General features: G+C 53.0%; 62 protein-coding genes, 2 tRNA genes, 1 other RNA gene and 2 pseudogenes (2 of these 67 cut by a window edge). 15 read left to right on the top strand and 52 right to left on the bottom strand.

Going from position 1 to position 55216, the window contains the following annotated elements; genetic code table 11:
* The 3 genes in view from BLW97_RS05185 to BLW97_RS05175 are tightly spaced (each overlapping or abutting the next) and all read right to left on the bottom strand, a layout consistent with a single transcriptional unit that may run on beyond the window.
* Window positions 1-314 carry the 5' portion of a restriction endonuclease gene (locus BLW97_RS05185; protein ID WP_077218235.1) on the bottom strand. 178 nt of this gene lie to the left of the window's left edge, so the window shows 314 of its 492 coding nt (coding positions 1-314); its start codon is at window positions 312-314; its stop codon lies beyond the left edge, outside the window.
* Window positions 308-538, bottom strand: coding sequence for a hypothetical protein (locus tag BLW97_RS05180; protein WP_024894735.1), 231 nt, complete (start codon window positions 536-538; stop codon window positions 308-310). The genes BLW97_RS05185 and BLW97_RS05180 overlap by 7 nt, the downstream gene beginning before the upstream one ends.
* Entirely contained in the window at window positions 535-816 is a 282-nt protein-coding gene (locus tag BLW97_RS05175) for a hypothetical protein (RefSeq protein ID WP_024894736.1), read from the bottom strand. The genes BLW97_RS05180 and BLW97_RS05175 overlap by 4 nt, the downstream gene beginning before the upstream one ends.
* 130 nt (window positions 817-946) lie before the next feature.
* Here BLW97_RS05175 and BLW97_RS05170 point away from each other — a divergent pair, with 130 nt between their 5' ends.
* From BLW97_RS05170 to BLW97_RS05130, 8 genes are all read left to right on the top strand, one after another.
* Window positions 947-1234 carry a DNA alkylation repair protein gene (locus BLW97_RS05170; RefSeq protein ID WP_024894737.1) on the top strand — a complete coding sequence of 96 codons (288 nt, stop codon included), beginning with the start codon at window positions 947-949 and terminating at the stop codon, window positions 1232-1234.
* A gap of 112 nt (window positions 1235-1346) precedes the next feature.
* The gene (locus BLW97_RS05165) at window positions 1347-2246 is read left to right on the top strand and encodes a patatin-like phospholipase family protein (RefSeq protein WP_075322542.1); all 900 of its coding nucleotides are present in this window, start codon (window positions 1347-1349) and stop codon (window positions 2244-2246) included.
* Between the two features lie 297 nt (window positions 2247-2543).
* Window positions 2544-3569 carry a zinc-dependent alcohol dehydrogenase family protein gene (locus BLW97_RS05160; protein WP_024894739.1) on the top strand — a complete coding sequence of 342 codons (1026 nt, stop codon included), beginning with the start codon at window positions 2544-2546 and terminating at the stop codon, window positions 3567-3569.
* A 31-nt stretch (window positions 3570-3600) separates the two neighbouring features.
* Window positions 3601-3987 (top strand): helix-turn-helix domain-containing protein, encoded by a 387-nt coding sequence (locus BLW97_RS19755; protein WP_198925995.1) that lies wholly within the window; start codon window positions 3601-3603, stop codon window positions 3985-3987.
* On the top strand, window positions 3984-4409 hold the full coding sequence (locus tag BLW97_RS05150) for a hypothetical protein (RefSeq protein WP_024894741.1): 426 nt from the start codon (window positions 3984-3986) through the stop codon (window positions 4407-4409). The genes BLW97_RS19755 and BLW97_RS05150 overlap by 4 nt, the downstream gene beginning before the upstream one ends.
* A gap of 216 nt (window positions 4410-4625) precedes the next feature.
* On the top strand, window positions 4626-7142 hold the full coding sequence (locus tag BLW97_RS05145) for a UvrD-helicase domain-containing protein (RefSeq protein WP_075322541.1): 2517 nt from the start codon (window positions 4626-4628) through the stop codon (window positions 7140-7142).
* A complete protein-coding gene (locus tag BLW97_RS05140) occupies window positions 7139-9814 on the top strand; it encodes a DEAD/DEAH box helicase (RefSeq protein WP_024894743.1) in 2676 nt (891 codons plus the stop codon). The genes BLW97_RS05145 and BLW97_RS05140 overlap by 4 nt, the downstream gene beginning before the upstream one ends.
* A gap of 683 nt (window positions 9815-10497) precedes the next feature.
* Window positions 10498-10818 carry a hypothetical protein gene (locus BLW97_RS05130; RefSeq protein ID WP_024894745.1) on the top strand — a complete coding sequence of 107 codons (321 nt, stop codon included), beginning with the start codon at window positions 10498-10500 and terminating at the stop codon, window positions 10816-10818.
* A gap of 128 nt (window positions 10819-10946) precedes the next feature.
* Here the strand turns inward: BLW97_RS05130 and BLW97_RS05125 are convergent, their stop codons facing one another.
* Together BLW97_RS05125 and BLW97_RS05120 are read right to left on the bottom strand one after the other, a co-directional pair.
* Window positions 10947-11540, bottom strand: coding sequence for a CBS domain-containing protein (locus BLW97_RS05125; protein ID WP_024894746.1), 594 nt, complete (start codon window positions 11538-11540; stop codon window positions 10947-10949).
* Window positions 11541-11626: 86 nt separating this feature from the next.
* A complete protein-coding gene (locus tag BLW97_RS05120; protein ID WP_024894747.1) occupies window positions 11627-12193 on the bottom strand; it encodes a YbhB/YbcL family Raf kinase inhibitor-like protein in 567 nt (188 codons plus the stop codon).
* A 35-nt stretch (window positions 12194-12228) separates the two neighbouring features.
* On the opposite strand from BLW97_RS05120, the gene BLW97_RS20370 reads away from it, so the two are divergent.
* The 3 genes and pseudogenes from BLW97_RS20370 to BLW97_RS19940 all read left to right on the top strand — a co-directional run bounded on the left by BLW97_RS20370 (window position 12229) and on the right by BLW97_RS19940 (window position 13026).
* The gene (locus BLW97_RS20370; RefSeq protein ID WP_423230360.1) at window positions 12229-12507 is read left to right on the top strand and encodes a hypothetical protein; all 279 of its coding nucleotides are present in this window, start codon (window positions 12229-12231) and stop codon (window positions 12505-12507) included.
* 19 nt (window positions 12508-12526) lie between these two features.
* Window positions 12527-12655 (top strand): annotated as a pseudogene (locus BLW97_RS05110) (Hsp20/alpha crystallin family protein); the annotation flags it as partial.
* 71 nt (window positions 12656-12726) lie between these two features.
* A complete protein-coding gene (locus BLW97_RS19940; RefSeq protein WP_242947704.1) occupies window positions 12727-13026 on the top strand; it encodes a helix-hairpin-helix domain-containing protein in 300 nt (99 codons plus the stop codon).
* A gap of 224 nt (window positions 13027-13250) precedes the next feature.
* On the opposite strand, the gene cls is transcribed toward BLW97_RS19940, so the two are convergent.
* Window positions 13251-14681 carry a cardiolipin synthase gene (gene cls, locus BLW97_RS05100; RefSeq protein ID WP_075322539.1) on the bottom strand — a complete coding sequence of 477 codons (1431 nt, stop codon included), beginning with the start codon at window positions 14679-14681 and terminating at the stop codon, window positions 13251-13253.
* 842 nt (window positions 14682-15523) lie between these two features.
* Between cls and BLW97_RS05090 the strand changes: the two are divergent.
* Window positions 15524-15703: pseudogene (locus BLW97_RS05090) on the top strand (transposase); the annotation flags it as partial.
* 436 nt (window positions 15704-16139) lie between these two features.
* Here the strand turns inward: BLW97_RS05090 and BLW97_RS05085 are convergent.
* The 35 genes from BLW97_RS05085 to rpoE form a co-directional block, all read right to left on the bottom strand.
* Window positions 16140-16230, bottom strand: a tRNA-Ser gene (locus BLW97_RS05085).
* Window positions 16231-16334: 104 nt separating this feature from the next.
* Entirely contained in the window at window positions 16335-16700 is a 366-nt protein-coding gene (locus BLW97_RS05080) for a PilZ domain-containing protein (RefSeq protein WP_075322538.1), read from the bottom strand.
* Window positions 16684-17685 (bottom strand): DNA polymerase III subunit delta', encoded by a 1002-nt coding sequence (locus BLW97_RS05075; protein WP_075322537.1) that lies wholly within the window; start codon window positions 17683-17685, stop codon window positions 16684-16686. The genes BLW97_RS05080 and BLW97_RS05075 overlap by 17 nt, the downstream gene beginning before the upstream one ends.
* Window positions 17682-18347 carry a dTMP kinase gene (tmk, locus tag BLW97_RS05070; RefSeq protein ID WP_207650559.1) on the bottom strand — a complete coding sequence of 222 codons (666 nt, stop codon included), beginning with the start codon at window positions 18345-18347 and terminating at the stop codon, window positions 17682-17684. Before tmk ends, BLW97_RS05075 begins: the two co-directional genes overlap by 4 nt.
* Window positions 18344-19351 (bottom strand): endolytic transglycosylase MltG, encoded by a 1008-nt coding sequence (mltG, locus tag BLW97_RS05065; RefSeq protein WP_075322536.1) that lies wholly within the window; start codon window positions 19349-19351, stop codon window positions 18344-18346. The genes tmk and mltG overlap by 4 nt, the downstream gene beginning before the upstream one ends.
* Entirely contained in the window at window positions 19351-20184 is an 834-nt protein-coding gene (gene pabC / locus BLW97_RS05060) for an aminodeoxychorismate lyase (protein ID WP_242947702.1), read from the bottom strand. The genes mltG and pabC overlap by 1 nt, the downstream gene beginning before the upstream one ends.
* Window positions 20185-20210: 26 nt before the next feature.
* Entirely contained in the window at window positions 20211-21452 is a 1242-nt protein-coding gene (fabF, locus tag BLW97_RS05055; protein WP_075322535.1) for a beta-ketoacyl-ACP synthase II, read from the bottom strand.
* Between the two features lie 38 nt (window positions 21453-21490).
* Window positions 21491-21739, bottom strand: a complete 249-nt coding sequence (acpP, locus tag BLW97_RS05050) for an acyl carrier protein (protein WP_010639790.1) — start codon at window positions 21737-21739, stop codon at window positions 21491-21493.
* 84 nt (window positions 21740-21823) lie between these two features.
* Window positions 21824-22573, bottom strand: coding sequence for a 3-oxoacyl-ACP reductase FabG (gene fabG, locus BLW97_RS05045; protein ID WP_075322534.1), 750 nt, complete (start codon window positions 22571-22573; stop codon window positions 21824-21826).
* Window positions 22573-23508: an ACP S-malonyltransferase gene (gene fabD, locus BLW97_RS05040; RefSeq protein ID WP_075322533.1), complete on the bottom strand. Its 936-nt coding sequence runs from the start codon at window positions 23506-23508 to the stop codon at window positions 22573-22575. Before fabD ends, fabG begins: the two co-directional genes overlap by 1 nt.
* Window positions 23509-23562: 54 nt before the next feature.
* Complete coding sequence (locus BLW97_RS05035; RefSeq protein WP_075322532.1) at window positions 23563-24507, bottom strand: beta-ketoacyl-ACP synthase III; 945 nt, start codon at window positions 24505-24507, stop codon at window positions 23563-23565.
* Entirely contained in the window at window positions 24504-25529 is a 1026-nt protein-coding gene (gene plsX / locus BLW97_RS05030; RefSeq protein ID WP_010639782.1) for a phosphate acyltransferase PlsX, read from the bottom strand. The genes BLW97_RS05035 and plsX overlap by 4 nt, the downstream gene beginning before the upstream one ends.
* 37 nt (window positions 25530-25566) lie before the next feature.
* The gene (gene rpmF, locus BLW97_RS05025; RefSeq protein WP_010639780.1) at window positions 25567-25752 is read right to left on the bottom strand and encodes a 50S ribosomal protein L32; all 186 of its coding nucleotides are present in this window, start codon (window positions 25750-25752) and stop codon (window positions 25567-25569) included.
* Window positions 25753-25766: 14 nt separating this feature from the next.
* Entirely contained in the window at window positions 25767-26228 is a 462-nt protein-coding gene (locus BLW97_RS05020; protein WP_031572318.1) for a YceD family protein, read from the bottom strand.
* Window positions 26229-26312: 84 nt separating this feature from the next.
* Complete coding sequence (locus BLW97_RS19750) at window positions 26313-26549, bottom strand: hypothetical protein (RefSeq protein WP_207650558.1); 237 nt, start codon at window positions 26547-26549, stop codon at window positions 26313-26315.
* 23 nt (window positions 26550-26572) lie between these two features.
* Window positions 26573-26872, bottom strand: a complete 300-nt coding sequence (locus tag BLW97_RS19745; protein WP_207650557.1) for a HipA N-terminal domain-containing protein — start codon at window positions 26870-26872, stop codon at window positions 26573-26575.
* Window positions 26862-27122, bottom strand: a complete 261-nt coding sequence (locus BLW97_RS05010; RefSeq protein ID WP_031572319.1) for a helix-turn-helix transcriptional regulator — start codon at window positions 27120-27122, stop codon at window positions 26862-26864. The genes BLW97_RS19745 and BLW97_RS05010 overlap by 11 nt, the downstream gene beginning before the upstream one ends.
* 228 nt (window positions 27123-27350) lie before the next feature.
* The gene (locus BLW97_RS18850; RefSeq protein WP_084546930.1) at window positions 27351-27572 is read right to left on the bottom strand and encodes a hypothetical protein; all 222 of its coding nucleotides are present in this window, start codon (window positions 27570-27572) and stop codon (window positions 27351-27353) included.
* 183 nt (window positions 27573-27755) lie between these two features.
* Window positions 27756-28904 carry a Fic family protein gene (locus BLW97_RS05005; protein ID WP_075322531.1) on the bottom strand — a complete coding sequence of 383 codons (1149 nt, stop codon included), beginning with the start codon at window positions 28902-28904 and terminating at the stop codon, window positions 27756-27758.
* A gap of 148 nt (window positions 28905-29052) precedes the next feature.
* Window positions 29053-29416: a transfer-messenger RNA gene (gene ssrA, locus BLW97_RS05000) on the bottom strand.
* Between the two features lie 128 nt (window positions 29417-29544).
* A complete protein-coding gene (hslO, locus tag BLW97_RS04995) occupies window positions 29545-30387 on the bottom strand; it encodes an Hsp33 family molecular chaperone HslO (protein WP_075322530.1) in 843 nt (280 codons plus the stop codon).
* Window positions 30380-31165 (bottom strand): PP-loop family protein, encoded by a 786-nt coding sequence (locus tag BLW97_RS04990; protein ID WP_075322529.1) that lies wholly within the window; start codon window positions 31163-31165, stop codon window positions 30380-30382. Before BLW97_RS04990 ends, hslO begins: the two co-directional genes overlap by 8 nt.
* Window positions 31162-32103 (bottom strand): D-glycero-beta-D-manno-heptose-7-phosphate kinase, encoded by a 942-nt coding sequence (rfaE1, locus tag BLW97_RS04985; protein ID WP_075322528.1) that lies wholly within the window; start codon window positions 32101-32103, stop codon window positions 31162-31164. The genes BLW97_RS04990 and rfaE1 overlap by 4 nt, the downstream gene beginning before the upstream one ends.
* A 1-nt stretch (window position 32104) precedes the next feature.
* Window positions 32105-33427: a UDP-glucose dehydrogenase family protein gene (locus BLW97_RS04980; protein ID WP_075322527.1), complete on the bottom strand. Its 1323-nt coding sequence runs from the start codon at window positions 33425-33427 to the stop codon at window positions 32105-32107.
* Between the two features lie 3 nt (window positions 33428-33430).
* Complete coding sequence (gene acpS, locus BLW97_RS04975; RefSeq protein WP_031572324.1) at window positions 33431-33820, bottom strand: holo-ACP synthase; 390 nt, start codon at window positions 33818-33820, stop codon at window positions 33431-33433.
* The gene (pdxJ, locus tag BLW97_RS04970) at window positions 33817-34542 is read right to left on the bottom strand and encodes a pyridoxine 5'-phosphate synthase (RefSeq protein ID WP_075322526.1); all 726 of its coding nucleotides are present in this window, start codon (window positions 34540-34542) and stop codon (window positions 33817-33819) included. Before pdxJ ends, acpS begins: the two co-directional genes overlap by 4 nt.
* Before the next feature lie 19 nt (window positions 34543-34561).
* Entirely contained in the window at window positions 34562-35302 is a 741-nt protein-coding gene (gene recO, locus BLW97_RS04965; RefSeq protein ID WP_075322525.1) for a DNA repair protein RecO, read from the bottom strand.
* Window positions 35292-36206 (bottom strand): GTPase Era, encoded by a 915-nt coding sequence (era, locus tag BLW97_RS04960; RefSeq protein WP_075322524.1) that lies wholly within the window; start codon window positions 36204-36206, stop codon window positions 35292-35294. Before era ends, recO begins: the two co-directional genes overlap by 11 nt.
* Entirely contained in the window at window positions 36199-36879 is a 681-nt protein-coding gene (gene rnc, locus BLW97_RS04955) for a ribonuclease III (protein WP_075322523.1), read from the bottom strand. The genes era and rnc overlap by 8 nt, the downstream gene beginning before the upstream one ends.
* Window positions 36880-37206: 327 nt before the next feature.
* Window positions 37207-37623 carry a DUF4845 domain-containing protein gene (locus tag BLW97_RS04950; protein WP_031572325.1) on the bottom strand — a complete coding sequence of 139 codons (417 nt, stop codon included), beginning with the start codon at window positions 37621-37623 and terminating at the stop codon, window positions 37207-37209.
* Window positions 37624-37708: 85 nt separating this feature from the next.
* Window positions 37709-38500 (bottom strand): signal peptidase I, encoded by a 792-nt coding sequence (lepB, locus tag BLW97_RS04945; protein ID WP_024893897.1) that lies wholly within the window; start codon window positions 38498-38500, stop codon window positions 37709-37711.
* 19 nt (window positions 38501-38519) lie between these two features.
* Window positions 38520-40322 (bottom strand): translation elongation factor 4, encoded by a 1803-nt coding sequence (lepA, locus tag BLW97_RS04940; protein ID WP_031572326.1) that lies wholly within the window; start codon window positions 40320-40322, stop codon window positions 38520-38522.
* A gap of 103 nt (window positions 40323-40425) precedes the next feature.
* Window positions 40426-41880 (bottom strand): DegQ family serine endoprotease, encoded by a 1455-nt coding sequence (locus tag BLW97_RS04935; protein WP_050815996.1) that lies wholly within the window; start codon window positions 41878-41880, stop codon window positions 40426-40428.
* Between the two features lie 130 nt (window positions 41881-42010).
* Window positions 42011-42673, bottom strand: coding sequence for a sigma-E factor negative regulatory protein (locus tag BLW97_RS04930; RefSeq protein ID WP_031572328.1), 663 nt, complete (start codon window positions 42671-42673; stop codon window positions 42011-42013).
* Entirely contained in the window at window positions 42670-43296 is a 627-nt protein-coding gene (gene rpoE / locus BLW97_RS04925) for an RNA polymerase sigma factor RpoE (protein WP_010636733.1), read from the bottom strand. Before rpoE ends, BLW97_RS04930 begins: the two co-directional genes overlap by 4 nt.
* Window positions 43297-43409: 113 nt before the next feature.
* Here rpoE and nadB point away from each other — a divergent pair, with 113 nt between their 5' ends.
* Window positions 43410-45035 carry an L-aspartate oxidase gene (nadB, locus tag BLW97_RS04920; RefSeq protein WP_075322522.1) on the top strand — a complete coding sequence of 542 codons (1626 nt, stop codon included), beginning with the start codon at window positions 43410-43412 and terminating at the stop codon, window positions 45033-45035.
* On the opposite strand, the gene BLW97_RS04915 is transcribed toward nadB, so the two are convergent.
* Complete coding sequence (locus BLW97_RS04915; RefSeq protein ID WP_077218232.1) at window positions 44950-45465, bottom strand: hypothetical protein; 516 nt, start codon at window positions 45463-45465, stop codon at window positions 44950-44952. The two genes, nadB and BLW97_RS04915, sit on opposite strands and share 86 nt — an antisense overlap.
* Between BLW97_RS04915 and ygfZ the strand changes: the two genes are divergently transcribed.
* Window positions 45464-46432, top strand: coding sequence for a CAF17-like 4Fe-4S cluster assembly/insertion protein YgfZ (ygfZ, locus tag BLW97_RS04910; RefSeq protein ID WP_075322521.1), 969 nt, complete (start codon window positions 45464-45466; stop codon window positions 46430-46432). The two genes, BLW97_RS04915 and ygfZ, sit on opposite strands and share 2 nt — an antisense overlap.
* A gap of 2 nt (window positions 46433-46434) precedes the next feature.
* Entirely contained in the window at window positions 46435-46782 is a 348-nt protein-coding gene (locus BLW97_RS04905; protein ID WP_010636741.1) for a hypothetical protein, read from the top strand.
* Window positions 46783-46803: 21 nt separating this feature from the next.
* Here BLW97_RS04905 and cydC read toward each other — a convergent pair whose 3' ends face one another.
* The 10 genes from cydC to BLW97_RS04855 all read right to left on the bottom strand — a co-directional run.
* On the bottom strand, window positions 46804-48555 hold the full coding sequence (cydC, locus tag BLW97_RS04900; RefSeq protein ID WP_075323570.1) for a thiol reductant ABC exporter subunit CydC: 1752 nt from the start codon (window positions 48553-48555) through the stop codon (window positions 46804-46806).
* The gene (gene cydD, locus BLW97_RS04895; RefSeq protein WP_242947701.1) at window positions 48548-50305 is read right to left on the bottom strand and encodes a thiol reductant ABC exporter subunit CydD; all 1758 of its coding nucleotides are present in this window, start codon (window positions 50303-50305) and stop codon (window positions 48548-48550) included. Before cydD ends, cydC begins: the two co-directional genes overlap by 8 nt.
* Window positions 50306-50378: 73 nt before the next feature.
* Window positions 50379-51506: an FIST signal transduction protein gene (locus BLW97_RS04890; RefSeq protein WP_075322519.1), complete on the bottom strand. Its 1128-nt coding sequence runs from the start codon at window positions 51504-51506 to the stop codon at window positions 50379-50381.
* Window positions 51507-51580: 74 nt separating this feature from the next.
* A tRNA-Ala gene (locus BLW97_RS04885) sits at window positions 51581-51656 on the bottom strand.
* Between the two features lie 46 nt (window positions 51657-51702).
* Window positions 51703-52473, bottom strand: a complete 771-nt coding sequence (locus BLW97_RS04880; protein WP_075322518.1) for an MBL fold metallo-hydrolase — start codon at window positions 52471-52473, stop codon at window positions 51703-51705.
* Window positions 52470-53243 carry a TatD family hydrolase gene (locus BLW97_RS04875; RefSeq protein WP_075322517.1) on the bottom strand — a complete coding sequence of 258 codons (774 nt, stop codon included), beginning with the start codon at window positions 53241-53243 and terminating at the stop codon, window positions 52470-52472. Before BLW97_RS04875 ends, BLW97_RS04880 begins: the two co-directional genes overlap by 4 nt.
* Before the next feature lie 140 nt (window positions 53244-53383).
* Window positions 53384-54133 carry a 23S rRNA (guanosine(2251)-2'-O)-methyltransferase RlmB gene (gene rlmB / locus BLW97_RS04870; protein ID WP_075322516.1) on the bottom strand — a complete coding sequence of 250 codons (750 nt, stop codon included), beginning with the start codon at window positions 54131-54133 and terminating at the stop codon, window positions 53384-53386.
* 3 nt (window positions 54134-54136) lie between these two features.
* Window positions 54137-54598, bottom strand: a complete 462-nt coding sequence (locus BLW97_RS04865) for a hypothetical protein (RefSeq protein WP_237747449.1) — start codon at window positions 54596-54598, stop codon at window positions 54137-54139.
* A gap of 7 nt (window positions 54599-54605) precedes the next feature.
* Entirely contained in the window at window positions 54606-55025 is a 420-nt protein-coding gene (locus BLW97_RS04860) for a hypothetical protein (protein ID WP_010640203.1), read from the bottom strand.
* A 92-nt stretch (window positions 55026-55117) separates the two neighbouring features.
* A protein-coding gene (locus tag BLW97_RS04855; protein ID WP_010640204.1) for an AI-2E family transporter crosses the window boundary here: on the bottom strand, window positions 55118-55216 show its 3' end. The gene runs 939 nt beyond the window's last position; only the last 99 of its 1038 coding nucleotides appear in the window; the start codon falls outside the window, past its right edge; its stop codon occupies window positions 55118-55120.

The following is a 55216-nucleotide window of genomic DNA, read 5'->3' as shown; positions in this document are numbered from 1 at the left end:
TTGCACTGAATCCCGATCCAGTGATTGTCCCGAAAGACCTTGCCATCCAGTCCACCATCGCCGGAATAGCGGGTGCCGCGTTCTACAAGGCATCCTTTTCTTTTGAATCCGTCGAGGACCAGTTCCTCAAAAACGAGGGGGTCCAGCTTGCGCAGATAGCCAATGCGTCGGGCAAAAGCATCCTTGCCCTGAATCTCGGCCAGGGTGTCATAGCGATGGACGGCGGCTTTCTGGCGATGACGGTGACTGGCTTTGCGCCTGGATTGCCATTGAGCTATCCAGGCTTTTCCATGGGCCATCATCCTGTTTAACATGCTGTCCCGCCAAGCGGTTTTCCGTCATAACCTTTATAATGTGGTTGCTCCCTGCTAGAGATATGCTCCCTGCAAGGGATTTCCGGGATTTCCTGCAAGGCATCCCGCAAAGCGGCGCGAAGCTCTTCCACGATGTGCGGATACAGGCGGAGATAGGGAATAACGTCCTGGCGGGTCAGCGAGCGCCAATACTGTTTGCGAACGGACAAGGGCAATGCGCTCATGACGTGCCCCGCTTTTTGGGCTGGTATTGCTGCAATACCTGATAAGCCGCTTCCCGGTGGGCAATGGCCTGATCGGGTACGCGGCCCTGGCAGATCAGTACCAGACTGAGCAGGTCCAGCCAGGTAAACCCGTAGCCGTCCCGGGCATCCATGGCTTTCATGAACGCCTTGCGATCTTCGGCGGTTCCCATCGGATCACCCTGCAATAACCACTGTTTCTTGCGTTCCAGTTCGGCCTGCTTTTCGGAAAGCTGACGAACGCGACTTTCTGTATCCAAGGCTAATCTCCTCTGCTTCTGACAGGGTGATGCCGTTTTTGAAAGCCGGTTTTGAATTTACGGGTTCTTGCTGATGACGAAAGCCATTTGTGCTATGATTGCAAAGAGGAAAGTAAGAGGGGAAAACGCCATGAAGACAGACATTCATCTGATGGCAAAAAACATTTTCCATCATGTAGAGATGCACTTTCTCAGTCCGGCTTATGCGATTGGCATGAGCACCATCGTCAGGTTTTATGGGAAAAATACCCAGTTTCGTCGATGGGTCAAAAATGTGCCCCCGAGCCGGATACAAAAGATGCTGGCCGTCATGGTCCGGGAATGCGCCTGGCGGAATGAGGCATGGTTGGCGGAATACATAAAGAACCGTTCTATCCAGGGGTCAGTGTTTACTCAGGATAAAAGACAGACCAGTTAGGGGCGATCAAAATAAATGCGGCTACATCCGCGCCCTATTGAGCTCTTCGTGGCCGCGATATATGGCAAACCAGACGTGGTGGCGTCAAAAACGCGTGGGGGTGGAGATCACCATGACTATTGGCTTGGCTCTTGGCAGTGGTGCGGCCCGTGGGTGGGCACACATAGGAGTAATAAACGCGCTAAATGATCAAGGAATCGTACCGGATATTGTTTGTGGCACATCCATAGGCGCGTTGGTTGGTGCATCCTATGTTTCTAACAACCTTGGGAAGCTGGAAAAATGGGTTTGTTCATTAACAAAGCTTGAAACAGCCAAATTTTTTTCCATCAAATGGTCTCTGAATGGTTTTGTCAATAAAGAGCGGTTACATTATTTCCTCAACAAATATGTGGCAGATGATGACTCAAAAATAGAAGCGTTAGTCAACAAAACATATGCCTCAGTGGCAACAGACCTGCAAACCGGTAGCGAGATTTGGCTGACGAACGGCTCTATTTTGGATGCCGTCATCTCGTCCATATCTATGCCCGGCCTCTTTCCCGCAGTCAAAAACAACGGCCGGTGGCTCATAGATGGCGGATTGGTGAACCCAGTCCCCGTTTCGGTCTGTCGAGCGCTGGGCGCCGATACTATTATTGCCGTAACTTTGAACGATACTCTTGTTCGAGAGCACCATCAAAATAACAACGTCATAAAAACACAGGACACCGGAATTACCGGAAAAATATCGGATCTGCTCACTACCTATACAGCTTCAATATTTCCGACGATAGGTGACGAGGATCGACCCCCCAGTCTCTTTGATACCATCTCTGCCTCGGTGAATATCATGCAGGACAGGATCATCAAAAGCCGTATAGTTGATGATCCTCCGGATATACTCCTTTCTCCAAGGCTATCCCACATTAGTCTGCTGGAGTTTTATCGTGCTGATGAAGCCATCGCGGAGGGGAAAAAATACGTGCAAAGCATATTACCGGAAATACAGCGCGTGTTGGGGATATTCTGATGCAGGTGCGCCTGCAGATTAAGGGCTCCGTCAAATAGATTCGGTAAATCGAACGCTCAGCCATTGCATTTTGAGTGTTGAAGATATCTTCGATCTCCAGGATCAGACGCATATTGACCAATGGGGACGGGATCAGATTCCAGACAATCGGCCAGAGTCTATCCCAGACCAGGCGGATAGCGGCGACGCAATCATTGCGGGATGGTCTACAATTGCCGAATCAGGCTTGTTACTTTCCGTAACTCCGTGATGGTGCATCGTCATGGAAGTTCTATGGCAACTACAAGGAGGTGGTTTATGCATGCCATGGTCCTGGAAAAGGTGGGTAACCCTTTGGTGTCCACTGAATTGCCGCGACCACAGCCCGAGCCGGGCCAGGTCCTGGTTAAAATACTGGCATGCGGAGTGTGCCGTACCGATCTGCATGTCGTGGACGGTGAATTGCCCAACCCCAAACTACCACTCGTTCCCGGTCATGAAGTAATCGGCCAGATAGAATCGGTGGGAAGCCCTGATATTTCCTTAAAGACCGGTCAGATGGTGGGAATTCCCTGGCTCGCATGGACTTGCGGAGCCTGCGAATATTGTCGGTCAGGACGGGAAAATCTTTGTGATCAGGCACTTTTCCATGGTTACACCGTGGATGGTGGTTACGCGGAGTATATGGTCGCTGATGCGCGTTACTGCTTTCTCCTTCCAGATATTTACGCTAATCCGGAAGGTGCCCCGCTATTGTGTGCGGGGCTCATCGGCTTTCGGGCCTTACGTTTTGCAGAGGGGAGCCGGCGCCTCGGTCTTTATGGATTCGGTGCCGCCGGGCATTTGCTGATTCAGATGGCACGTTATCAAGGTATGGAGGTCTATGCATTTACCTGCCCGGGCGATAGCGAGGCACAGGATCTGGCGATCAAATTGGGGGCTGCGTGGGTTGGCGGATCGGATGTCCTGCCGCCACAACCGCTGGATGCGGCAATTTTGTTTGCACCGATTGGAGCCCTCATACCTGTTGCTCTTCAGGCGGTCAGGAAAGGGGGTGTTGTGATCAGTGCAGGAATTCACATGTCGGATATCCCCACTTTCTCCTATTCCTTTCTCTGGGAGGAGCGACAGGTGCGATCTGTCGCCAACCTGACGCGCAAAGATGCCGAAGACTATTTCCCATTGGCACGATGTGCCTCGGTACAAAGCCACATCACAACGTATCCTTTGAGCATGGCGAATGTGGCATTGGCAGATTTGAAACGTGGCGCGGTTCATGGTGCAGCGGTGTTGGTTATGGGGGCATGGCAGGAAAGAGAGACGTTAAAAGGAAATGGATTCTGACCTGTCTCATAGGCCAAATCATACTAGACCCATGCAACGACTCCAAGCCTACAAGTTTGAGCTACGACCGACTGGGGAACAGCAGCGCCAGATGCGCCGCTTTTCCGGATTGTGCCGCTTCGTGTTCAATAAGGCATTGGCGTTGCATAAGGAACGCTACGAGCAGGGAGAAAAGAAAGTGGGTTATGTGCGCTTTCCAAGTACGCGCATGACCGGCTGTTTCCCCCATGGTGAGTGTTATAACGATCCAGATGTGCGCTTCGTGAATTATTTCTGGGATGGTCGGGCAGTACACTGTTTCCCCCGTCTGGCGTATGGATTTCGGCAAATCAATGGTTGTGTGGAGTTGCCATTAAAAGCAGCACAACGGGCCTATGGGTTGATACATATCGGTACGCCGGTGACGGTGATGCCATGATCCGTTGGATGCGACTCAGCCGATTTGTACTGTGGTGTTTGTTGGCTATGGTGGTGCTTGTTGTCCCATTAGCGTCCAGCGCGACCACTACCAGCGTGAATGCGCCTATTGTACTGAAGATACTGACCCCGCGTGCGGGAGAGGTGATCCATAATAATCAGGACAAGGTCGCTGTGGGTCTTTTGGTCTTGCCGGAGTCCGTGTTTCAGGAATGCTTGCGAATCAGAATGCGACTGGATGGAAAATTCCAGCAGCGGCTTTGGAATCGGCCCTTCTTCACGTTGGATCAGGTATACCGTGGAAAACACACTTTGCAGGCCGCTCTTGTCACGCAAAACGGTCATATTGTGGCCCTGTCTCCCGTGGTGGTGTTTTATCTCTGGCAGGCTTCCCGTCTCTTTCATATGCCTTCTATTCATTAGGAATGTTGTGGCGGAAGCCTGTTTGTTGCGGTAAAAAGACAATCAGTGATAGCCACTAATGCTGCCTAGGGCGAGAACCATCAGATCCATATGCTTTGGAGCTAATAATATAGAATCGGCATGATGCTATTACTCATGATGTGAATTAGTTGGCACGTGAAATTTCGGCATCACCCCAGTATTAGTCAGATCATTCTGGGGAACAGGAGGAAAACGATGACCAATTTTCGATTCAATGAGGAACAGACGGCGATTCTGGATCACCTGCATTACAGGGATTCCCAAATTCTGGCGGTGAATGCCCTGGCGGGTACGGGCAAGACGACCACCCTCAAGGGCGCCGCCGAGTATCCACTGAACGCAGAACGGTTACGCTATTTCGTTTTCAATAAACGCAATGCCGATGAAGCGTCCGCTGAGTTTCCCCGGAATACGACCGTGAGTACCGCGCACAGTTTTGCTTATCGCTCTCCACACCCGGACGGCGGCGGCACCATGAGTGAGGTATACGGCGGATCACAACCCCGTTTGTTCAGTGGCAGCCTGTACGGACCCTTGCGCGACCAGTTGCGGCAAAGCACGGATTTTGCGGATCGTGTCCGGCAGATTCGTCAGGAACTGCGTTGTTCCGAAGGCCGGGCGATCATGGCCGTGCAATCCGTGTTACGGCAGTTTAGTCAGTCCGCCGATGCGCAGATTGGCCCGCAGCACATCGCGCCGGACCTGGCGGAATACATTCATCGTGCAGGATTACAGGGAAATCCCAAAGCCTTGTTGGGCACATCCGCCTGGGCCTGGGACCGGATGCGTGATCCCTTTTCTCAATTTCCCATCGACCACAGTGCTTATCTGAAACTGTGTTCCTTGTCTCCGCCCCGGATTCCCGCAGACACCATTCTTTTTGATGAAGCGCAGGATGCTTCACCACCCATGCTGGAAATTCTCAAGGCGCAGCTACAGTATGGCACCCGGCTGGTATTGGTGGGCGACACTTATCAGCACATCTATGATTTTACGGGTGCCGTGGACGCCATGCGGATCATGCAACAGGATCATCCCGATCTGACCCAGACTTTGCCACTGGCCACCAGCTATCGCTTTGGACAGGAGATTGCCGACGCGGGCAATCATTTTTTAAGACTGATGGGTTCGCCTTATCTGCTGACCGGGAAAGGTCCCGATGGCCAGGTGCTGGATGATTCCGTGAATAATGTCCATGCGGTCCTGTTTCGCGGCAATGCCGGATTGCTCCAGGCCGCTGTTCAAGCGGTTTTGGCCGGGCAACGGATTCATGTGGTTGGCGGTACGGGCGAGATTGTGAATCTCGTGGAAGCTATGGGACGCCTCTATAAAGGTGAATTTGCCAAACATCCTGAACTGAGTTTTTTCGATGACTGGCATCATCTCTCCGAATATGCGCAAACCCCTCTGGGACAAGGTTTCTCTCCTCTGGTCAGAATCGTGGAACAGAAGCAGGGGCGCGTTGAAGCGATTGCCAAGGCATTGCGTCACACCGAAACGGACCCCAAACAGGCGCAATATGTCCTGTCCACCGGCCATAAATCCAAAGGCGGGCAATGGGATAATGTCCTGCTCATGGATGATTTCCAGCGCAGTTGGCTGAATACCGAACCCGAAGCAGAGCGGCAGTATCAGGTGCCCGACCATGACACACTCTGTTTGCCGTATGTAGCCTGTACCCGCGCCCAGAAAACCCTCCTTACGAACGGCTTACTGGACACCATGGAACGGGCTTTGCGGGAAGAAAAGGATTATGGATACCCCGATGTCCGCAAGGACACCGCACAACATATTCCAGAAGTTCTGGACGGATTGAAAGCGGCCAGGAATCCTGAACCGGTCAATCCAATCATTATCGGTTTGTCCGGCGCACCGGGCGCAGGTAAAGATACAGTCGCCGATATGCTGGACATGAAAAAACTGTCCTTTAGTGACCGCATCTATCAGGAAGTCGCCCAGGCTTACGGCCTTTCTTCCGTGGATTACTTGAAGGATCGCAGTAATAAAGACAATCCCATAGCGTTAAATGGCATGGCCGTCATTCCTGAAATGGCCGATGCCCTGACAGCCGCCCATTTTACGTCGCCCGTAACACCGCGTATGGCTTTGCAGGCATGGGGTGATTATCGCCGCAGCCAAGACCCTGATTACTTCATTCGGAGCATACGGGAACAGGCACATGGTAAATCCGTGGTTATTTCTGATGTGCGCACTCCGGCCGAGGTGGACCTAATTGAAGAATTGGGCGGGATAATGGTTCGGATACGCCATGACGAGGCTGAAAAAGTATTCCATAACCATCCCCTTGAAACCGCACTCTCTGGTTATCAAATGCACTACGAAATTCAGAACAACGGCACACTGGACGATCTTCGTGAGAAAGTGGCCTTGTTCAAAAAAGAAATCAATGGTTCCGCACCAGAAGTTCGACCCCTGTATGCCCTGTCTCCTTCTCTGGATGACGTGAAAGCCGGGCGTTTTGTGGGCGGGCCGACAACGGATTTGCAGGAATTGCTGGCTTTCGGACAGGGAGACACCTTTCTTGTCGGATTGCACAAAGAACGCGCGCCTGAAATCCTGGGGCATCTGAGTGACCAGACCCGAAGCAGCCTGCTGCGCTGCAACACGCAAGATGATCCACAGATCGGTCCCATCCCGCCGAGTGAAGAAGCGACACCGCCGCCCGCTTTTATGTACGGGAGGCGCCCATGAGACGTGAAACGCATGAAAAGCAGTTGACGTTTTTCCAGACGGATGCAGACCCACATCGCTTTCAGTTACGCTGGTATCAGCAGGAAGCCGTGGACGCCATGATGGCAGCGCTTCTGGAAAACGACCGCCATCCGGCCTGTATTGCAGCGACGGGGGCGGGCAAGTGCCTGGGCAAAGATACGCCGGTCTTGCTATATAGCGGTGAGGTCGTGCCGGTACAGGACGTGCAGATAGGCGATCTGTTGATGGGGCCGGATTCCGGGCCGCGTACTGTGCTTTCCCTGGCGCGTGGGCGGGAGAACCTGTATTGCGTTCATCAGACCAACGGGGATGACTATGTGGTCAATGAATCCCATATCCTTTCCTTGCGGGTCGATGGGCCTGCAGCCTGCGAAGGGCCTGCAGCCAGCACAGGGCCTGCTCCCCGCAAAGGGCTTGCACCCGGCATGGGGCATGTGGTCAATATTTCCGTTCTGGATTATTTGCGTCGGGATGCAGTTTTTAGGGGGCTGGCAAGCGGATGGCGCAAAACACCTTCTGATATTGTGCTGACGACTATCTGCCTGGAACCCATAGGCGAAGGGGAGTATTACGGCTTCGAGATCGCCGGGCCGGATCGTCTGTTTTTGTTGGGCGATTTTACGGTGACCCATAATACCGTCATCATGGGCGCTTTCATCGAACGGTATTTACAGGAGAACCCCCAGGAAAGTGTGCTGGTACTGGCGCATCGCGCCGAACTGATCACCCAGGCGGCAGAGCGGTTTTCGCATATTTTGCCGAACGATCTGGTGCCGGCCATCCATTGTGCGAGTCTGGGCAAAAAAGAGTTTGGTAAGGTCACGGTGGCCAGCGTACAGACCATTGGCAAGCCGGACGTGCTGGGCGCCATGCCCGCGCCAGGACTCGTGATCGTCGATGAAGCGCATCGTATTCCGACCGAAGGGAACGGTCAGTATCAACGGTTGATAAAAGCCCTGAGTGCCCGTCACCGGGATATGCGCGTCGGCGGGTTTACGGCAACGCCCTGGCGTCTGGATGGCGGGCATATTGTCGGGCCTGACAATCCATTGAATTACACCGCCTATCAGATCGAACCCGCTACCCTGATGGACGAAAAGTTTCTGGTCAAACCCCAATGGGAAAAAACCCTGTATCCCATCGAGACGGGCAAGGCGCGATCCCGCAAGGGTGATTTTCTCAATGAGGACTTGCGCAATGCTGCGACCATTCAGCACAAGGAACGGATGCAGGATGTCTTGACCCGCACGGCGGATTGTCAGCATAACATCGTGTTCACCATCGACCGCAAACATGCCCGTCTGGTCGCGCAATCCCTGCCGGACAGCGTGGTGATTGACGGCAGCATGTCGAAAGACAGCCGCGATCAACGTCTCCAGGATTTTTCGGATGGTAAATACCGGTATCTGGTCAACGTCGATCTGTTCATTGAAGGCTTTGATTTGCCCAAAATCGATTCGGTCACGGTGTTGCGGCCTACCCAGAGTGCGGCCCGCTGGATTCAGATGGTCGGACGCGGATTGCGTACCGATGACAGAAAAACGGTTTGCCGGGTACTGGATTATGGCGGCAACCTGGAACGCTTCCCCATGCGCCCCGATGAACCCGGTTTTTTTAATTATAACCCCAGGGGAGAGGGGAATAATGTACCGGGCACACTGGTTAAAAACCCCAATACGTCAGAATTTCCTGTGGAATTGCCACCGCCTTTGACCATGAATGTCGTCCGGGTGGATGCGAGTGTTTTTCATTCCAATCACAAGGACCGGGACTTTCTCAAAATCCGGTATTTTATCGGCATGACTTCCGTGGATCAGACCTGGGTGGTGCCGAGCAAGGATTTTGCGGACTTCTGGGGTCGGCACGGTTTTGGCGATGCCCCCAAAAACCCGATGGAAGCCATGAACCGGGTACGGGAGGGCGATCTGCTAGTGCCTCGCGCGGTTTCCATGCGGTATCGCGCCAATCTCAACAAGCCCTTTGGCTTTTCCGAGATCGTCTCTGAGGTCCATTCCTGGACGGAAACCATGAAAAACCGGCATATCTTTTTTTCTATCCCTTTGCATGAAGCGGGTGAGCCTTCGGGCTATACCCCTGAAACTCCCGGATTCATTCGCCCGACCCCGATTTATGGGCAGAAGATTTATGCTGATCTGGTGAATCAAAACATAGTGCCGACTAGCGGCCAGTGGGTCACTGCTTATCCCACGCAAGACGGTCAGCCGGTCCGCTTTAAACAGCCGATCATGCTCTATAATAACCAGACAGGCATGAGCTTTGTCGCAGAGAAATCCGAACTGGATCAGCTTTTGCGGCATAAAATGGTTTTTCGGCCAGTTATAGTAACAGGTGGTCCTGCTGCATCCAGTCAATATGCAGGGGTCAGTGATCGTCAGGTTTCTTTGCTGGCACCTCATGAAGCGGGCAATATGGGTTTTCTTTGTGCCCAAAAGAAGTTGTGGGACGGCGCACGGTACTGGTGGGAAAAGGCTGCAGGGCAGGGTGACGTGGCTGCACAAAAGAATTTAAGACTGCTGGATGAATGTCAGAGGGTGAGCTCCCTGCAAGGGGTGAGCACTCCGTCAATTTCTGTTGTTCAACATACCGAAACGCCGCAGGTGGTTTTTGCTTACGGCGGACGACGACCGTGATGTTAACGGACAAAAAAGTACCATGCTGGATCAGCCGTATCCAATTGATTCTACCCTTTAAAAAATTTCCACGTTTCACGAAGTATCATCCTGAGTAGCCCTACCGCCTTTGCCGACCCGGTGATGGTGGACAATAAAGTTTCATCCTGACGCCTACTGACATCCCTTGCGCTTGCGCTACACCCAATGACACATAAGCAGCGTAAGCAGTCATTCGGTGGACTGACCATCCTGTTCTCGAAACTCATCATTAATTTCTCTAATGTGCCGGCCAAGGTGGTACCAAAAATGCCTCCGAGCGTATCGACGAAGGTGCCAGCGGTTACGCATACGCCACCCAAGTTATCGAGACCTACTCCGGGTGAAACGATGAACCAGTTCGCATCTTGCTGTCTGAATAACGAGTAATCACTAAAATGCAAAACGGCTTGGTCTGCTCGGCATACTGAAGCCCAAAAAATCAATCCACAATTAGTTAAAAAATCTCCATACAAAATTCTTATCAGAGAAGGCATTACCCACGTTTATAAAACGCTCAGAGGCAATGTATAGGATATTCCGGAAAGGATGCAAGAACGGGCACCTATTGGACTTGCTGAAAACAATGTGTAGTCTCATATGGATACTGCCTATTTTGATGCTGCATAGGGCCTATATTGAGGTCACCCATTCACGGAGAAAGAATGTTTTTCTGGACTTTGTTTTTTGCTTTTTTGTTCACTACAATGGCTGGATTATCTTTGTTTCTTTTGGATGTACGCCGTAATAGGCTCGCCGCATGGGTACTGGTTGTGACGCTTCTGCTCATGGCAGGGCAGCAATGGTCACAGGTGTTTTCTGTTACTGCTACAAAAGCGATTAATCACCCAGGAATTTGGCTTTCGTTCTGGCCAGGCATCCTGGGGATTGCTGCGGCAGCTATTCTCGATGTCCGATGGTGGGCGCGACTATTATTCATGGGAGCAGGTTTTTTGGGGATTGCCTTGGCTGTTCTTAAGATATAGCAAGTCAGCACTGCCATCTCTAACAAGGCCAAAGGTAGAAGTTGGTGCCAGTGACTAGGTTCTTTTCGGAGATTGCCACGGTTGCTAAAATGACATGGCTATTACGCCATCTGGAATCTCTCTAGCCCCTAATCATCCCGCGAAAGAATATGCTCCAACTCGGAAAAACTTTGCACCGCGTCACTGACCGAAAGTTCAAGATCGAGTTGACGGGCAATTTGGCTGATGGAAAAAACCCCTCTGATTTCCGTCTGCTGCATCCTATTCTCTCGAACCAAAGCATGTTGGCGACCCGCGTCACGCAAGGTAAGAACAATGTCCCCTACCATGGAACGCTCTACTTCAGACAAATCCAACACATCGATTTGATGTTGACCGATCATCACGTCCTGCACTGTAATTTCATCCCGAGTCAGGCCTTTTTCTGCCGCGATACGAATCGGCTTCTCTCCTGTGAGATCTCGAGCCGTTACCAATCCAATCAGGATGTCCGCATCGTCCAGAACAAAGAGCATCCGAACGCCCGTGTGAATCATGTGTTGTAAAGCATGATCGATAGATGCTGAGGCTTTGGTGGTAACGGCGGGAACGCGATGCAGGTCCGTCATACAATGGATAGCCGGGTCTTCAGGTGACACTTTGAGCGGAAGCCCGTCATCCATTAGACATAAGCGCGAACCCGGTGGAAGTCTATAATGTTTCAATGCCCGAAATGCCTTCATTACCGTATCTCCTATCATGCTTCACGATAACCCGCTCAAATCAGTTTGCAGGGGTGCTCGATTGGTTTGAATGCCAGCAATGCCTCTCATGGGCTGGACTTTACCGGTTCATCTCTATCCAGAGCAAAGTGCCCGGAGAATTCGGCATGATCAAGTATGTGCCACAAGTTGTAAAACTCTCTGGCTCGACGATCTGTGGCTGGAGGGATATCCAGTTGATCGGCCTTTCTTCCTGGTGTGCGAAGCTTGGCCTTCACCATCTCCCAGTCGGCCCCTTCCGGAAGCCCCAGTGAAGCCTTGTCCGTGGCCATTAACAGAAAGTCGTAATGCTGAAGCTGGTGACTGGCCGCTCCTTCTGGAGGTTTGTACCCCATAAATCCAAAGCTGTTACGTCCTGAAAGGATACCTTCAGGCAGAGGACCACCTTCATGGATCCCTTCAATGCTTGGCGGAATATCGTAGAGTAGCCAGTGAATACGATGTTCGCTATCCGCTTCGCGATGTTCCATAAGGAGTATCAGACTTTTGGTTCCTTCTGGCACGTGTTGCCAGAAAATAGGCGGGGTTGCTCCGTCTCCCTGTTGCGTAAACCGGCGAGGGATCCAGTCATCAGAATCAATTCCGGTACTGAATACTCTCATTGGGATAGCCATGTGAATCTCCTTTCTCAGCAGAAAAACAAGTCGGAATGGCTTCCGGTAAACCAGAAGCCATTCCAGATCGCTCAGGAAATGGTGATCCTCTTCCGCTTGGCGGATTCCGTTTTTGGCAGTACCAATTCAAGTACACCATCTTTAAAGGTCGCCTTTACCTGATCACTATTGATATCCACCGGAAGTTGAATCGTCCGGGAAAACTCGCCGTAATGCCGTTCACGATATACATAGTTCGCGTCTTTTTCCGTTTTCTCCTCTTGTTTCAAACAAGAGGAGAAAACGGAAAAAGACGCGAACTATGTATATCGTGAACGGCATTACGGCGAGTTTTCCCGGACGATTCAACTTCCGGTGGATATCAATAGTGATCAGGTAAAGGCGACCTTTAAAGATGGTGTACTTGAATTGGTACTACCAAAAACGGAATCCGCCAAGCGGAAGAGGATCACCATTTCCTGAGCGATCTGGAATGGCTTCTGGTTTACCGGAAGCCATTCCGACTTGTTTGTCTGCTGAGAAAGGAGATTCACATGGCTATACCAATGATAGTATTCAGTACCGGAATTGATTCTGATGACTGGATCCCTCGCCGGTTTACGCAACAGGGAGAAGGAGCAATCCCGCCTATTTTCTGGCAACACGTGCCAGAAGGAACCAAAAGTCTGATAGGGATCGGACCCATTCGCCGGGAACGGATGGTTACCACCTGGGCAGACCAGAAAGTAATCCGGGAGATCATGCTGTTCCTGCATACCCATGGTGTTGGGACCGCCCGCGCTGTGCGGATTTTTAAAACTTATGGCATTGCTGCTGTTCGGATAATGTCATAAGAACCCTAAAGGCTGGCTCGGGACATACACGAAAGAGGCTTCAAAACGGCCGGTACCATCGCCATCAAACGAGTATCGCACAAAATGCACCCATACGGATACGGGCAGGTATTTCCTATGCACTGATGATAGAAGCCAGGGTTGCTACCTGATATTCGGCCTGTAATGCATGGCGATAAGCCTAATAGTGGAAGGAGATGTTCATCTCATTGTAATAAACTGCATCATAAAAATGGGGAAAATATGCGTGTGCAACCATCAAATAGCCGATGGTGAAATGGCCGTTTCAAGTATTCGGCATAAGTAAACTGTGTTGCGGAATTTTGATGCGTGCGGAATAACGTATTTATTTTATTGACGAGCAGCGCATTATAGCATTCAACATTGAATTCAAAATTAAGCCGAAGACTGCGTTCATCCCAGTTACCAGAACCCATTAATAACCATTGATCATCCACTATCATCAGCTTAGAATGGTTAAAAGGTGGAGGACATAACCATAGGCGTGCGCCATGCTCAAGGATCTCGTTGATGGTTCCCATAGTGGCTGCTAGTAATATTTTACTGTTGTTTCTGGGGATAAAAATGTCCACTTCAACCTGACGATTAATAGCATCACCAATCGCTGCAATCAACACCTCATCAGGGATGAAATACGGTGACATGATTTTGACCGATTTTTGCGCCACGTTCAGCGCGGTGAGATAGGAACCTCGTAAGCGTTCCTGCTGTTCATTCGGTCCAGCAGCAATGCCACGCGCCAGCACTCTACCTTCATGCGGGATTTCATCTTCCTCTAAAAACCATGGTTCGCCACGCAAAGTCTCCCCGGAACTGTAAAGCCACTCATTCACAAACACCGTTGACAGTTGCGCCACTATTGGTCCAGTAACCCGAAAATGCGTGTCCTGGTGCACCGCTTCATCCGGGTTGGACGACCAATAATCGCGATGTATATTGAATCCTCCAGTAAATCCGATGCGACCATCTACAACACAGATCTTCCTGTGACTCCGTAAATTTAGGAAAATAAACTGGCGAGCCAACAATGGTGAGTTGAATAACGCAAAAGGAATGCCTGCATTACGGAGTGCATGAACTACAGATGGACGTGTAAGATGTGCCATCACTCCATCCAGTAGCACGCGAATTACAACGCCACGAGCGTGGGCTTGACGCAATTCAGAAATAAATTTCACTCCAATGCCATCAGCATGAAAAATATATGTCATTAGCACGATAGATTTTTTTGAATTAGCAATAGCTTCTAACATGGCATTATAGGCCGTATTACCAGTAAATAATGGCTCAATCTCGTTTCCATCAATCAGGCTTTGTTCTGCAAGTCTATGAATGGATTTTGCTAGAGGAATGTAATACGAAGAGATTTCATGAACATCTAGTTTGCCTTCGGTTACAATGAACTTTTCCAAAGTAGGATGGTTGTACCGGTGCAATCCCTTCCGCATTCCAACCGCTTTGCGTTTGACGCGATTGATCCCTAACATAAAATAAAAGAAAACCCCTAAATAGGGAGCCAGCCATATAATGACCAACCATAATGCAGCGGCCAATGGGTTACGCTTGTTCAGAACAACTTTTATTGAAGTAATTATGGAAAGCACAACATAAGTTAGCCATAGAAATATAAGCATATAAATATTTTCCTAACCATGGTTTCATTGGAGAAAGCTCCACCAGCAGACAATACCAGAAATATGTTTCTATAAATTTAAAATATTTCTCCTTATGCTCATTTGTAAACATTGAACATAATTTATAGTGGTTTTAGGTGGCGGTTCATCAGAGCGCAGTTACTCTCGGAAGGGCGGCGGAAATTCGCTCAGAAAAAGAATGAACTAATACAGGTAACAGATCAACCATTGCCTACTTAAAGTTTCCATATCGGATCAGTTTGAGCGAAAGATGTCGGCCCCGTCAACCCAAATTGGGTGCCCACCTCCGCTGAACTGACATTATTCATTCGATAGAATTTGGTTTTCTTCGCTGATGGAGGTTTACTCTACGGGTGAAACACAAAAATACCAGTAATATTCCTCTCGGAGACGCTAAAGACCATGATCGACATAAATGAGCGACTACGCCACTGAATATCGACGCACGAAGATTAAGCGACGCGGCAGGTAATTGCGGCTCCGCCTAACCACAACCACTTTTCAGTTTTACATTAACCTAGAAAATGCAGTTACGGCCCGCCAACGGCTGGAAAGGCCCCCGGGGGGTCCATGGTTTTTGGGTAATTTGCGCGGCAATATAGCTGACGAGAAGTGTCCAATGTGAGCGCCCAATGTACTGTTCCGCAGTCTGCCGAACCATCCGTAACCTTCTGCGAATATTCTCGATTCCACGTTCTACCTTTTTATGTGCAGCATGCATGGGCGTCAGGTAAATCTGAGTCTGACCTGCATGTTTCGTGCTCCGGCCTATGGCGGACAACAGCAACGGGGGCTGGTGATGGCTTCTTTGCGGATACCCGGGAAGCCGTAACCATCCTCTCTCTGAATGCCAGCAGCGGCGAAACCACAACATCGCCAAAGTACGGGCGCGGGTAGAACACGTCTTTGCAGACATGGAGCAAATGGGTGGCAAGCGTATTCGGACCATCGGCCAGGTACGTGCAAGCTTCGCCGCGATGACCATGATGGTCGTGACCTAAAACATCAAACGCCTAGCCTTTCTCGAAAAGGGGCCAATCAGGGCAGCAGTATGCCCGTAATTCAGAAAATCATGGAAATATGGCCATGAAAAATACCGCTTACTACAAAATCCGTAGGAAAATGTCCTGAATCCTGATTCTTGAAGCTAATATCCGTCAGGAAAGCAAGTTTTTCGAACTGCCCAAGGAGTCAACGGCAAATCCCCTCACGAATACCGGGATGAGTTGCCTATCGCTTCAACCGATGCTTCTGGGAGTCTGAGTTGCCATTGCGCCCGCTCAATGCCTGTATGGAGCTCACGCCTGTCCGGCTGAAAGCTGAAAAGGTTAATAGGAATGTACGAAGAAGAATTTTCACCGAGTAAGATCAGAGGCAAGATCAACTAACTTTGAAAAAATTATTTTTGATATAAATCAGTTTCTTATATTATTTTTTTGGCGGAGAGGGTGGGATTCGAACCCACGGTACCCTTTTGGAGTACACAGCATTTCCAGTGCTGCACCTTCGGCCGCTCGGTCACCTCTCCTGAGGCTGCGAAGTGTAACCCAGACCTTGCTCAAAGAGCAATGACCGGAAACCTTGGTACCCGCAACTTCAAAACCTGATACTGAAAGCCTGATGATAATTCTGTCAAAAACTCAGCACCGCATCACCACCATGGGTGGGCAATCCAGACAGGGCATTCTGAATGCGCGTGAGTACCCCTGAGCGATCATTCTGAAACTGGACGCCGATGGCCGGTGGCCGACCATCGCGGTTTTCCACGGGGGTGACCCAGATAACCTTACCCATCACCGGGGCGCGGGGTTGGCTGTCGGGCAGGGTAATCATCAGCAGCACTTCAGTACCCATGGGAAGAAGATTAGGTGTTTCCACCAGTAATCCGCCGCCCTTGATAGCAGACATAAAGCAACGCTGAACGGCCTGGGGATCACGCAATACTACAGACAACGCGGTAGCCGCGCCTCCCGGTTTGGGCTCAGTTTTGAATTCCATGGGTTTTCCTCCTTGGCCACAATTTCAGCCAGTCCAAAAGCAACTTTTCCATGACCATCATCCCGTTACTGTTTTGGGACAGGGTCAATGGCAGTTGCAACCAGCCATCCAGGTTGGACTGCAGCGCTTCCGCCGAAATATCCGGAGCTTTCAGTCGCAACTCTTCTAGATAGTCCAGGTCAGCGATTCTGTCCAGCAGCCCCTGTCGCAATCGCATAAAATCGGCGAGGACATTCAGTACCATCTCCCGGATCAGGGGTAGATCTGAACTTTTGCTCCATTGCTCCGCAAGTTTCAGGGCCGCCACGACCCCCTGCCCAGATAAATCCAGCAAACTACGCAGCCATTGCTGGCGCTGCTCCAGCCAACCGGCCTCCCAAAGCTCCAGGGCGCGCAAGGGCCGATTGCCTAATTGACGGAGCAAAGCGCCGCTATTTTCTGCATCCACACCCTGCTGTTGCAGCCAGTGCATGGACTGCACCATCTGCATTTCCGGCAGGGGAATGCGCTGCAGGCGGGAGCGAATGGTAGGCAATAGACGGGAAGCCTGTTCACTATGCAAAACAACGTGCGCACGGGTGGGGGGTTCTTCCAGGGTCTTTAGAATGGCGTTGGCGGCTGCCACCGTCATGGCTTCGGCATTATCGATGCGCAACCAGCGCGAGTTGCTGACCTGCGGCGTGTACTGAATCCATTCCATGGCCTGACGCAAGGTATCAATGGCTATCTGCTTACCCGGCTCAGGGGCGGCTACCCATAAATCCGGATGAGAGCCTTCCGCCAGCAACTTGCACGAACGGCATTGTTCACAGGCAAACCCTTCGTCAGTCGGCTTGAAACACAACGTGGCGGCCTGCAGCGCATCAAGATGCAGGGGCAGCAGAGAACCGGATTCACCGACTGCCAGCATGGCCTGCGGTAATCCGGAGGCCAATAAGGCCTGGATGGGTTGCCAGGATTGGGGATCTGGCTGCAAAGTTTTCATGAAAAATGCTTACGCAAACGGGGAGCCAGGGCCTGCTCCAGCGCGGCATGCACCTGATCCATAGGGGCTGAGGCATCAATGCGGATGATCCGCTGGGGTTCGGCCGCCCGACGTTGGGCAAACACGGCCCGCGCTTTGGTAAAAAATGGGGTCTGTTCCTGTTCCAGACGATCTGGCCGCCGGTCACGAATACGGGCGGCGCCGAGTTCCGGGCTAACATCAAACCAGAAAGTCAAATCCGGTGCCCGGGTAATGCCAGCCCAGCGCGCCAGTTCGGCAATACGCTCTTGAGGAAATCCCCTGCCCCCACTTTGATAAGCATAGGTGGAATCTTCATAACGGTCGCAAAGGACGATCTTACCGTCCGTCAGCGCCGGCTGAATCCGGTTTAACCAATGGTCGCGTCGCCCTGCATAAAGCAGAAGTAACTCCGCTTCCACATCCAGGGCCAATTCCGGATTCAAAAATATGCTGCGCAAGGCTTCACCCAAATGACCACCACCCGGCTCGCGCGTACGCTCCACGCTCAATCCCTGAGCTTCACAAAAAGCTGCCAGCACTGGTATGGCAGAGCTTTTGCCAGCGCCCTCAATGCCTTCCAGGGTGATGAACATTCCCGGCGTGATCGTGGATTTCTGAATAGTGGATGCCTGAGCTGTCATGAAAGCGTCCTCGCAGTAGGTTGCAGATAGCGTTTTATCTGCTCAATATGTTGCTTGTAGCTGGTCGAATAATGGTAGGCATTCCCCTGGGCAATAAAATACAGATCGTGGCTGTCACTCGGATGCAATACTGCCTGCAGACTACTCATGCCGGGCATGGCAATGGGCGTTGGCGGGAGTCCTCCATGCAGATAAGTATTATACGCACTGGGCACGTGCATATCCTGCGGCGTCAAATGCCCCTGATAGTGCTTGCCCAGCGCATAAATCACCGTCGGATCTGACTGCAGTGGCATTCCCTGGCGTAATCGATTCAAAAACACGGCTGCTATATGCGCCTGTTGTGCGGGAGGCGCTCCTTCCTTTTGCACCACAGAGGCCAGAATGAGCGCCTGATAGGGGTTTTTTAAAGGTAATCCGGGGGCACGTTGTGACCATAAATGCTGTAAATTGTCATTCATTCGATGATAGGCGCGCTTTAGAATACTCAGGGCTGAAGTCCCGGGAACATAGCGATAACTGTCGGGGAAAAGCCAACCTTCGGCACTGTCCTGGGCGCCGATTCCTGCGGCAGCCAGTTGTTGCGCGGCCTGATCGCCCGTCGGAAGTCCATGCAGGTTCACATAAGGAGACTTTAAACGCAACTCCTGAAGAATCAGCGACAAATTCCAACCGGGGATAATGACCACATTGAGTGGCCGGGATTGCCCATGTATCAGACGTTGCAGAATATTCTCCTGCGAAACATGACCCTGAAAATCATATAGACCCGCCTGCAGCACTGGACGACCGGCCAATATCCAGGCCATACGAAACATCTGCGGATAAGGCAGAACACCCGCCTTGTGCAAAATCTGAATACTTTCCAATGTGCCACTACCGAGCCGGATAGGGACCTGCTTTCCCGGCTTGGGAAAAGATTGCGGCAAGTACATGGTCACACCGTAATAGCCCAGCGGAGCGAGAATAATAACCAGCAGCAAAGTCAGGATTATGCGCCGCATCAGGTTGGACCCAGCCCGAGTGTTGCCTGCCATTGCAGTATTTTGGCACTGATTTTACCCTGGCTACCCTCCAGGTTACGATCCTGAAAACGCCTGACCGGCCAGATACCAATCAGACTGTTACTGAAAAAAATTTCCTCGGCCTCGATCAGGTTTTCTGCCCGATAATCCCCGATTTGGCAGGGAATGCTCGATGTCTGCAACCAATTTAAAATCGCCTGACGCTGGATTCCGGCAATACCCCCCTCCTCCAGTGAGGGTGTATGGACAATGCCCGCAGCAACCCAGAATAAATTGGACATAATCCCTTCGCGCAAAAAGCCCTGCTGATCGAGGACGATGCCCTCGGCGTATTCCTGCGGCAAGGCATTACGGGCCATGACCTGATTCAGACGATTCAGGGTTTTCGCTGTCAGATAAGGGGCTCCGGTCAACAGGGGAACCGAGCAAATATCTGCGATAATCCCCGGATGCCAATAAGCTGCACTACGCTCGGGCCAGTCCGAAGCAAACAGATAACGGGCGACGGAGACATTGCGGGGAATACCATAACCCCCTCCCGGACCACGACTTAAAATCAATTTGAGAACGTAGCGATCGGGTAAAGAAACATGCGCTTGCAAGCGCTGAAAATCTTCAAGCCACGGCAATGAGCCGGGTAGATTCATCTGCAATAATTGCGCGCCTGCCTGAAGGCGTTGGAGATGCTCATCCCAGAACAGGGGTTTACCCTGAATGATGGGGATGGTCTCAAACAGACCATCCCCATAATGAAAAGCGCGATCAATAGCAGCCGGACAGGCTCCCGATTGTTGCGGGACCCCATCCATCATCACGGCCTGCACGCGCACTGAACGGATTAGTCGCTATGGCGGCGAAATACGAGGGTGCTGTTGGTACCACCAAAACCGAAAGAATTGCTCAAAGCGACATCTACGCTTTGCTGGCGGGCTTGCAAGGGGACGTAGTCCAGATCGCAGCCTTCATCGGCTGTATCCAGATTGATGGTCGGCGGCAATATGCCATGATAAAGGGCAAGCGTGGTAAATACTGCCTCCACCCCCCCCGCTGCACCCAGCAAATGACCAGTCATGGATTTGGTGGAACTCATGGCTAAAGATCGCGCATGCTCTCCAAATACGGCATGCACAGCTTCCGTCTCGGCACGATCGCCCAAAGGGGTGGAAGTGCCGTGGGCATTGATATAACCCACCTGTTCCGGCTGGAAACCGGCATTATGCAGTGCGACACGCATACACCGGGCTGCCCCCTCCCCGCCAGCTGCGGGCTGGGTCATGTGATAGGCGTCGGAACTCATACCATAGCCAGCCAGCTCCCCATAAATACGGGCACCACGCCGCATGGCAAACTCATATTCTTCAAGGACCAAGATACCGGCACCTTCACCTAAGATAAAACCATCACGATCCTTATCCCAGGGCCGACTCGCCTTTTCGGGCTCATCATTGCGGGTCGAAAGAGCGCGAGATGCTGAAAAACCACCCAAGCCCAGTGGGCTGATGGCGGCTTCGGCACCGCCGGCGATCATGACGTCCGCGTCCCCATATTCGATGAGCCGAGCGGCATCACCGATGGAATGGGTACCCGTGGAGCAGGCCGTAGCCATAGCAATATTCGGGCCTTTGGCACCATACATAATGGAAATATGTCCCGCGACCATGTTCACAATACAACGCGGGATGAAAAACGGTGAAATACGTCTGGGGCCGCTATCCGTAACAATTTGGTGTTCGGACTCAATACCAGGCAAGCCACCAATGCCGCTGCCAATCGAAACACCTACCCGTTCAGCAATATCCGGACTGATTTTCAGGCCGGAATCTGCAATGGCTTCCATCGCTGCCACAATGCCGTAATGAATGAACAAATCCATTTTTTTTGCATCTTTGCTGGGAATGTATTGGGTGACATCAAAACCGCGTACTTCTCCGGCGATTTGCGAACTGTAAGGGGCAGGATCAAAACGTGTGACGCGACCGATACCACTACGTCCCCGCACAATGGCATCCCAAGCCGCAGATATACCGATCCCCACAGGGGAAACTATACCCAGCCCTGTAATGACAACGCGTCTTTTCAACGGTCGGTTCTCCTCATGTTCCTGAAATAGACGATGTCTCAGGCATCCTTGGCGGGCATGTGAGAGGATACATAATCAATAGCCTGCTGCACGGTAGCAATTTTTTCAGCTTCTTCATCAGGAATTTCACAGTCGAATTCTTCTTCGAGGGCCATGACCAGTTCCACGGTGTCCAAAGAATCGGCGCCCAGGTCATCCACAAAGGAAGCCTCATTGGTCACTTCATCTTCATTGACACCCAACTGCTCGACTACTACTTTCTTTACTCGTTCTGCCACATTTTCCATTTGGGAGAAACTCCTTTGCTGGTTAAAAATTATTGTCGGCGAGATTGGACCACAGGGGTGCAGTCCTGTAAAGCCAACGTTACCTTATCCCATCCACATGCCACCATTGACATGAAGAATTTGTCCGGTGATATAACCGGCTTGCGGGCTGGCCAGATAAGCCACAGCCCCCGCCACATCGTCGACACTACCCAGGCGACCTACAGGAATTTGCTGTAAAAGCGCTTCCTTATGGGCCTCACTTAAACCTTCGGTCATATCGGTACTGATAAAACCGGGAGCCACACAATTGACTGTCACCTGACGGCCAGCCACTTCTCTGGCCAGGGCACGCGTAAAACCTGCTACGCCCGCTTTGGCCGCCGCATAATTACTTTGTCCGGCGTTACCCATGCTGCCCACCACCGAAGTTATGTTGATTATACGGCCAAAACGCGCCTTTAGCATATCGCGCAAACAAATTTTGCTGAGGCGATAAACGGCGCGCAAATTGGTTGCCATCACCGCATCCCAGTCTTCATCTTTCATGCGCAACAGTAACTGGTCCCGAGTGATTCCTGCATTGTTAATCAGAATGCTGGGCGCGGCATGCTCACTTTGAATTTTTTTCAGGCAGGCATCCATCGCCGCATCATCCGTGACATCCAGAACAACCCCGTGTCCTTGGATGCCGCTGGCCTGAAAATTTGCAGAAATGGCCTCAGCCCCCTTGCTGGTGGTTGCTGTAGCAATGACCAGGGCGCCTTCATTGCCGAGCACCCGGGCTACTTCCTGACCAATACCGCGACGGCCTCCGGTAACCAGCGCGACCTGATTTTCCAGTGTGCTTCCCATCAAACCAGCTCCAGAGCAGCCTTGAGGCTTTTACCATCTTCTACATGCAGCATGGTCAAAGAAGGTTCAATCCGCTTGCCAAGACCGGATAAAACCCGTCCTGGTCCCATTTCCACAAAGGTCAGGGCACCCTGGCGCGCCAGATAACGAATGGTCTCGGTCCAGCGTACCGGACTGTATAATTGCTTAGCCAGAACGGCACGAATACTATCGGGCGTGTTATGACTCAGCACGTCAGCATTGTGGATCAGCATGGCCTTCGGGGCGCGGAAAGTGACCGACTCCAGCACTGTGGCAAATTGTTGAGCCGCTTCATTCATCAAACTGCAGTGACTGGGGACACTGACCGGCAACAGAACGATCCGTTTGGCACCGGCAGATCGGGCCGCTTCAACCAGTCTTTCCACTGCGGCGGTTTCGCCAGCCACCACGACCTGTCCGGGCGCGTTAAAGTTCGCGGCAGAAAGGACATTATCCTGAGCTTCCTGGGCACAGAGCCGCTTGAGATCATCATCCGCCAGACCAATGACCGCAGCCATTGCACCGGCCCCCTCCGGTACCGCTTCCTGCATCAAACGACCACGTTCGGCCACCAGGCGAACCGCATCGGCATAATCCAGCGCGTCGGCGACTACCAGCGCCGTATATTCACCCAGGGAATGCCCGGCGACAAAATCAGGATAAGCACCGCCCTCTTCCTCCCACACCCGGTACACCGCATATCCGGCAGCCAGCATCAGGGGCTGCGTCCAGCGGGTCTGGTTGAGTTTTTCGACGGGACCATTCTGACTGAGAGCCCAGAGATCTTCTCCCAATACGGCAGAAGCTTCTGCAAAAACCTCCTGGACCAGAGAATGGGTAGACGCCAGATCGGCAAGCATTTGAACAGACTGGGAACCCTGACCGGGAAATACAAAGGCGATAGAGCCGTGCAATCGAAACTCCTCCTAAAGCAAACTGTCAGTTGATGCCCTTGGGCAAAATAAACTTCAAGCCCAACGCAACAACGCCGAACCCCAGGTAAAACCACCGCCGAAGGCTTCCAGCAGAAGATTTTGCCCGGCCTTGAAGCATCCCCGCCTGGCTGCATCATCCAGTGCCAAAGGCACCGATGCTGCAGAAGTATTACCATGATGTTCCACCGTCGTCACTACCCGATCCATGGGCATATTCAATTTATCGGCCGTAGCCTGGATGATGCGGATGTTGGCTTGATGGGGTACCAACCAGTCAATATCCTCTGCACCCATTTGGTTTTCTGCCAGGGTTTCCTGAACAATATCCCCCAGCGTGCGCACGGCCATACGGAAAACAGCATTACCCTGCATGGTCAATTGATCGCGGCCTTCCGGAACCTGCAGCAATTCGGCATAGGCTCCATCGGCATGAATATGCGTAGAAATGATACCGGGTGTCGAATCTGCACGTAAGACCACCGCGCCCGCTCCGTCTCCAAACAAAATGCAGGTCGAACGATCGGTCCAGTCGACAATGCGGGACATGCTTTCCACCCCGACTATCAGGGCCGTTCTTACCGTACCACTGCGAATAAACTGATCAGCCGTAGCCAGAGCATAAATGAAACCGGTACATACTGCCTGCACGTCAAAGGCCGGCGCGCCACGATTACCCAGTCGGGCTTGCAACAGACAGGCCGTACTGGGAAAAATCTGATCGGGCGTGGTAGTCGCGACCAGAATGAGATCCAGGTCTTCAGCCTGAATATCCGCATCCCGTAAGGCTTGCCGGGCGGCGTGCTCGGCCATGTCAACGGTTTTTTCGTTTTCTGCAGCGATATGCCGCGAACGAATACCGGTACGCTCAAAAATCCAGGCATCACTGGTGTCTACCATCTGTTCGAGATCGGCATTATGCATGACGCGCTCGGGCAGATATCCGCCAGTAGCGGCAATACGACTATAAATGGGATTCACGCGCTGTTTCGCACCACAGGGTTGAGGTTTTCCTGAATGACTTCGGCAATATGCAAGGTTAAGCGGTGCTTGGCTTCGGCAATTCCGACTTCCACCGCTCGCGCAAAGGCGTAGCGATCGGCATTACCATGACTTTTAATGACAATCCCATTCAGGCCCAGCAAGGTCGCCCCGTTATACTGCCGGGAATCCAGACGTTTTCTGAGTCGCTGCAAGATGGGCCGATTGACCAGATAAGCCAGCTTTCCATAAATCCCTTGCGTGTAGCTGGCGCGCAACTCGTGACTGATCATGCTGGCCAGTCCTTCTGAAGTTTTCAGCGCGACATTCCCCACAAAACCATCACAAACGACCACATCTGCAACGCCGCGATAAATGTCCGAACCTTCGACATTACCAATGAAGTTGAGCCGTGCCGCACGCAGCAGCAAAGAAGCTTCCTTGACCTGCTCATTACCCTTGATTTCTTCGGACCCGATATTGAGCAGGCCGACACGTGGTTTGGCCACACCCATCACCCGTTCGGCGAGAATCGAGCCCATGACCGCGAACTGAAGCAGATGTTCAGGGTGACAATCCACATTGGCACCTAAATCCAGGGCCAAAAACCGTCCTGTGGTAGTAGGCAGGAAGGCGGCAATCGCCGGACGATCAATACCCGGAATAGTCCGCAAAAATACTTTACCCATAGCCATCAAGGCACCAGTGTTACCCGCACTGACCACCGCATCGGCATGCCCGTCGCGAACCAGGGCAATGGCTATGTGCATGGATGAATCGCGTTTACCCCGCAATGCCTGGGAAGGTGCCTCATCCATACCTATCACCTGACTGGCATGGTGGATTTTCACCTGCTCCGAATCCTGAAGGTGCATGCGTTGCAATTCACTTTTCAGGATATGACTGTCCCCGACCAGATGAAAAGTGACATCGGGATAATTTTGCAGCAGATCCTTGATGGCAGGGATTACCGTCGAGGGGCCACTGTCTCCGCTCATGGCGTCCACCGCTATATGCGGCATGAGAACAAGCTCGCGTTGTGCCGGTTCAGCAAGTCACTCAGGCTTCCACAGACTTCTTGACCATTTCACGGCCCTTGTAGAATCCGCACTCGGGGCAAACGTGATGAGGTAACTTGGCAGCGCCACAATTCGCACAGACCGAGCGGTTGACGGTTACCAGAAAATCATGGGCACGACGCATATTACGACGTGAATGGGAAGTTTTACTTTGTGGTACGGCCATGTCTCAAATCTCCATTAATCAACAATAATAAATGCTTCCAGTCCGGATACCGGACAAGTGCCGGATTGCCACTCCGCACAACGCGGAATCATGGGCAAAGCCAGCAGAACCTCGTCTTCCAACCACACCTGCAGTGCCACAACACCCCTATCGGCCAACACGATGTCCAGATCCGGATCCAACGTGCTGACCATCTCTTCGGTTTCAGCCAGACCGCTATGCACGGGCACCTTTAAAGATAAAGGCATGTTTCCCAGGCAACGCTCACAGCGAATTTGTCCAGAAACCTCTATAAATCCGTCTGCCAATACGACTGAACCATTTCGCTGCAAATCCAGATCTGCCTGCACCGATTTCACTTCTGCCATCGCCGCCGCCAGACGACTCCAAGCAGCAAGATCAACCGGACCTTCCAGGCGATCACCAGGGCCGGTCACTTTGGTAAGATGCAGACTGTTGGTTTTAGCGGAAAACATAAGCGCGGCATGTTAGCGATGACTGCGGATTAAGTAAAGTATTTCATGAGATGAAGGTCAACTACCCTGTCTTGAATCTGCGTATCATTCAACACGAATTGATGACGATTTCAGGATGTGGGAACTAGGCGTGCCATTGAGGGGCAGCCCGATGCACGCACCACCAAACACCACCGGAAGTTTGTCTTGAGCACCAGCCAAAGAAAGCCGCAAGCCATCTTTTCCTGCCAACATGGGGTGACGCGGTAATTCATCCAGGATGACCACGACTTCCGCGTCGCTCAGCCATTGAACGTCATCGCCGCCTGTCGGAACAGGCATAGTCTGCCCCGGCTCAAGGAAGGTCACAGCCCCGGCACATTCGCCACCGATGTGGTCCAGCAGCGCAAAGTCGTTCTGGTCAGACACCTGAACTGCTGCGCAATCAAGCGGCGCATTTGCCCTTCGGGTAGAAGACCCGCAAAAAAGGGGCGCGTTTTGCGGTCGTCTAACGGCTCCGTTTGCAGGGGCAGCGAGGCGGACAAGGCAATGGCGTCTTTGTGAGTCAGCCAACTGGGAGCGTAGCAAAAGCTTAGCCGCCCATCGACCAGCGCCAACGTGCCGACACGATCGGCGAAAAGCCAGACTTCCAGTTCATGCGCCATGGCCGTCATCCTCTCGTTGAGCGTCGGAAGCAGCGGATGGCAATCCACTCAACTGAAGCTCACCACCCAGAGCATCAATGACCCTCAGCACATTTTCCAGCCGCAAGGTGGGCTTGCCTGCTTCAAGGTCGACAATGAAGCGCACGCCCACCCCAGCTGCCAGCGCCAACTGGGGCTGGGTCAGCCCGAGTTGTTTGCGAGCTCCACGCAGTGCATCGCCGAGTTGTTGAGGTGATCGAATGAATGGCATGGCTGACTCAGTTTCCTGTTCGGGAAATTGTCAGTCAAAACCGGACTAAGTGCAAGCGATATTTCCCGATCGGGAATGTTTAGTGCGGTTAGGGCATGATTCGGTCTGCTATTTCCTGATCGGGAAATTTGGAAGGAGACCAAAATGGAAGTCGTTCACCGCAATCAGAAACAACTGGCCGCGCGTGAGTACGGTCAGGGATATTGATGGTTTTAGAGGCGCTGATAGTCACGTAGCGTGAGGGGCTGGGGGGGGTAAACCCCATACCGGGAGCATCCAGGCTGGACCGCCCAATTGCACTACAACAACCTGCAGGCCGCCCTGCGGGGGCAGGTTGTGACGCTGCCGTCCTACCCGACAATCCGCCGCTATTTTCAGGGGCAGGGCCTGTTCCAGCCAATGTGGAAGTCCGCCCCAGCGAATTTGTAGAGTTAGTGAAGCTGCTGACACCGCTACGCGGTTAGTGGCAGTGGACTCCTCAAACGAGGGGTATATGGCTGAGCCTCATAAACGCAAGTGGCACCTGGAGTAGCCGCACACCCGTTAAAATTGACTTGGCTTGCAGTGGACAGCGCCAGCGTCAACCGAAAACCAAAGGTAGGACGCGGCCAGCTGCGGGCCTGCGGGTGTTTCTCACCGAGAGAGCAGTTCAACGTAGGCCTGGTAGCTGTAACTCCGGTTCTTTTTCTGCCCGGTCATCTCCGTCACGACGCCCAGATCTTCCAGAAGTTTTACGGCCGCCGTTGCTGTGGGAAAGCTGGTGTCCAGCTGCTTTCTGACGCGTTCAATGGTGAAGCGCGGCATCATCGGCAACATCTCGAACAGCCGGTAGCTGGCCGGGCCTGCCTTGGCGGATTGCAGCAAGCGCCTGCGATCTGTAGCCACCAGACTGGCGACCTCGATGATGTTTTTTTCCGCATCGCCAGCGGCTGTAGCGACACCTTCCAGAAAGAAGATCACCCAAGACTCCCAATCCCCATCTGTGCGGATAGCCGATAGGCGACGGTAATACTCCGTCTGGTGTTGCTTTAGGTAGCCGCTGAGGTACATCAAAGGCTCGGACAGCAACCCCCAGTGTTCAAACAGCGCCGCGATCAGGAGGCGGCCAATGCGCCCGTTGCCGTCAAGAAACGGATGGATGGTTTCAAACTGCGCGTGGATGAGCGCCACCTTGACCATCGGTGGCAGGTCCTTCGCTTCGTCATGGATGAAGCGCTCCATGTCGGCCAGCAGGGTTGATATGTGCTCCGGCGGCGGCGGTACGAAAACCGCATTGCTGGGCCGTGTTCCACCAATCCAGTTTTGCGACCGACGCAACTCCCCGGGTTGTTTACCTGCGCCGCGCGCTCCATCCAGCAGGCGTCGATGCGCCTCGCACAACAGCCGTACGCTGATGGGCAGCCCTTTCGGATCGCGCAGTTGCTCCTGTGTCCAGCGGAATGCACGCAGGTAGTTGGTCACTTCTTCCACGTCGTCGGTGTTGCTGACTTTGAAGCCTGCTTCTTCATCGAACAAGTCGGTCAGCGTGGCCTGCGTGCCCTCGATCTGTGACGTAAGCAGGGCTTCTTTGCGGATGGCGCTGTACAGCAACCAATCTGCCGACGGCACCAACCCTGACACACCCGCTAAACGCGCAAGCGCCAGTTCTGCCTGCCGATTGAGATCAGTGAACACCTCGGGCGGCAGGGCTGGCTCAGCTGGCGGCAAGGCGTGGGGCACGAAGGCGAGCACCGACTCGCCCAGTGTCGTGGAAATTGAGTAGGTCCCAGTGATGCGTGTCATTGAAAGCTGTCTTTAGTAGAATCCGATCAAATTAAAGCATTCTTTATTGTGAATGGCAACGATTAAAGATCGCTTTCATAATGTGAAAGAAATGCGGCCAAGATAAAAAAATAAAGCCCCATAATATCAGGGGCTTACTTAACGTCATTGGTGGAGGCGGCGGGAATTGAACCCGCGTCCGCAGTACCTAGACCACCGGATCTACATGCGTAGTTTGTCTATTGGCTTTAACCGCGCCACCCTCCGACAAACAGGATGATGCTACGGCGATTCTGCTTTAGTTTAGGATCGGTTCCACAGACTAGAACAGACCCGATTCCGTGTTTTATGACCCTCCGCGCGTCTTTCGACTCCGGATCCACGAACAAATCCGGGCAGAGGGCTCACTGCTTAAGCAGCGAGGGCGTAATTGCTGTCGTTGGCAATTATGAATCTGCGACCAGTTTTAAGAGCAAACCGCAGCTCTGCATGCACCGAAGGCTTCGCGACCTGCGTCGAAGCCGGTCGCCCCCTACACCCTCTGTTAGACTGGATATGACAGACAAAGTTTCTGTCAGTCAGTCGTCACTGAGGATTGGCAATCATAACGTAGAAGCAGCCAGAGCACCAATCAGGAAATTCTCCTCAGGGGACACAAAAATCAGTGCAGAGGATGTTCCGGCGCAAACATCAAGGCCACGTCTTCTTCACCAAAACGATATACTTCCTGGCAATATTCGCAGGTCACCACTATCTCTCCCTCACTTTGAAGAGTCTCTTCCGCTTCTGTTTGCCCCAACGAAATCAGCATGCGCTCCACTTTTTCGGAGGAACAGGAACAGGAGAAAACCAGGGCTTGTGGCGTATGCAGTCGTACCGCCGAATCGGGGAAGATTTCCGGCAGGAATTGTTCCGGTTTTGCCTGTAGCAGTGACTGATCTGAGCCAATGGCTATGAATTGGGTCGCCAGTTCCCAGTCTTCCGTAGCCAGCACGCCAGGCAGGCGTTGCAGAAAATAGCCGCCCGCCTGCTGCCGTTGGGGATCAGCGACCAGGCGAAAATACGCGGGGGACTGCACTGATTCAGCAAAATAGGCATTAAGGGAAAGGGTGAGACTTTCGCGCAGCTCAACCAGTCCCTGATAACGCTCCCGATCCATGCCCATATCCACGGTAATAGCCAGCAGGGCATCAGGCAAATGTGACAAGTCCACCGAGACGCCCTCCTCCCAATTACCATAGGCACGCATACCTCCGGCAGCCGTCATCTCCGCGACCAGAAGTTTGAGCGGACCTTTGCTTTGCGCCTGAATAATCAGACGTTCATAATTTTTCTGGGTGGTAGCCAGTAAGGCCAGACCAACCAGCGCTTCGCCCAATAATTGAGCCATGTCATCCTGTCCCTTGAAGTCCCGTAATACCCGGGCATAGATCTCGTCAAGGCGGCAGCGCGCGCCGCGTAATGGTAGGGTTTCCCAGTAAAAGACTTGTGAAAAATCAGTCATGCTCATCCTCAAAATGCAAATCTTCCAGGCCCGTTCCCATCAGCGGCTGCAAGGCGCGCTGAAGCTGCTTGAACAAGCGCGGATCATGGGCTTCCTGTTGCGCCAGCAGTTCTTTCATGTGTTGGCGTTCTGTGGGCTTGCCAAAACAGGCCGGACAGTTCTCATAAATGACGGGTAATTTTTGTTCTTCAGCATGCTGGCGCATCTGTCGTTCGCGACAATACACCAGCGGACGAATGACCCGTAAATCCCCCTCCCTGACGCGATAATGAGCTTTCATGGTCCGCATTTCGCCATTATAAAACATGGACATGAAAAAGCTTTCGGCAAAATCATCCAGATGCTGCCCCAAAGCGAGAACATTGTAACCTTCGCGGCGGGCGCAGCGATAAAGGACTCCCCGGCGCATGCGCGCACAAAAGCTGCAGTAAGAGGGACGCAACAGATGCTTTTTGGCCCGCTCGTAAATATCCTGTCGCTCCAGAAAATAAGGAATACCCAGAGATTCCATGTAAGGCAGCAGCACTTGCGGATCATAGTCGGGGCTCATAGGGTCAACGGTCGCCACCCCCAACTCAAAGGTTACCGAAAATTGCCGCTGCATGGCACGGAGCATGTGCAGCAACGTGAGCGAGTCCTTACCTCCCGAAAGCGCCAACAGTATGCGGTCACCGGGCTGGATCATGCGAAAATCAGCCACCGCACGGCCAATGCGCCGCTGCAGCAACTTGGGTACAGGCAGACGTGGCACGACAGAAGAATCGGGGTCTTGCTTCATTCGCCGCCCTGGGCAGCCAGTTCTTCGCAACTGACGACGGCCGCACCCAATTTGCCGACCACAATGCCTGCCGCCCGATTAGCCAGCTCTACCGACTGATCCATGGGCCATCCGGCGGCCAGGGCCGTCGCCAGGGTGGCAATGACCGTATCCCCGGCACCGGTCACATCAAATACTTCACGCGCCCGGGCGGGATGATGATGAATGGCATTTTCGGTGAACAGGGTCATCCCCTCCTCGCCGCGTGTGACCAGGAGCGCTTCCAGCTGCAATTTCTGGCGCCATTCCCGGCCAAGCGCCAGAAATTGTTCTTCACTGGTCCAGGTCCCTGCCACCGCCTGAAATTCATTCAGGTTGGGCGTAATAATGGTTGCTCCGGCATAGGGACGATAATCCCGTCCTTTGGGATCAATCAGCACCGGCAGGCCTACCGCCCGCCCGGACGCAATCAGGGATTCGACCGCCTGCAAGGCTCCTTTTCCATAATCGGAAAGCAGCAAGGCACCCGCACCCGTCAATATTTCATGGGCCGTGGCGCGCATATTTTCCCCATGCTCGGGGCTGGGTTGTGATTCAAAATCCATGCGCAGCAACTGCTGTTGATGGCCAATAACCCGTAATTTCACCGTGGTCGGGTAACTGGCATCAGCGATGAGCCGGGTTTTGACACCAGCCTGCTCAAGAAGGCGGGTCAGCTGAGCCCCCGCAGCATCCTGGCCGACTGGCGCCAGCAAATGCGCCTCGGCCCCCAAGGAAAGCACGTTCAGCGCCACGTTGGCGGCACCTCCCGGTCGCTCTTCTTCACGACGAACCTGTACTACGGGCACCGGCGCTTCCGGCGAAATACGATCGACCTTGCCAAACCAGTAACGATCCAGCATCACGTCGCCAATGATGGCGACCCGGGCCTGAGCGAGATTATCCAGTGCATTCAACATATCAAGGCCGTCCAATGGCAGAATAGACAAAGCCCTCTGCCCGCAGCACCGTCGGTTCATAAATATTGCGGCCGTCGACAATGACCGCCTGACGGAGAAGCCGACGCATTTCAGCAAAATCCGGACTGCGAAACTCCTGCCATTCCGTACAGATAACCAGGGCATCCGCACCCTCGCAGGCCGCATAAGGATCGACGCAAAGGGTCAGCGCTGACTCCCCGGCGTATACCCGCCGAACCTCATCCATTGCTACAGGATCATAGGCCTGCACCGTGCCGCCTCTTTTCATGATACCCGCAATCAGTGCCCGGCTGGGGGCCTCGCGCAAATCATCCGTATTGGGTTTGAAGGCCAATCCCCATATGGCAATTTTTTTTCCTTTCAGGTCTTCGCCGAGGACGGCTACCAGTTTTTTTTCCAGAATGTGTTTCTGGCGATTATTGACGGCTTCTACTGCCGTAAGCAGCGGGGCGTCAAAATCATGTTGCCTGGCGCTGTACTCCAGGGCGCGTACATCCTTGGGAAAACAGGACCCCCCATAACCACAGCCTGGATAAATAAACGAATAACCAATGCGGGGGTCCGCACCAATGCCCCGACGTACCTGCTCAATATCCGCACCTACACATTCGGCCAGTCCTGCCAGTTCGTTCATCAACGAAATTTTGGTGGCCAACATGACATTGGCAGCATATTTGGTCAGTTCGGCGGAAGGTGGGTCCATGATAATGAGACGGTCATGATTACGATTAAAGGGTGCATAAAGAGCGCGCATTTTTTCGGCAGCAACGGGGTCATCGGTACCCACCACAATCCGGTCTGGTTTCATGAAATCCCCTACCGCCGCACCTTCTTTCAAAAACTCTGGGTTGGAGACCACCACGAAGGGGATATCCACCCCGCGCTTTGTCAGGGCGGCCGCAATATGATCCTGTACTTTGCGCGCTGTTCCCACCGGGACCGTGGATTTGTTGATGACAATCACCGGATTCTGAAGATGCTGACCAATTTCACCCGCGACAGCCAGAACATGACGCAGGTCCGCAGAGCCGTCTTCTTCGGGTGGAGTGCCTACCGCAATGAATACAAAATCGCCATGCGCAACACCTGCAGCAATATCCGTTGTGAACTGCAGTCTTCCACTTTTGACCCCATCCTGCACAATGCCCGGCAAGTCGGGTTCGTATATGGGGACTTCAGCCTGACGCAAACGCGCTACCTTATCCGCATCAATATCCACGCAAAGTACCTGATTACCGACCTGGGCAAGGCAGGCTCCAGTGACCAGACCCACATATCCGGTTCCAACAACCGTTACTTTCATGCGTTAAGCTCCTAATTCCAGAATGACCACCGCAGTGGCATAACGCCGTTCATCACTGATGGAAAGCCAGGTACGCACCTCCCTTCCCCATTGCGCCAGCAATTCTCCGGATTTCCCCTGCATCAGCAATTGCGGGCGGCCGGCAGCGTCGTGGGTGACCTGGACGTCCGACCAGCGCATACCTTCACCCAGACCGCTTCCCAGCGCCTTATAGGCCGCTTCCTTCGCGGCAAAACGACGTGCCAGAAAAGCCGCCGCAGCGGCCGCTTCACCAGGCAGATCAGTACGCTCCAGAGGGCCCAGAATGCGTTCATTCAGACGCAGACCATAGCGGGCGTGCAGACGGGCCATACGCTCCACAGCCACAATATCGGTGCCCATTCCGACAATCATCCACGGGCCTCAAGCATCAATCGCTTCATTTCCGTAACAGCAGCCCCAAGACCGCTAAATACTGCATGGGAAACAATGGCATGACCAATATTCAACTCACGAATACCCGGAATGGCAGCAATCGCCTGGACATTATGGTAATCCAGCCCATGCCCGGCATTCACCTGCAGCCCCAGGCTTTCTGCAAAATTGACCGCACTGCCAATCAAACCCAGTTCTTCAAGACGTTTTGCCGTATCGGTCGCATTGGCATAGCGACCAGTGTGCAATTCCACCACCGGGGCACCCGTTTCCGCCGCTGCTTCCAGCTGGAAAGGGTCCGGATCAACAAACAAAGACACTCTCACCCCGGCCTGGGCCAGACGCTGGCAGGCTTCCTTGATGCGTGGCATTTGTCCGGCAACATCCAGTCCGCCTTCGGTCGTCAGTTCGGCGCGCCGTTCCGGCACCAGACAGCAATCACTGGGAGACAGTCGCTCGGCAATGCGCAGTACCCCTTCTTCCACGGCCATTTCCAGATTGAGGCGGGTCTGCAGGATCTGGCTGAGAATCTCGATGTCCCGATCCTGAATATGGCGACGATCTTCGCGCAGGTGCGCAGTAATGGCATCGGCTCCGGCGCGTTCTGCGACAAAAGCCGCTTCGATTGGGTCGGGATATCGGGTACCCCGCGCCTGGCGCAGGGTGGCCACATGATCAATATTAACACCCAAGGCAATCATGGATGATGCTCCTCATGGTTCAGGTTGATGCGCTACGCTTATGGCGTTGCAAGTATGCCGCAAGGAGGCGTCGACTCTCCAGTGCCTTGCTGCCGAGATGGACCTGCAGTTCACGTTCCAGGTAATTTCTCAAGTGCGCATTATAGCCTGAAGCCGGCGCGCTGTTCATCGGGCCAGCAAGCCATTGCAAGGCTTCTGCAGGAATGGTTACAGCCTCTTGTTCTGGTGTATGGCGGGGACAAAATACCCCTGCTTGAGTCAGGTAAGACCATTTGCTGTCGGGTGTCAGGGTGATACCACATTGTCCACAATGGTTCAGATCTGCCGCCCAGCCCAAGGCTTCGAGCAGATGCCGTTCGTAGCGTCGCAGATTCCAGGCGATTGCTGCGACATCTTTCAAGCCCTTGATAGTGGTTTCGTACTGGTCAAAAAACTCGGGAAATGGATCAGCACGCTGGGTGAGGCGCAACAGTAACTCGTTCATATAAAACAAGCTCAGGTTTTGCAAGGTATTCAGGGGATGTACGGCAGCCAGTTCTTCGGCCTGGATCAATAAGGGGAGATCCCCTTTCCCTTGCCAGCGAATCCACAGCGGTCGCCCCGCTTCAATTCTGGCAAGTGGCGAGCGGGGACGTCGTGCGCCCTTGGCCAGCAGCCCCAGACGTCCTTGTTTTCGGCTGAAAAACTCTACCACCAGGCTCGAGTCCCCATAAGCATAGCGGTGCAATACCCAGGCCCGATCACCGGACTCAGTCGTCATACCCCAGCTCACGCAAAATATGGGGATCGTCCGTCCATTGCTCTTTTTGTTTGACCCAAAGGCCCAGCCAGACACGTTCTTCGGTCAACTGCTGCAATGCTTCCCGGGCACGACTACCAATAACTCGCAAGCGACTGCCACCCTCACCAAGAATGATGGCTTTTTGACCTGAGCGCCGACAGTAAATGGTCGCCTCAATACGCTGTTGTCCGTTTTCAACCTGATAACTATCAATGGCAACAGCCGTGTCGTAAGGTAATTCTGCGCCTAACTGCCGGAAAATCTGTTCACGAATAATTTCCGCTGCCATGAAACGCATATTCCGATCCGTGACCTGATCTTCAGGAAACACCGCTTCCGAAAGGGGTAATAACGGAATCAGTACATCAGCCAATCGTTCCACATCCACGGTTTTACGCGCTGACAGAGGAATGACTGCGGCGAAATCAGCGCGTTCGGACAAACTCTGCAAGTAAGGAAACAGACGCTCTTTGGTCTTGATTTTGTCTATTTTATTGACCACAGCCAGTATCGGAATGCCACTACGCTGCAACCAGCGCAGGGCTTCTCCATCATCAGCTGTCCAGGCTAGGGCCTCCACCACCAATATACCCAGATCTGCCGACTCCAGGGCGCCTCGCGTTGCTCTTAGCAGGTGCCTGTTCAGGCTACGGTAACCACTATGAACACCCGGGGTATCCAAAAACAGGGCCTGACCATCAGATCGGGTTAAAATGCCCAGAATCTGATCGCGGGTAGTTTGTGGACGGGGGGCCGTAATACTGATTTTTTGCCCCACCAGATGATTGAGCAGGGTAGACTTCCCCACATTGGGGCGGCCCAGCAGGGCTACATAGCCACTCCGGTAGGTTTCGACGCGGTCCTGATCGGTATTTTCAGCCACGCTGAGTGTTCTGCAGTTGCGCAAGCATCAATGTAGCCGCCTGCTGCTCGGCTTTGCGCCGACTACCATCTTCTGCTTCCGTCGGCTCAATCCCGGGAACGCTACAGCGCGCCACAAACCGCCTTTCGTGGGCCTGTCCCTTTTCTTCAATGAGCGTATAAATCGGCAGGGGTCGTCCTCGACCCTGCAAAAATTCCTGCAAACGGGTTTTGGGATCGCGTAATTCAGCATCACCCAACTGATCGGTAATACGCGGTTCCAGCAACTTGAGGACAATGCCTTCAGCGGCACTGAAGCCTCCATCCAGAAAGGCCGCACCGATGACTGCCTCCAGGGCGTCGGCGCGAATGGAATCGCGCCGCGCGCCACCACTGCGCACTTCGCCCGGACCCAAAATCAGATAATCCGCCAGGGCAATTTCACCGGCAATTTCCGCCAGAGTTTCTTCGCGCACCAGCCGTGCGCGCATACGGGACAAATCCCCTTCGCTCACCTTGGGGAAACGACCAAACAATCGGGCCGCCACCACAAAATTAAGGGCAGCATCACCCAGAAATTCCAGTCGTTCATTATGTGCAGATCCAGCACTACGATGCGTCAATGCCTGGGTGAGCAAACCCATTTCGGCAAAGCGGTATCCCAGCCTTTTTTGCAGTATATCCAGCGAACCCATAACCCCATTCTCAGTTATTTTGAAACAAAAAAAGCGCTATCATACACGGAAAGAACAGGTCGCGAATACTCCAAAAGAAACTACAGAGGCTGGTGATGCGCTGAGCTGATCTTGAATATTCCTGAAAGCGGTCGTGGTCCGGGAGGCTTTGCAGCGACTTTTGTTCTGAGCCGTTGTTGTTCTTGGCGAAATCCAGCGCCCGTCAGGAGAGCTGTTTGAGCCCGTAGGGCGAGTTCTCTCCTGACAGCAGGATGAGCCTTAGAACAACAGGCAAGGAACAATGGAGCAAAAAGTTTCCCGGACCACGACTGCTTTCAGACAAAGGCTTCAGTGACCGCCCTTTGCCTGGAAATGCAGAAGCAGGCTCATATTTCCTGCCAAAGGCACTATTTTGTCATAGGTAACAGTAATCAAAACCGGTCCAGAGCCCGCTTTTTCAATAACAATGTCTTTTTGTGGAATATGGATCATGGCGACACCCAGTCTTCCGTTCAGATTGTAGAGTATTTGTCCGGCGGATTCTTCGGGTCCGGCCTCTTGCGCCTGTTGCTTGACGATGTTTTGTAAGGACCAGTAATCATAGTAGCTGGGCATCACTTTCACGACAAAAGCAATGGCCAGTACCAGCATCAAAATCCAGAAAATCACCCCGATAAGACCGATGCCAGCCTCCGGTGATAGTCGCTCAGCAGTGTTTTGGGGCAGACTGCCGAACTTGCGGACGAATGGATTATAAACTTGCATTGAAGGAATCTCCCGAAATTCTGGATGGACTTATGCCCGCTAGTTAGACGCCAACGATGCTTTATGCAAGTGTATTCAACAAGAATTAATGCTGTCCATCCAGCGAACGGCCAATTTGCTTCCAACGAATAGACCAGTCTTCTGCATCCCAGGAAAACCAGACGAACATGGCTTTACCGACAATATTGCGCTCTGGCACTACACCCCAGAAACGACTGTCATTACTGTTGTCACGGTCATCTCCCATCATGAAATAGGAATGGGGGGGGACTTTATAGGGTCCAAAATCCATCTGGGCTTCCGGCGTATCAAACTCGATAATGTGAAAATGGTGGCCACCCAATTCCTGGGCATATTCCTTGGTGGGAATGACCATGCCCTCGGCACCCTGTCCTTCTGGACGGTAATTAAAATTCCCGATAAATTTTTGCGGAACCAGTTTGCCGTTGATGTAGAGGTCATTACCCTTCACTTCGATTGTATCGCCAGGAAGACCAATCACCCGTTTGATATAATCAATACGGGGATTTTTGGGATAACGAAACACCATGATATCTCCGGCTTCTACCGGGCTGCCCCGGGTTAAGGGGGTATGAATCAGGGGTAGTCGCAAACCCCACTGAAATTTGTTGACCAGAACAAAGTCACCGACCCGAAGGGTTGGAATCATTGAGCCCGATGGGATCTGGAACGGTTCAAACAGAAAGGAACGAATTAAAAAGACAACGAGCAGCACCGGAAAAAAACTGCGCGCATATTCTACAATGAGAGACTCACGGGTTTCCTTGTCGCGCCTGCGCCGCAGAAAAACAATATCTACCAGCCAGATCAGACCAGATAACAGCACCGCCAGAAACAAACCCAAAGTAAAATCCATTGACGTTTTTCCTTCCTTTTTAGCGTTTATCGCTCTTGAGTACCGCCAGAAAAGCTTCTTGCGGAATTTCCACGTGTCCAACCTGTTTCATACGCTTTTTGCCCTCTTTCTGCTTCTCCAGCAATTTTCGTTTGCGGGAAATATCTCCACCATAGCATTTGGCAAGGACGTTTTTACGCATTGCCTTGACGGATTCACGGGCAATAATTCGGGCACCAATCGCCGCTTGTATGGCCACTTCGAACATTTGTCGGGGAATAAGTTCACGTAAACGGGTAACCAGCTCACGCCCGCGACGCTCGGAAACATCGCGATGGACAATCCAGGACAGGGCGTCCAGCTTTTCGCCATTAATCAAAATATCCATTTTAACCAGTGGGCCGCTTTCAAAACGGGCAAACTCGTAATCCATGGAGGCGTAACCGCGACTGACTGATTTCAAACGATCAAAAAAGTCCAGGACCACCTCATTATGGGGCAAGTCATAGCGCAACATCACCTGCCCACCGGTAAATTGCATGTTTTTCTGCTGGCCACGCCGTTCTTCGCACAAGGCAATCACCGGCCCCAGATAGGTTTCCGGTACCAGAATATTGGCGCTGATTACCGGCTCCTGAAAATCGGCGATTTTCTGAACAGGGGGTAATTCTGCGGGATTGGAGATTTTCAGAGTCTGCCCATCGGTGGTAATCACCTGATAAACCACGGTGGGTGCTGTGCTGATGAGTTCGAGCTGATATTCCCGTTCCAGGCGTTCCTGAACAATTTCCATATGGAGTAAGCCGAGAAACCCACAACGGAAGCCAAAGCCCAAAGCCTGCGAAGTTTCGGGTTCAAATTGCAGGGCCGCATCATTCAGACGCAATTTCTGCAAAGCTTCACGAAAATCCTCATAATCGGATGAATCAACTGGATACAAGCCGGTAAACACTTGCGGTTGCACCTCGCGAAATCCCGGCAAGGCCTGAGACGCTGGCCGATCCTGTTCAGTCAGGGTATCGCCTACCCGCGCGCCTTCAATACTTTTGACTCCGGCGATAACAAACCCCACGGCCCCTGTTTCCAGTGCCGGCACGATGAGCGACTTTGGAGTAAAAACCCCTACCTTTTCAACCACATAATTTTTCTGGCCAACCATGGTCACAATCCGCTGACCGGGCCGGATGGATCCGTTCATGACCCGCACCAGCACCACGGTACCCAGATAATTGTCAAACCAGGAGTCGATGATGAGCGCCTGCAAAGGGGCGTTGGCATCGCCTTGAGGAGCCGGAATCCGTTCAACCACTTTTTCGAGGATCTCGCGAATACCGATGCCTTCCTTGGCGCTGGCCTCAATGGCGTCATCAGCGGGGAGTCCGACAATTTCCTCAATTTCCGTACGCACCCGGGCCGGATCTGCCGCTGGAAGATCAATTTTATTGAGCACCGGAACAATTTCGAGATCATGCTCCAAAGCCGTGTAGCAATTAGCCACACTTTGGGCTTCCACCCCCTGGGAGGCATCTACCACCAGCAAAGCCCCTTCACAGGCTGCCAGGGAACGGCTCACTTCATAGGAAAAATCCACATGACCTGGCGTATCAATCAAATTGAACTGATATTCCTGTCCATCTTTGGCCTTGAATTGCAGACGCACACTTTGCGCCTTGATAGTAATGCCCCGTTCTTTTTCAATATCCATGGTATCCAGTACCTGACTGGACATTTCCCGCTCGGTCAGGGCACCGCACAAGCGGATAAACTGATCAGCAAGCGTGGATTTACCGTGGTCCACATGGGCAATGATGGAAAAGTTACGAATATGTTGCTGCTCAGTCATATACCCTTAAATCCCTGACAACCTGACAGGTCTCACTGTCTTGATCGACACCATAACAAAAAGGGCTGGTACATACACCAGCCCCGGACGATTTCTCTATGCTTCAGTGCGGAAGTGAAAGCACTATATAGAAGCTACCGTCACCACGACGCACCAGTACGGGAACTGGCTGCCCGGCAGGCAGAGAAGCTACCAGCTTTTGCAATGTACTGACGTTATTGACGGGCTGTTGCGCCACCTGAAGAATTACGTCTCCCGGGCGAATGCCTGCTTCCGCCGCAACCCCCGGTGCGACGCCCAAAACCAGCACGCCAGTATTGACGTTCAGTTGTTTGCGGGCTTCTGCCGTCAACGGGCCCACTTCAATATGCAGCCGCTTGATTTCACCTTTCTGGGTTTGGGCATCAGGAGCAGCTGTCTTGTCCGCCGCTTTGTCCATATCCCCGGGCAGGCTTTCAACGACAATATTCAGGGTCATGGGCTTACCATCCCGAATAATTCCCAGTTTTGCCTTGTAACCAGCAGGCAGGGCTCCAACCATGGGCGGCAACTGGCCCGAGTTATAGATGGCATGTCCGTCAAAGGAAACAATCACGTCACCGGGCCGCAACCCTGCCTTGGCAGCGGGGCCATCGGGCACTACCTGGGATACCAGGGCCCCTATCGGTTCTTTCATGTGGAAGGATTTAGCGAGATCCATGCTGACATCCTGAATCATTACGCCCAGCCAGCCGAAATGTACCTTCTGATGCAGCTTGAGTTGTTTGACCGCATCCATGGCTACATTGATGGGGATCGAAAAAGATAAACCCATGTAACCGCCACTGTTGGTATAAATCTGGTCATTAATCCCAATGACCTGACCGCGCATGTTAAACAACGGACCACCGGAATTACCCGGATTGATGGGTACATCGGTCTGGATGAAGGGAATATAGGGGTCATCCGGCAATGGCCGGGCAGTAGCACTGACGACTCCCTGAGTCACGCTGTTCTCAAAACCAAAAGGAGAACCTACTGCCAGTACCCACTGCCCTACTTCGAGCTTGCCGGAATCACCAATCTGAACCGTCGGCAGATTATTGGCATCAATTTTAAGCAGGGCCACATCCATACGGGTAGACAAGCCCACCAGATGCGCCTTGTACTGGTGATGATTGGTGAGGCTGACGATGATTTTCTGGGCACCCTTGACCACGTGCGCAGCAGTGACAATGTAACCGTCCGGGCTGACAATAAAGCCGGAACCCAGCGATTGGACCTGATACTTATGACCGGGAGCCGCACCTTCTCCCTGATCACTACCCGGTTGTCCCGGCGCACCGAAAAAAGGGGCAAAAAACTGGTTGAGCGGTGAATTGGGCGGAAATGGCGAACCAGCACTGCGGGCCACCTTGGTTTCCGTGGTACTGATGTTCACAACCGCAGGACCATATTGCTTCACAATAGGCGTAAAGTCAGGAAGCGCAACCATTGACGCCTGCGTTGGGGCCGCAACAGCCGCAACCGGAAGCATTCCACCCACACCCAAAGCCAATCCCACACATAGCGCCACCATTGGGCGCTGTCTAAGCAGCACACGATTATTCAAAGTACACTCCCTCCCAACCACGATTTATCACTTATTCGGATACCCTGCTTATCATCTCGGTATCCGGGCATGTTGGCAACAATTTGACGTCGATATTTTAGGGATAGCCGCCAGCAGGATTATAATTGGAAAAATTGCTGATGCCCGTTGCTGGGCTATACACCGTATTTTGCAGCCCGGCAGCGTTTGGATAATAAACTGATTCTGAAGCCGGCAGATAGTTACTGTGTCCTGGAATCCAGAGCCGCTTGATATCGCGTTGAATCACCAGATCCGGACCCGACGCCTGAACATTGAAATCGGCAACGGGGCGGAGATGAAACACCTCAGGACTACTCTGTGTGCCGCTTAACAATGCCGTTCGCTGATAATGCGCGAGATTTGCATGATCACCTTGACCTTCAGTCAACGTATTGCGTGGTAACAAGCCCACCAAGGTAACCGACACTACCAGCACGGCTGCTACTGAACCGGCTTTCATCCAGAAAGGACTGATGGGACTCCGTGACACTGTGGCACGAGGAGCCAGGATACTGGGCTCCTCGGCTATTTGTGCGGCCACGCGGTCGGCAAATCCGGCAGAAGCCCATTGCGTCCCGGCGCGATCATTTTGCAGCAAAAAAGAAACCCGGTACTGGTTTTCCCAGGCATCACGAAGGCCCTGCTCACCTTGCAATCGGGCAGCCATACGATTCGCCTGCAAGGGACCCATTTCGCCTTCCATGAAGGCCATCAGCTCTTTTTTTGTTTGTTCGTTCATGACTGTTCCTGATCTAACAAAGGTGCCAAAACTTTGGCAATGGCCTCACGAGCCCTGAAAATACGGGACCTCACAGTACCCACCGGACACTCCATAACCTGCGCAATTTCGTCATAACTGAGCCCTTCAAATTCCCTCAGGGTGACTGCTGTTCGCAAATCCTCCGGTAATTCCGACAAAGCACCATCAATATGTTCAGCTAATTCCTTACTGAGCAAAACCCCTTCAGGTGTATCGTACTCTCTTAGTCCATCGGCACCGGCAAATTGTTCCGCATCTTCAGTTTCGGCATCCACAATAGCCACCTGCCGACCCTGGGCGACCAGGTGATTTTTCGCAGTATTGACGGCAATACGATATAACCAGGTATAAAATGCGCTATCCCCGCGAAAATTCTTCAGTGCCCGATAGGCTTTGACGAAGGCTTCCTGGGCCACATCTTCCGCTTCTTCCGGAGTGCGCACAAAACGACCCACCAGGGCGACCACCTTGTGCTGATATTTGCGAACCAGAAGATCAAATGCCCCTTTCTCGCCTTTTTGCACCCGCTGAACGAGGAGCAGGTCACTGGACGCACCACTTTCCAGCGCACCACTTGTGCCGCGTCCACTTGTTTTACTCATTCGGCCTTCCTTTATGGTTCCGGTGCCGTTCTTCACCTTGTTAGCGCGTCATCGTATCATGAGCAGCGCGTTTTCTTGCAACGACTTCATACTAATTTCCTACAGGACGATGAATGCCCGCTTTCGATTTTTTAATTATAGGCTCCGGCGCCGCTGGCTTGAGCACAGCATTGGGGCTTGCCCGCCTGGGTAGCGTAGGTATTCTCAGCAAGGATCTGGCGGCAATTTCGGCCAGCGACTGGGCCCAGGGGGGGATGGCTGCCGTCATGGACTTCAACCAGGACAGCATCACCATGCATGTTGAAGACACCTTGGGTGCCGGTGCGGGTCTCTGTCACCCGGCGGCGGTGTCACGGATTATTCGTGCCGGACCAGCGGCGGCACAACAGCTCATCAACTGGGGTGTGCCATTTGATCAGCAGGCGCATGGTGAATGGCATTTGACTCGCGAAGGGGGGCATAGGGTGCGCCGGGTTCTGCACCGGGCGGATACCACCGGCCATGCCATTGAAAGTACCCTCTTGGCGCAGCTGCGTCAGCATCCTGAAATCAGCCTGATGGAAAATCACTTTGTTACTGATTTATGGCTACAGGACGGATCCTGTCGGGGAGCCTGGGTCCTTGGAAACGGGTCCAGCTTGCCGGAATTATGGACTGCCCGCGCTGTCATACTGACCAGCGGTGGAGCGGGTCAACTTTACCTGCATACCAGTAACCCACTGGTAGCTACAGGGGACGGATTGGCCCTGGCTTACCGGGCCGGGGCTGAAATCGCCAACCTTGAATTTATCCAGTTTCATCCAACCACCCTTTATGATCCGGATAATACGCCCTTTTTACTTTCGGAAGCCTTACGCGGTGAAGGTGCCCTACTCCGTCTTCCCGATGGCCGGACTTTTTTGGAGCAGTACGACCCTCGTGCCGAACTGGCTCCCAGAGATATTGTGGCCCGCGCCATTGATGCCGAAATGAAAAAAAATCAACTTGCCTATGTCACTCTGGACATCAGTGCGCAGCCCAGTGAAAGGATACGTCAACATTTTCCGGCGATATACGCCCATTGTCTTGAACACGGCCACGATTTGACGCGTGAACCCATTCCGGTCGTGCCCGCCGCTCACTACACCTGTGGTGGGATTGTTGTAGATCAGTCAGGACGCAGCACGGTGCCCGGGTTATTTGCTGCCGGTGAAGTCAGCTCCACGGGCCTGCACGGTGCCAACCGCCTGGCCAGCAATTCCCTGCTGGAATGTGTGGTCGGCGCGGCAAGTATTGTCGAAGCTCTGGAAGGTTTGGCGAAACTTCCAGAAAAGCCGGATAGCAACCTGCATGCCTGCCCACCTTCAACGACTCATGACCGTACTATTTACAAGGACCATATCGAGACGCTGCGCCACGACATTCAGAAACTGATGTGGCAAAGCGGCGGCATCATTCGCAACGATCGGGATATGCAACAGGCCATTGAGCGACTGGAAAGCATGCGTACCCGGATTGGCGACGTTGCGGGCGTATCCAGGGCGTATCAGGAGTTGCGCAATATGCGCCAAAACGCGGAAATTCTGCTGCGTTCTGCGTTGTTTCGGCGTGAATCCCGAGGCTGTCACTATAATAGCGATCATCCCGACACCCACAACAATCCCCAGGATATGATCAGCCAGCGCGACCAGGAACAGCCTTACGCTCGGCCCATACCTGCCGCAGATGCAGACGCCACAAGCGCCAGACAGCATCCCTGACCGGGAAAACACCAATCAGCGTGTATTTTTGCTTGTGGATGCCGCGTAGCGTCAGCACGCCCAGCCGGGGGTGCAGGAAGGGCCATGCCCGCAGCTGCACCTGTACCTGTTCGCCATTGCCCAACTGCAGCAGATACTGATTCTCGGGTCCCGACATCAAGGCGATCGGTAGCGCCATCCGCCTTTGTATTGACCAGGGGCAAAACCACAATGTCCAGATAATAACCAGCAATAACAGAGCCATCCCAAAACGGAAATTATCCAGCATGCTCAAAAATGCACAGAGTCCCGCCAAGCAGCAGGACAGACTGTGTAGCAGTGCCTGCTGCTGAACGCTCCCACAGGAAAGGGGAGGAAGTACTTTGTCCCCGGCAGCCATCGCGCTATCATCGGGGCCTGCTTGTAATAGCCATCGGGAGTTTTTATTCATGTCATCAGCCGCCATCCAATTTTCCCTCCTGAGTAGCGAACTGGGGCTTATTCATGCCTGTGGCACGGAGGCCGAAAAATTTCTGCAGGGCCAATTCTCCAATGATCTGCGCAGCCTGACCAGTGCCGGCCAGGGACAGTGGAGCAGTTACAGTACGGCCAAAGGGCGGATGATTGCCAATTTTTACGTGCAACGCGCCGGGGACCATATTTGGTTAAGCCTCTCCAGCAGCCTGGTAGATGTGGTTGCAGAACGCCTGCGCAAATTTCGGATGATGGCCAAGCTGGACATTGAAAATGCCGAACCCGATTACGCAATAATGGCTATTTATGGGGCCGGCACTGGAGACCTTCTGACCAAGGCTTTGGGATGTGCAACGCCTGAACTTGAAAATGAGGGTGCCGCCCGGGATGATTGGCTCCTGACCCGCCTGCCCTGGGCAAATCTGGAAATATTTCAGCTGATCGCCCCACGCGAAAAACTGGCTGATCTGACGCATCTCCTGACCCAATCGGGTGGACAGGAAGCATCTGTTGCACAATGGCGTTTAGCCGCCATCCAGGCGGGAGTGGCTTACATCAGCCTGGATACCACCGAAAAAGTGATCCCTCAAGAACTTAATCTGGAGGTGCTGGGCGGCATCAATTTCAAGAAGGGTTGCTATCCGGGTCAGGAAATTGTTGCGCGTTCTCATTACCTGGGGAAACTTAAAAACCAGATGTATGGAGTCAGTGCCCATCAGCCCTTGCAGGCGGGTGACGAAATATTCGCGGAAAGTATGGGTGAACAAAGCATCGGGCTGGTCATCAATGCCGCAGAATCCGGTTCCGGTCATTATGCGGCACTGGCGGTCCTGCGTGCGGCCAACGCAGGAGAAATGCTCAGAGTCGGAGCCTTGGACGGCGCAGAAGTACATATGCAGAAACTGCCTTATACCCTTCCTCTGGATATGCCCAAAGAGGCCTGAATATGTGGGGGATTGTCGCGGGACTGGTCAGTTATCCGGTATTTTCCTGGTACAGTAAACGCTTTCTGGATGATCAGGGACTAGAATCGGGATTTACGCGTTTGCTGCTGGTATTTCTGGTCGCTACCATTTTGTCATCGGCATTGGGCTATGGGGTATCCTGGCTGACCACGCCTGCTCATACCCGAAGTACCCAGGCCGTTCTGGAAAAAAAGAGTACGGCCATTCTTGGCAAGGAAATCAGTTGCCTGCAGAACCCCAGCAGCTCGGCTTGCCAGTCCGCTGCCCAGCAAGGAAAGGCTCTGGAAAACAAACTACTGGGCAGTCTGAGCGGCGGCAGTCAGCACTAGCGAACCCGGCGGTATACCGCTTTACGCCGACACTCCTTGCCGAAAAGTGGCGAAATGACTGAGCTGTCCGCCTTGGTTCAGCAACTCGGCAAATGTCCCCGACTCCACTACCCGCCCTTCGTCCATGATAAATACCCGATCCATCTGCTCCAGACCAAGCAATCGGTGGGTAATATAAAGAACTGTGCGGCCTTGCATCAGAGGCTGCAAATCACGCAGAAATTCCATTTCAGTCAGCGGATCGAGGCCCTCAGTGGGTTCATCCAATACCAGCCAGGGAGCATTTTTGAGGATGGCACGGGCAATTGCCACCCGCCGCCCCTGCCCACCAGATAATTTCACACCACCTTCACCGACAATGGTATCCAGTCCATCCGGCTGACTCCGCACAAAATCATCCAGTTGTGCAGCCGCCAGCGCCGCCCAAAGTTCGTCTTCTTCAGCGTCGCCCTTGGCCACCAGCAAATTATCGCGAATGGTGGTGTGAAACAAGTAGGAGCGCTGCGAGACCACCGCAAAATATTCGCGCAGGTCATCGGCAGGGAAGTTTTTAAGTTCATGGCCGCCGAATTGGGCCGAACCACTTTGATAATCATAAAAACGCAGCAACATATTGGCGATACTGCTTTTTCCGGCACCCGTAGCCCCCAATATCGCCACCTTGCTGCCAGCAACAATATGGAGATCCAACCCTGCCAGGGCATCCTGTTGCCCGCCGGGATAGCGCAGATGCACATCCTTTAGCAGCAAATCAGGCTGTTGCACCTTGGGCGCCGGGCCACTGGCATCGGGAAAGGGCAAGGCGCTGTCTGCCACCGAGAAAATCCGTCGGGCTGCCTGCCGGGTCTGGCCCAGAAACTGAAAAGCCAGAGGCAAGGCGACAATGGCTTCAAAGGAACCCATTACCCCCAAGGCAAACATGGGTAAATCGGAAGGCCCGAGATGGCCGCCGTGGATCAGGGGGATGGCGAGAATCAAAATCACCCAGATCGCCAGATTGCCCATAAAACTCATGCCCGCAGTGCCCAGCCCGCTGATTTGCGCCATTTTCGCCTGTCTCTGCAAAATGGCATCATTGAGGGAATGACTGCGACGCAGAATTTCAGGACCGGCCCCGTAAGTGAGCAACTCGCCCATACCTTGCATGCCGTCTACAATCTGGACCCGATAATCAGATTGCAAATCCGTCATTTCCGCCCCACTGCGGGCACCCAGGCGCTCAGCTACAAACGGCAGGACCAGGCCGGAAACAGCCAGGAACAAAAACAGGGCAATCGCCAGGCGCCAGGAGAAAAAAGCAAAAAAACCGGACATCAGCACAGTAGCCATTCCGGCTACCAGAAATGGCGTAAATACCCGCAAATAAAAGTTGTTCAGGGTGTCTATGTCGGCGACCAGACGGGAGAGGATGTCTCCTGAGCGATAGCCCTGTAATCCGGCCGGGGCCAGAGGCTCCAGACGGCTGTAAAACCAGCTGCGCAGTTGGGCCAGCAGCCGGAAGGTGGCCTCGTGGGTAATCACCCGCTCCAGCCAGCGGGAAATCACCCGGGTCGTGGCAAAAGCCCGAACTCCGGCAGCGGGAAGGAAAAAATTATATAAATTGAGCGTGGCATAACCACCCAAGCCCGCCAGTGCCGCACTGGCCAGAAACCAACCGGAAAGCGCCAGCAACCCAAAATTGGACAATATGGTGAGCAGCGCCAGAAAAGCACCACCCAACATCCAGAACTTATAGGGGAAAAATAGTTTTAAAAGACGAATGTAATCAGACATGGGTTTCCCCCCGGTAGGCAGCAACCATACGGGCATACACCCCGTCCGCTGCAAGCAGCTCCTGGTGGCTTCCACTTTCGGCCACCCGGCCTGCATCCATGACAATAATATGATCAGCCCGTTCTGCCGTGGCCAGACGATGGGCGATGACTATCGCTGTGCGCCCTGTAATTAACTTTTGCATGGCATCCAGCACCAGTGATTCATTTTCCATATCGAGATTGGCAGTGGCTTCATCCAGTATGAAAAGTGGCGGGTTTTTAAGAAAAGCCCGCGCCAGAGCTATTCGCTGAATTTGTCCACCAGAAAGCCCCTGGCCTAAATCACCAATCATCGTCTCAAAACCATCAGGCAAGTTTTCAATAAATTCGAGTGCATGGGCATTTTGCGCAGCTTCCCGAAGTGCAGCCAGATCAGCATCCGGGCGGCCGATCCGGATATTATCCCCGAGACTGCCATGAAAAAGACGAGGATTTTGCGGCACCCAAGCGAGCTGTTTCCACCAGAGTTCCGGCTCTATGGCATTCAGTGGCATCTGCCCATTGACGAGAATTTCGCCCTCACTCGCTTGGACAAAACCCAGCAACGCACTGGCCAGGGTGCTTTTTCCGGCACCGCTGGCACCCACCAAAGCGGTGACTTTACCCGCCGGAAACTCGGCATTCACGCCCTCCAGTGCGCTGCGCCCCGCCTCATAGGAAAAGTGCAGATTGCGCACCGACAAACTGATTTGACCGGAAGGTACATAATCTGCGCCCTGCCGGGATTTTTCCGGCAATGGCATGTCCAGTATTTCGAAAATTCTTTTGGCAGCCGCTATGGCGCTCATGCGGGCATGATAGTGGGTCGATAACCCCCGCAGCGGATTAAAATACTCCGGCGCCAGGAGCAGAACGAAAAAGGCGGTAAAAAAAGTAACTGAGGCATGGACCTGCAGCAGTCTGGCGCCCAGAGAGACCGCCACCAGGGCAATGGAAAGACTGGCAAAAAACTCCAGCACGGCCGAGGTCAGAAAGGCAACGCGCAGACCCGCCATGGTGCTGCGTCGGTAGTCGTCAGAAATTCTGGCCACGATTTCGATTTCATCTTTGGCACGACCAAAAATCTTGAGCGTGGTCAGACCTTGCACCACATCCAGGAAATGCGCACTCATCAACAGCATTTTCCGCCACTGACGCTGGTTAACCGCTTCGGCCGCATAACCTACCAACACCATAAAAAAAGGAACCAAAGGACCGGTTATCAGCAATATCAAACCGCTGATCCAGTCTTCGGGAAATACCACAATCAAAATCGCCAGAGGTATCAGGCTCACTAGAGCCATTTGCGGTAAATAACGGGAAAAGTAAGGCTCCAAAGCCTCCACACCTTCGATCATGGTGCTGGCGATATCGGCGCTGCGTTCGCCGGCAATGGCCACCGGCCCCAGTTGCAAAAGGTGCTTCAGCAACTGTTCGCGCAAATAGGTTTTGATGCGGGCACTGGCCCGAAAAGCCACCAGCTCCCCCGCCCAGGATAAAGCGGCACGCAGGACAAAAAGCCCCAGCAAAGCCCAAAGTAGTGGCATTACGGCTGCGAGACTAAGTCCCTGAAACGATACCCCGTTGATGATATGGGCGAGAATAAAAGCCTGGAGGATAATCAGAAGACCAGCCGCCAGCCCCAAGCCTATGCCAAAATACAGGGCGCCTCGAGTCCGACGCCCTTCCTGCATTAATCTCTGATCAATTCGTTCCGCTTTCGCCATCATCAACCTCTAATATTCTGGATGCACTTTAGCACAGCGTCGTACTTTCCTCACCCTGCAGACCGGTATGCAGCCCTCAGTCACCCAGAAAAAGCGTCAGCACTCCGGTATAACCGTATATTTTATCATGAGAAATTTCGCCATTCGCAAAAAAACCAACCAGCGGAAAATGGCCTAGTTGCTCCTCAATCAGACGTAACTCCGCTGAATCGGGGCCAAACAGTCCTTCGCCTCTGCCCAGACAGGAAAAATATAAGCCGCCACGAATGTTTCGACCAGCCACCAGTTTCTTCAGGTCTGTCAGCATCCGCAACAAATCTTCCCGGGCCGTAGTACCATCGCGCTTGCAAAACATCAGCGATTGACCGGATTCCACATATTCACCAATCGCCATCAATTTACGATCCGTGTCCACACCAATCAGATTGCGGACGGTGTAATCGCCGCGATCATCATTGGCTACGGGCAAGGCGACAAAAATAAAACCGGCCGCCTTCTGTAAATCCCGGGCGAGAATCTCCCCAATTTCTTCGTATAACACATCGAGGGCAGGCCGCTTGTCGAGGGTGCCAACAATGTTGCTTTTAGCGTCACCGATTTCATGAAGGGGACCAATGGGGCTGCAACCCTGGGAAAGACGGGTGGCAATGGCCACTTTTTCACTGAACAGAACACCACTTAAACCACCATGAACCGCTTTGTCGGCCAATTGCCCGCCCTTGCCGCGTGTACTGCTGAGTCCGCCAGTGATAAACCCGCTCCGGGTTTTTCCGGCCAGATCCCGCACCAGATCGGGCAAGTCAGGCGTGGCGGTGTCACCATGCACAACGGCAAAATAAGGGGCTGCACCATTCACCTGGAGAGGCTGGTCACTCAGGTAGGGGGTCATTCCTGAAAAAATGGACAATTCCAACTCGGGAATATCCGTAACCATCAACGCCAGGGCGGGTGTATCCAAATATTCCTGACCCGTGACACAAATTCCAATACCTACACAACCCGTCCAATGTTTAACATCCAGCTGCTGATTCAGTTGCGCCAGCAAATCAGGCAGTTCTGCTTCGAACAGGTCGGATACATACAAAAAACCCAGGGTTCCGCTTTGGGCCTGGCTGCCCGCCATATCCAATGCAGCCGCCAAAGCCACCCGCCAATCAGGATCAGCAGCATGTCCATAGGCAAAAAGCGATTCCGGATGATGCATAAAATCCTCCCCGAGCGAGTAAAAACTTCCAATAAAAAAAGAGCCAGAGTAAAACTCTGACTCTTATTCGTATCTGGTGGAGCCAAGCGGGATCGAACCGCTGACCTCTTGAATGCCATTCAAGCGCTCTCCCAGCTGAGCTATGGCCCCGATGTCGCGTAATATATGGATTTGCCCCGGCACTGTCAAACACTATTTATGGCGCAGTTGATTGCTCAATCACCATACCGTCAAAAGCCGGTACGATATCTGCCGGGAGCTCCGCAGCGAACTGTGCATAATCAATATCATGGGTCATATGGGTGAAAATGGTTTGCTCAGCAGCAATGCGACGGGTCCAATACAAAGCTTCCTCGACATTGAGGTGCGTCGGATGAGCTTCGTAGCGCAGACAATCCAGAATCAGCAGTTTCAAATTCTTGAGCAGAGCTAGGCTTTCATCAGGAATCGATTTAAGATCGGTCAGATAGGCTACATCTCCGAAACGGAAGCCCAGGATGCACAATTTACCGTGCATGATAGGAATGGGCATCACCTTGAGATTGCCGAAAGTCTTTTCAGTATGGAAACGTTCCATGGATAAAGACGGTTTTGCCCAGGCCGCGTCGGGTGGCAAAAAACAGTAGCGAAAACGACTTTCCAGCTCGCTGGCCGTACGTTCGTCCGCATAACAGGGGATGACGATTTTCTGGGCAAAATTAAAGGCGCGCAGGTCGTCAATGCCGTTAATGTGATCTGCATGAAAATGGGTATAGAGCACGGCAGTCAGTCGTTGGACCTGGGCATCCAGCATTTGCTGGCGCAGATCCGGCCCCGTATCCACCAACAACACCGTATCCTCATGTTCTACCAGAATACTGGCACGACGACGGCGGTTGTGCGGGTCCGCACTTCGACATACCGGACAGTCGCAAGCAATCACCGGGGTGCCCGCACTGGACCCTGTTCCCAGAAAAGTGATTTTCATGCGGCCACCGTCCGGGTAAAAAGATGATGAAAGTTATCGGTTGTCTGTTGTGCCAGATCTGCAAACGACTCCGCCCTCAACTCAGCCAAAAATTGGGCGACATGACGAACATAAGCCGGTTCATTGCGTTTACCGCGCAGAGGCGTTGGTGCCAGGTAAGGCGAATCTGTCTCTAACAGCAGACGATCTGCTGGCAATTTCCGGGCAACAGCCTGTAAGTCCAGCGACTTTTTGAAGGTCACTATACCGGAAAGGGAAATATAAAATCCCATATCCAGAACAGCACGGGCAAATTCCCAGTTTTCCGTAAAACAGTGGATGACCCCCCCGGAAGCGCGGGCATCTTCGCTCCGCAGTAATCCCAGGGTATCTGCTGCGGCTTCACGGGTATGGACAATAACAGGCTTACCCGTCGCCTTGGAGGCGGCAATGTGCCGGGCAAAGCGCTCCTGCTGCCAGCGCAAATCTCCCTCACTGCGAAAATAGTCCAACCCGGTCTCACCCACAGCCACAACTTTTTCCGCAGATAAAGCGGCAAGCAGGTTATCCATACTCGGCGTTTCGGCTTCCGGCTCATTGGGATGCACCCCGGCAGCGGCCCATATACCCGTATTTTCAGCCGCCAGAGCCTGTACGCGCGGCCAATGTTTTTGCACAACGGCGGCGATCAGGATTTCCTGCACCCCGGCAGCCTGGGCACGTTCGAGAATGGCTGAGCGATCTTCTGCAAAATCTTCAAAATCGAGATGGCAATGGGAGTCTATCAGCATTATTGCACCTATTTAAGAGGGTTCTCAGTGTTTTCTGACCGGGTCAGTCTAACAAAGTCGAGTCTGCATTTCCCGTTATAGTAGCAACGCCAGAGAGCCTGAAGGCTTTGCCGCGACTTTGTCCCGCGCCGTTGTTGGGCTTAAACAGTAGCCGCCGTTTTCAGACACTGACGCTGACGGCTGGCTTCAAAAAGACAAATGCCCGTAGCAACGGACACATTGAGACTTTCAATGGCTCCGGCCATGGGGATATGCGCCAGATAATCACAGTGTTCACGCGTCAGGCGGCGCAAGCCCTTTTGTTCCCCACCCATGACCATTACCAGCGGCATGCTCAAATCCAGATCATAAATATTTTGCGGCGCATCTCCGGCCATACCGACCAGCCAGAAACCCGCTTCCTGCAGGGAAGCCAGAGTCCGGGACAAATTGGTTACCATGCAGACTGGCAGTCGTGAAGCCGAGCCTGCCGCAGCCTTGCGGACGGTAGCATTTACCGGGCAGGCATTGTCCTTGGGGAGAATGACCGCACTGACTCCAGCAGCCTCAGCGCTGCGCAGGCAGGCACCGAGATTGTGGGGATCCAGCACACCATCCAGCACCAGCAGAAAACCCTGACCATTCAGATCAGCGAGAATATCTGTAAAATCCGGCTCTGTATGCTGTAAAAGCACACCGGCAATACCCTGATGCTTATCCGTATTGAATTTGCGGGCCAGAGCAGCATGGCGCAACTCATGAATGGATAAATTCAGAGCCCGGGCCTTTTCCAGAAGAGGTACGATTCTCTCATCTGTGTGCCGCTCCGTAGCTACCCAGATTTCCTCTAACTCACCGGCATCCAGAGCAGCATGCACCGCATGAATCCCATAAAGTTGTTCCTTAGGCAAAAGTCACTCCGTCTTTATTCCCGACAAAATATCCGGCCGACGTTCAGAGGGAGGAATAGTTGCGAGCCCGATACGCGCAAAAGCCGCCGACTCGGTTTCTGCCGGCAACACATCCCAACCCGGTAAATCCCGACAACAAGTTACCCAGTCGGCGGGACCGGAATGGGCAATTTGCGCAAAACCCCAGGCGGTTTTTTCGACCTGATAAAACTTGACTGGAATGCCTTCGCTACTGATGGCCTCCCGACGTCCGGGTTCATAAGAGACGAAAAGCGCACACGAACCCAGAAGCAGATCCCAGCTTTCGGGCAGCAAGACGCCCTCCCTGAGAAACTCCAACCTGGGTACGGGCCAGACGTTGCGGCGCAGAGGACCCGTTCGCTCCAGACGCCAGCCTGAAGCCTTGGCCCAGCTGAGCACCTCGGCTTCAAATGCCAACCAGTCGTCACGTCCGCAAACTGGCACGCGCTACTCAGAAACTGTCGAAAATGTCATCGACAATATTGTCTGCCACCGCGAATCCGGCACCCAGCCCCAATCCGGTCATGACATTTCCCAAAAAGCCGCTACCCATGCCCGGCTGTCCCTGCATGGGTGCATTCCATGGCCGTTGCTGCATATTGGGGTTCATACCCTGCTGGTTCATGCCCTGCATTTGCATTTCCATCTGCTGAATACGCTGAGCCATCTGCTGCATCATCATGCCGACATTCTGCTGTTGTTGCTGAAGACTCATGGCCAGGCTCCGCAGTTCCATGTTGATTTCCCGGGCGGTGATGTTATCCGGAGCCAGGCTGTTCACCCGCCCGGCAACCTGCTGCAGAGCCTGCAGATTATTCTGGGTTTGTTGCTGCAATTGGTTGTACTGTTGATCCAGCATTGTGTAGTCCATGATACGCTCCTGCTTCACGAGAAAACCTGATCATTAGATGGTCAAAATGAGTATATGTTCCTGCCGCATGTATTGCCGACACAAGCGAAAATTCATTCCTGGAGTCTTATGCGGCGCTCCCAGGCTCGCCACACACCGCGCGCCAGCAGCACCAGAATAGGGCCGATAATCAACCCGATCAAGCCAAAGGC

The organism is Acidithiobacillus albertensis (genome assembly GCF_001931655.1).
GTDB lineage: Bacteria > Pseudomonadota > Gammaproteobacteria > Acidithiobacillales > Acidithiobacillaceae > Acidithiobacillus > Acidithiobacillus thiooxidans.
The sequence above is the reverse complement of the archived record's forward strand: the minus strand, read 5'-3'. Positions and strand labels throughout refer to the sequence as shown.

What these genes read in the sequence shown, in the direction of transcription:
- BLW97_RS05180 (WP_024894735.1), bottom strand. Translation starts at nt 538, where the DNA reads ATGAGCGCATTGCCCTTGTCCGTTCGCAAACAGTATTGGCGCTCGCTG.
- BLW97_RS05170 (WP_024894737.1), top strand. Translation starts at nt 947, where the DNA reads ATGAAGACAGACATTCATCTGATGGCAAAAAACATTTTCCATCATGTA.
- BLW97_RS05165 (WP_075322542.1), top strand. Translation starts at nt 1,347, where the DNA reads ATGACTATTGGCTTGGCTCTTGGCAGTGGTGCGGCCCGTGGGTGGGCA.
- BLW97_RS05160 (WP_024894739.1), top strand. Translation starts at nt 2,544, where the DNA reads ATGCATGCCATGGTCCTGGAAAAGGTGGGTAACCCTTTGGTGTCCACT.
- BLW97_RS19755 (WP_198925995.1), top strand. Translation starts at nt 3,601, where the DNA reads ATGCAACGACTCCAAGCCTACAAGTTTGAGCTACGACCGACTGGGGAA.
- BLW97_RS05150 (WP_024894741.1), top strand. Translation starts at nt 3,984, where the DNA reads ATGATCCGTTGGATGCGACTCAGCCGATTTGTACTGTGGTGTTTGTTG.
- BLW97_RS05145 (WP_075322541.1), top strand. Translation starts at nt 4,626, where the DNA reads ATGACCAATTTTCGATTCAATGAGGAACAGACGGCGATTCTGGATCAC.
- BLW97_RS05140 (WP_024894743.1), top strand. Translation starts at nt 7,139, where the DNA reads ATGAGACGTGAAACGCATGAAAAGCAGTTGACGTTTTTCCAGACGGAT.
- BLW97_RS05130 (WP_024894745.1), top strand. Translation starts at nt 10,498, where the DNA reads ATGTTTTTCTGGACTTTGTTTTTTGCTTTTTTGTTCACTACAATGGCT.
- BLW97_RS05125 (WP_024894746.1), bottom strand. Translation starts at nt 11,540, where the DNA reads ATGAAGGCATTTCGGGCATTGAAACATTATAGACTTCCACCGGGTTCG.
- BLW97_RS05120 (WP_024894747.1), bottom strand. Translation starts at nt 12,193, where the DNA reads ATGGCTATCCCAATGAGAGTATTCAGTACCGGAATTGATTCTGATGAC.
- BLW97_RS20370 (WP_423230360.1), top strand. Translation starts at nt 12,229, where the DNA reads ATGGCTTCCGGTAAACCAGAAGCCATTCCAGATCGCTCAGGAAATGGT.
- BLW97_RS19940 (WP_242947704.1), top strand. Translation starts at nt 12,727, where the DNA reads ATGGCTATACCAATGATAGTATTCAGTACCGGAATTGATTCTGATGAC.
- cls (WP_075322539.1), bottom strand. Translation starts at nt 14,681, where the DNA reads ATGCTTATATTTCTATGGCTAACTTATGTTGTGCTTTCCATAATTACT.
- BLW97_RS05080 (WP_075322538.1), bottom strand. Translation starts at nt 16,700, where the DNA reads ATGGAATTCAAAACTGAGCCCAAACCGGGAGGCGCGGCTACCGCGTTG.
- BLW97_RS05075 (WP_075322537.1), bottom strand. Translation starts at nt 17,685, where the DNA reads ATGAAAACTTTGCAGCCAGATCCCCAATCCTGGCAACCCATCCAGGCC.
- tmk (WP_207650559.1), bottom strand. Translation starts at nt 18,347, where the DNA reads ATGACAGCTCAGGCATCCACTATTCAGAAATCCACGATCACGCCGGGA.
- mltG (WP_075322536.1), bottom strand. Translation starts at nt 19,351, where the DNA reads ATGCGGCGCATAATCCTGACTTTGCTGCTGGTTATTATTCTCGCTCCG.
- pabC (WP_242947702.1), bottom strand. Translation starts at nt 20,184, where the DNA reads ATGATGGATGGGGTCCCGCAACAATCGGGAGCCTGTCCGGCTGCTATT.
- acpP (WP_010639790.1), bottom strand. Translation starts at nt 21,739, where the DNA reads ATGGAAAATGTGGCAGAACGAGTAAAGAAAGTAGTAGTCGAGCAGTTG.
- fabG (WP_075322534.1), bottom strand. Translation starts at nt 22,573, where the DNA reads ATGGGAAGCACACTGGAAAATCAGGTCGCGCTGGTTACCGGAGGCCGT.
- plsX (WP_010639782.1), bottom strand. Translation starts at nt 25,529, where the DNA reads ATGCCGCATATAGCGGTGGACGCCATGAGCGGAGACAGTGGCCCCTCG.
- rpmF (WP_010639780.1), bottom strand. Translation starts at nt 25,752, where the DNA reads ATGGCCGTACCACAAAGTAAAACTTCCCATTCACGTCGTAATATGCGT.
- BLW97_RS05020 (WP_031572318.1), bottom strand. Translation starts at nt 26,228, where the DNA reads ATGTTTTCCGCTAAAACCAACAGTCTGCATCTTACCAAAGTGACCGGC.
- BLW97_RS19750 (WP_207650558.1), bottom strand. Translation starts at nt 26,549, where the DNA reads ATGCCTGTTCCGACAGGCGGCGATGACGTTCAATGGCTGAGCGACGCG.
- BLW97_RS19745 (WP_207650557.1), bottom strand. Translation starts at nt 26,872, where the DNA reads ATGGCGCATGAACTGGAAGTCTGGCTTTTCGCCGATCGTGTCGGCACG.
- BLW97_RS05010 (WP_031572319.1), bottom strand. Translation starts at nt 27,122, where the DNA reads ATGCCATTCATTCGATCACCTCAACAACTCGGCGATGCACTGCGTGGA.
- BLW97_RS05005 (WP_075322531.1), bottom strand. Translation starts at nt 28,904, where the DNA reads ATGACACGCATCACTGGGACCTACTCAATTTCCACGACACTGGGCGAG.
- hslO (WP_075322530.1), bottom strand. Translation starts at nt 30,387, where the DNA reads ATGACTGATTTTTCACAAGTCTTTTACTGGGAAACCCTACCATTACGC.
- BLW97_RS04990 (WP_075322529.1), bottom strand. Translation starts at nt 31,165, where the DNA reads ATGAAGCAAGACCCCGATTCTTCTGTCGTGCCACGTCTGCCTGTACCC.
- rfaE1 (WP_075322528.1), bottom strand. Translation starts at nt 32,103, where the DNA reads ATGTTGAATGCACTGGATAATCTCGCTCAGGCCCGGGTCGCCATCATT.
- BLW97_RS04980 (WP_075322527.1), bottom strand. Translation starts at nt 33,427, where the DNA reads ATGAAAGTAACGGTTGTTGGAACCGGATATGTGGGTCTGGTCACTGGA.
- acpS (WP_031572324.1), bottom strand. Translation starts at nt 33,820, where the DNA reads ATGATTGTCGGAATGGGCACCGATATTGTGGCTGTGGAGCGTATGGCC.
- pdxJ (WP_075322526.1), bottom strand. Translation starts at nt 34,542, where the DNA reads ATGATTGCCTTGGGTGTTAATATTGATCATGTGGCCACCCTGCGCCAG.
- recO (WP_075322525.1), bottom strand. Translation starts at nt 35,302, where the DNA reads ATGACGACTGAGTCCGGTGATCGGGCCTGGGTATTGCACCGCTATGCT.
- rnc (WP_075322523.1), bottom strand. Translation starts at nt 36,879, where the DNA reads ATGGGTTCGCTGGATATACTGCAAAAAAGGCTGGGATACCGCTTTGCC.
- BLW97_RS04950 (WP_031572325.1), bottom strand. Translation starts at nt 37,623, where the DNA reads ATGCAAGTTTATAATCCATTCGTCCGCAAGTTCGGCAGTCTGCCCCAA.
- lepB (WP_024893897.1), bottom strand. Translation starts at nt 38,500, where the DNA reads ATGGATTTTACTTTGGGTTTGTTTCTGGCGGTGCTGTTATCTGGTCTG.
- lepA (WP_031572326.1), bottom strand. Translation starts at nt 40,322, where the DNA reads ATGACTGAGCAGCAACATATTCGTAACTTTTCCATCATTGCCCATGTG.
- BLW97_RS04935 (WP_050815996.1), bottom strand. Translation starts at nt 41,880, where the DNA reads ATGGTGGCGCTATGTGTGGGATTGGCTTTGGGTGTGGGTGGAATGCTT.
- BLW97_RS04930 (WP_031572328.1), bottom strand. Translation starts at nt 42,673, where the DNA reads ATGAACGAACAAACAAAAAAAGAGCTGATGGCCTTCATGGAAGGCGAA.
- rpoE (WP_010636733.1), bottom strand. Translation starts at nt 43,296, where the DNA reads ATGAGTAAAACAAGTGGACGCGGCACAAGTGGTGCGCTGGAAAGTGGT.
- nadB (WP_075322522.1), top strand. Translation starts at nt 43,410, where the DNA reads ATGCCCGCTTTCGATTTTTTAATTATAGGCTCCGGCGCCGCTGGCTTG.
- ygfZ (WP_075322521.1), top strand. Translation starts at nt 45,464, where the DNA reads ATGTCATCAGCCGCCATCCAATTTTCCCTCCTGAGTAGCGAACTGGGG.
- BLW97_RS04915 (WP_077218232.1), bottom strand. Translation starts at nt 45,465, where the DNA reads ATGAATAAAAACTCCCGATGGCTATTACAAGCAGGCCCCGATGATAGC.
- BLW97_RS04905 (WP_010636741.1), top strand. Translation starts at nt 46,435, where the DNA reads ATGTGGGGGATTGTCGCGGGACTGGTCAGTTATCCGGTATTTTCCTGG.
- cydC (WP_075323570.1), bottom strand. Translation starts at nt 48,555, where the DNA reads ATGTCTGATTACATTCGTCTTTTAAAACTATTTTTCCCCTATAAGTTC.
- cydD (WP_242947701.1), bottom strand. Translation starts at nt 50,305, where the DNA reads ATGATGGCGAAAGCGGAACGAATTGATCAGAGATTAATGCAGGAAGGG.
- BLW97_RS04890 (WP_075322519.1), bottom strand. Translation starts at nt 51,506, where the DNA reads ATGCATCATCCGGAATCGCTTTTTGCCTATGGACATGCTGCTGATCCT.
- BLW97_RS04880 (WP_075322518.1), bottom strand. Translation starts at nt 52,473, where the DNA reads ATGAAAATCACTTTTCTGGGAACAGGGTCCAGTGCGGGCACCCCGGTG.
- BLW97_RS04875 (WP_075322517.1), bottom strand. Translation starts at nt 53,243, where the DNA reads ATGCTGATAGACTCCCATTGCCATCTCGATTTTGAAGATTTTGCAGAA.
- BLW97_RS04860 (WP_010640203.1), bottom strand. Translation starts at nt 55,025, where the DNA reads ATGGACTACACAATGCTGGATCAACAGTACAACCAATTGCAGCAACAA.